The organism is Vogesella sp. XCS3 (assembly GCF_020616155.1).
Taxonomy (GTDB): Bacteria; Pseudomonadota; Gammaproteobacteria; order Burkholderiales; family Chromobacteriaceae; genus Vogesella.
On record NZ_CP085530.1, the window covers coordinates 1,865,001 to 1,921,486 of the forward strand.

Below are 56,486 nucleotides of genomic sequence, written 5' to 3' on the forward strand. Positions count from 1 at the left end.
GGCGATGACCTTGACGCTAATATCATTCTCGAGCTGCAGCAGCGGAATGTTGGCCGCAGGAATGTCCTGATAAGCGGCTGGAATCATCTTGCGTGCGCCAGGCAGGTTGATCCACAGCTGAAAGCCGTGCATCAGGCCTTCTTCCTGTTCCGGCATTTCGGAATGGATCACCCCGCGCCCGGCTGTCATCCATTGCACGCCACCAGGCCCGAGCAGGCCTTCATTACCGCCGCTGTCGCGGTGACGCATACGGCCTGCCAGCATATAGGTAACCGTTTCGAAGCCGCGATGCGGGTGCGGCGGGAAACCGGCAATGTAATCGCCCGGGTTATCGGAGCGGAACTCGTCCAGCATCAGAAACGGGTCTAGCCGGCGCTGAAGGTCTTGCGTGAGCACGCGCTTGAGCTTGACACCCGCGCCGTCGGACGTATCGCTACCTTGCACCAGACGCTCTACCTGGCGGGATTGGAATACCTTGCTCATCACTGCCTCCTTGCTTGATTGCTGATAGCGACAATATACAAACATGGCCATGCTGATAAAAGATTAAAAAACTGCCGAGGCCTTTCAAATATTCCGAGCAAGCCAGCTACCTGCGGCCAATATGAAAAAACACCGCACATGGCGGTGTTTGCTGTCACTGTCTGGCGCGGCAGACTCAGTCCGCGTTTTGCCCCAGAATTTCCTGCGCCCAGACCATGGCGTCCAGATGAATGCGGTTTACGTCCTCCGCATCCAGCTTGAGCATGCGCGCCAGCGTGGTCATGCGCTCGTGGTTGTCTTGCTCGGCCGAAATCGCCAGTGCCAGGTACGGTGCAAACAGGCCATGTTGATTGAGCAGCGCATCGATCACGGTAGGCGGCAGCTCCAGCGGCGACAGCGCATCGTTCAGCTCGACCTGCATCAGCGAATCCAGCAGCGAGAACATGCCGGTAAGGAACAGGTGCTCGCACTCCAGCTTGTGGTTGCCGCCCTTTTGCCCCAACGCTTCCATAAAGCGCGCGCGGAACAGCGAGCGCTCCAGCAGTGCCAGCGAGCGGCCATCCTCGCTCTTGCGCGAGGTAAACAGCAGCATGGTCAGCCATTTGAACAAAGACTCGCGCCCCAGCAGCATGAGCGACTCTTCGATGGTCATGACCTTGCGCGACAGGCCATTCATCGGCGAGTTGATAAAGCGCAGCAGCTTGAATAGCAGCACCGAGTCCAGCTTGAACTGTGCGTCGATCTCGCGGCTTTCGGCACCGGCGCGCAAGAGGCGCATGATTTCCAGCACGCGCATCTGGCTGGCGTCGGCCTTGGCGTTGGGCACCGGGTGGAAGTTGGTAAGGAAGCTGCCCTGGTACAGCGCAAAGCGCTTGGCCGCGCCCGGCGTTTTCACGCACACGTCAAACTCTTCTGCCGAGCCGATATTGCGTGCGTACCAACGCGCCGCCGGGTACTTGCCTGGCAGCTGGTCCATAAAGGGGGCCAGCACTTCGTCGGCCGGGGCGGCAAAGTCCATGATCAGCACATCCATGCGCGACAGCATATCGTCCTGCAGCGGCGGCGGCAGCACGCTATGGCCAAATAGTGCCGGCTCGATAGCAAAACGGCGGCCGGCCGCGCGATGCGCGTCGATCTTGCTGATGGTATCGACAGTAACCGGTTCGTCCATGGCCGGGTTCAGCACAAAAATCACCCGCTCGGCAGGAAAGCCTTCCAGTGCCGGGTCGCCCAGAGAAATGGTAGAGATATGCACCAGCGCACGGCGGAAAGCCAGCAGGCGGAACACGTCCATATTGATGAGCGTGCTGATCATCAGCCGGTCGAACTGCGACCACTGGCTAGCGCTGGATTCGCGGCGCTTCACCGCATCACGCACCATGAACTCGTAGGCCACCACGCGCAGCTGCATATCGTGCAGCGGCTGGTGCGTGACAAAGCCCAGGGTATGCGGCAGCACCGGTGCCGGCTCTGCCGCCGCCTGGCCGGCCGGGGTCGCCTTGCCTGCCCCCGGCACGGCGCCGGGCTCGTTGGCCGCAAGCGGTGTGTCTTCTTTGCGGGACAGCTTGTCAAACAGGTTTTTGAACATGGTCAGGCGTCCATCATGGTGCGATAGGTTAATGTCAATTTAGCCGATGCTGCCGGGGATGCGCGGTGTATCCACCCGCACGTCACCACACTGCGCACGATGGCGTAGCGCATGGTCAATCAGCACCAGCGCCAGCATTGCCTCGGCAATAGGCGTGGCGCGAATGCCTACACACGGATCGTGGCGGCCATGGGTTTCTACCGTGATGGCTTCACCGGCCTTGTTGATGCTGCGGCGCGGCTGGGCAATGGACGAAGTCGGCTTGATCGCCATGGAGACTTCGATCTGCTGGCCGGTAGAGATGCCCCCCAGAATGCCGCCCGCGTGGTTACTGGCAAAGCCTTCGGGGGTAAGCTCGTCGCCGTGCTCGCTGCCGCGCTGGGTAACGCAGCCAAAACCGGCGCCGATTTCTACGCCTTTCACAGCGTTGATGTTCATCATGGCGTAGGCGATGTCGGCGTCCAGGCGGTCGTATACCGGCTCGCCCCAGCCTACCGGCACATTATCGGCCACCACGCGCAGGCGGGCGCCGACCGAGTCCAGGCTCTTGCGGATGCTGTCCATATACGCTTCCAGCTGCGGCACCACGCTGTCATCCGCGGCAAAGAACGGGTTGCTATCGACCAGATCCCAGCTTTTGAACGGGATGGCGACGTCGCCGATCTGCGTCATATGGCCACGGATAACGATGCCGAACTGCTCTTTCAGCCACTTCTTGGCGATGGCACCGGCGGCCACGCGCACCGCGGTTTCACGGGCGGAAGAGCGGCCACCGCCACGCGGGTCGCGAATGCCGTACTTGTGCCAGTAGGTGTAGTCGGCGTGGCCGGGGCGGAAGGTGTCGGCGATATTGCCGTAGTCCTTGCTGCGCTGGTCTGTGTTGCGAATCAGCAGGGCGATGGGTGTACCGGTGGTTTTGCCTTCGTATACGCCGGACAGTATCTCGACAGCGTCCGGCTCGCGGCGCTGGGTCACGTGGCGGCTGGTGCCTGGTTTGCGGCGGTCCAGCTCAAGCTGGATATCCGCTTCGGTCAGGGCCAGCCCCGGCGGGCAGCCATCCACAATGCAGCCGATTCCCGGGCCGTGGCTCTCGCCAAAAGAGGTAACAGTAAACAGCAAACCCATGCTATTGCCAGACATCGCTTTATCCCTGAATTCTTGTGTGATCTCACGCGATTCTAGCATGGCTGGCTAGCGTTCGAGCGCCCGCCCTGCCGCTGGCAGGCAGAAGGTTGGCCGCAGCATACCGGCAAAACAAAACCCGGCCGCAGCCGGGTTCGATAAGCCATGCACGAGGTATCGTGCCCGTGCTTACTGCCAGTCCAGAATCACCTTGCCGCTCTGGCCGGACAGCATGGCGGCAAAGCCGGCCTCGAAGTCGTCCACCTTGAAATGGTGGGTCACAATCGGGGTGATATCCAGCCCGGACTGGATCAGCGCCACCATCTTGTACCAGGTTTCGAACATTTCGCGGCCGTAGATGCCCTTGATCTCCAGCCCTTTGAAGATGACCTGGTTCCAGTCGATGGAAGTGTTAGCAGGCGGAATACCCAGCAAGGCAACTTTGCCGCCGTGGTTCATCACATCCAGCATCTGGCGGAAGGCGTGCGGGTTGCCGGACATTTCCAGGCCCACGTCGAAGCCTTCAGTCATGTGCAGCTCCTGCATCACGGCTTTCAGGTCTTCGCGGCCAACGTTCACGGCGCGGGTGGCGCCCATCTGGCGCGCCAGGTCCAGGCGGTAGTCGTTGACGTCGGTAATCACCACATGGCGGGCGCCCACGTGCTTGGCGATAGCCACCGCCATGATGCCGATCGGGCCTGCGCCGGTAATCAGTACGTCCTCGCCCACCAAATTGAAGCTCAGTGCGGTGTGCACGGCATTGCCGAACGGGTCGAAGATGGAGGCCAGGTCGTCGGAAATGTCATCCGGAATCGGGAAGGCGTTGAACGCCGGAATCACCAGGTATTCGGCAAACGCGCCTTCGCGGTTCACGCCCACACCGGTGGTATTGCGGCACAGGTGGCGGCGGCCGGCGCGGCAGTTACGGCAGTAACCGCAGGTGATGTGGCCTTCGCCGGATACGCGCTGGCCAATGGTAAAGCCCTGCACTTCCGAGCCCATGCCGGCCACCACGCCCACGTACTCGTGGCCTACGTGCATCGGCACCGGGATGGTTTTCTGTGCCCAGTCGTCCCAGTTCCAGATATGGATGTCGGTACCGCAAATGGCGGTTTTGGTGATCTTGATCAGCAGGTCGTTATGGCCCACTTCCGGCATTGGTACATCGGTCATGCTCAGGCCGGGTGCGGCCTGCAGTTTGGCGAGTGCTTTCATGCAATTACTCCTGTGTTTTGCCACGGAACCACACGGAACCACACGGACAAGCTAGCCCGCCAGCCGCAGCGTAATGGGGTAGCGGCAAGGCAGTGTCCGGTGTGTTTTCGTGTCTTTCGTGGCAAAGAATCATTTGGTCAAATCACGCCCAGTTTGCGGCCAACCTTGATGAAGGCGGCTACGGTGTGCTGCACCTGCTCCAGCGTGTGGCCGGCGGACATCTGGGTACGGATGCGCGCCTTGCCCTTGGGCACTACCGGGTAGGAGAAGCCGGTGACAAACACGCCTTCGTCCAGCAGGGCCGCAGCCATATCGCCCGCCAGTTTGGCATCGCCCAGCATCACCGGAATGATGGGGTGCTGCCCCGGCACCAGGGTAAAGCCGGCGTCGCTCATGGCGCTGCGGAAGTAATCGGCATTACGTTTGAGGTTGGCACGCAGCGTGTCGCCCTCTTCGGTTTGCAGAATCTGCAGCACTTTCAGGCTGGCGGCGGTAATGGCTGGCGCCAGGGTGTTGGAAAACAGATAAGGGCGCGAGCGCTGGCGCAGCAGGTCTACGATAGGCTGGCGCGCCGATACATAACCGCCCGATGCCCCGCCCAGCGCCTTGCCCAGCGTACCGGTGTAGATATCCACACGGTCGGCCACGCCGCACAGCTCGGGGGTACCGGCACCGCTGTCACCGATAAAACCTACCGCGTGCGAGTCGTCCACCATCACGATGGCACCGTAGCGCTCGGCCACGTCGCACAGGGTTTTCAGGTCGGCGATGATGCCGTCCATGGAGAACACGCCGTCGGTCACCACCAGCTTGAAGCGCGCGCCAGCGGCGTCGGCAGCTTGCAGCTGGGCTTCCAGGTCGGCCATATCGTTATTCTTGTAACGGAAGCGCTTGGCTTTGCACAGGCGCACGCCATCAATGATGGAGGCGTGGTTCAGCTCGTCCGAGATCACCGCGTCTTCTTCGGTGAGCAGGGTTTCGAATACACCACCGTTAGCGTCGAAGCAGCTGGAGTACAGGATGGTGTCGTCGGTGCCCAGAAAGCCGGAAATCGCCGCTTCCAGGTCTTTGTGCACCTGCTGGGTACCGCAGATAAAGCGTACCGAGGCACAGCCGTAACCGTAGTCGTCCAGGCCCTGCTTGGCCGCGGCAATCAGGCGCGCGTCGTCGGCCAGGCCCAGGTAGTTGTTGGCGCAGAAGTTCAGCACATCACGGCCACCGCTCAGGGTGATGCCGGCGCGTTGCGGGGTAGCAATCACGCGCTCCGGTTTTTCAAAACCGTCAGCACGGATATGCGCCAGCGTGGCTTGCAGATGGGCGAGGTAGGTATGGTTCATGGGCTATCCCTGTGGTGTGGCAGGTGCCGTACTGCGGCACGGCTGCAATGTTTCTGTCACCATTCTAGACCCCTGCCCGCCACATTATCAGGGACAGTTTCGCGCGATTTTCCGGGGGTGAGTGTTACCGTGCCGTGCGACAATAGCCAGCCCCTGACTACCCTGCCCGTTCTGCCGTGAGCCAGCCTGCCACTCCCCCACAATGCCGCCACTGCCAGCACTATTACATTACGCACGATGCGCGCTTTCCTTACGGCTGCCGTGCCATGCAGATCAAGAGCAAGCGCTCGCCGGTACTGGATGTACAGGAAGCGACCGGCCGCCAGTGCGTGATGTTTGTGGCCAAGCCGGCGCGCCAGCCATAAAAAATGCGGCCAAGGTTGGCCGCATTGCAAAGAAATCAGGGCGGGGGTTTAGCCGCGGCGGATTACCCGTGCCGCGTCCAGTGCGTAATAGGTCAGGATACCGTCAGCCCCCGCGCGCTTGAACGCCAGCAGGCTTTCCATCATGCATTTTTCTTCATTCAGCCAGCCGTTTTGCACTGCCGCCTTCAGCATGGCGTACTCGCCGGACACCTGATAGGCGTAGGTAGGTACCTTGAAGGTGTCCTTGATACGGCGGATCACGTCCAGGTAAGGCATGCCCGGTTTGATCATCACCATGTCCGCGCCTTCTTCCAGATCCATCGCCACTTCGTACAGCGCCTCGTCCAGGTTGGCCGGGTCCATCTGATAGGTGTACTTGTCGGCGCTGCCCAGGTTGGCCGCCGAGCCTACCGCATCGCGGAACGGGCCATAGAAAGCCGACGCGTATTTGGCGCTGTAAGCCAGAATCTTGGTGTGGATAAAGCCTTCGTCTTCCAGCGCGCTGCGGATCGCGCCGATGCGGCCGTCCATCATGTCGGACGGGCCCAGTACGTCGGCACCGGCGGCAGCGTGGCATAGCGCCTGCTGCACCAGGATTTCGGTGGTCTCATCGTTCAGCACGTAGCCACTATCGTCCAGCAAGCCATCCTGGCCGTGCACGGTGTACGGGTCCAGCGCCAGGTCGGTCATGATGCCCAGCTGCGGGAAGCGTGCTTTCAGCGCCCGCACCACGGTAGGGACCAAGCCATCCGGGTTGTAAGCTTCCTCGCCGGAGTTGTCCTTGCCGGTTTCGATCACCGGGAAGATGGACAGCATCGGAATACCCAGCGCCACCGCTTCGGCAGCCGTGTCCAGCAGTTTGTCCAGGCTCTGGCGCTTCACGCCTGGCATGGACGCTACTTCTTCCTCGCGGCCCTCGCCTTCCAGCACGAATACCGGGTAGATCAGGTCATTGGTGGTCAGCACATTTTCACGCATCAGGCGGCGGGAAAAATCATCACGGCGCATGCGGCGCAGGCGGGTAGCAGGAAAGTAACGGTTGGCAAACATGGGTATCTCTCGGCAGGTGTAGTGAGAACGGGCATGAAGATAGCAAAGCTCAGACCGCGCAGACAGCACTAGTTCAATAAGATTTGCGGCAAAACAAGTTAGCCGCCATGCGGCCAACCCTGCGCCTAGCGCTGTTCTGGCGGCGTCTCTTCTGCGCTGGGGGCGGTGTCACCTGGGCAGCGGTAGGCGCTACCATCCTTGCTGGAAGGCGCGTAGGTACCGGGGATGACGCCAGGCGGCAGCTTGCCGTCGCCACTTTTTTTCGACATGCGCGCCAGCGTGGCGATAACGGTGCCCACCGGGGCAACGATGATCAGTACCCAGAACCAGGTTTCGTGCAGCAGATTCATGGTGTGTCCGCAATGAAAAACGCCGGGGTAGCCCCGGCGTGTCAAGTTTGATTGGTAAGTCGAAGGATATCAGACCTTGTCGTATACCGGTTGGCCGCCATGCTGACGCTCGGCTTCCAGATTGTCTTCTGCCTGGTGGCCGGTCCAGTAGTCGGCATTCTTGATGCCCAGCTTCTCTGGATGGAACACCGGGTCCAGACCCTGCGCTTTTTGCGCTTCGTAATCGCGCAGCGCAATAAAGGCCGGTTTCTGCAGCAACAGGATGGCGGCAATGTTCATCCACGCCATCATGCCCACACCGATATCGCCCAGGCCCCAGGCCAGGTCAGCCGTTTTCACGGTGCCGTATACCACGGTAGCCATGATGCCTACTTTCAGTACCAGGGTCAGCCATGGGCGGTTTACCTTGCGGCTCAGGTAGGCGATGTTGGTTTCGGCAATGTAGTAGTAAGCGATGATGGTGGTGAAGGCAAAGAAGAACAGTGCCACCGCCACAAACACGCTACCAAAGCCCGGCATGATGTTTTCCATGGCGGTCTGCACATACCCAGGGCCTGCTGCCACACCGGCAATACCGGTGAACATGGCCTGACCATCCGGGCCTTGTACGTTGTACTGGCCGGTAATCAGCAGCATGAAGGCGGTAGCCGAGCATACGAACAGGGTATCGATGTAGACCGAGAACGCCTGCACCAGGCCTTGCTTGGCAGGGTGGGATACCGCAGCGGCAGACGAAGCGTGCGGGCCGGTACCCTGGCCAGCTTCGTTGGAATACACACCACGCTTCACGCCCCACTGGATCGCCAGACCCAGGATGGCGCCAAAGCCGGCATCCATACCGAAGGCACTCTTGAAGATCAGGCTCAGCACGTGTGGCAGCTGATCAATATGCAAGGCCACAATCACGCAGGCCACAATGATGTAGGCCAGTGCCATGAACGGCACCACGATCTCGGCAAACTTGGCGATACGCTTCACGCCGCCAAAGATGATGAAGCCCAACATCAGCGCCAGGATGGCTGCGGTGACATTAGGATCAATGCCCAAGGCTTTTTCCAGACCGGCACCAATGGAGTTGGACTGGGTACCCGGCAGCAGCACGCCGCAGGCAAAGATGGTTGCAATCGCAAACACGATGGCAAACGGCTTCATACCCAGGCCTTTTTCAATGTAGAAAGCCGGGCCGCCACGGTACTCGCCATTGATCTTCTCTTTGTAGATCTGGCCGAGGGTGGATTCGACAAACGCCGAGCTGGCGCCCAGGAAGGCTACCATCCACATCCAGAAGATGGCGCCGGGGCCACCAAAGGTGATGGCTGTGGCCACACCGGCAATGTTGCCGGTACCCACACGGCCAGCCAGGGTCATGGCCAGCGCCTGGAACGACGATACGCCGCTGCTATCGCTTTTGCCGTCAAACATCAGGCGGATCATTTCGCCAAAATGGCGTACTTGCGCGAAACGGCTACGGATAGAGAAATACAGGCCAACGCCAAGGCAAAGGAAAATCAGCCCTTTGCTCCAGATCCAGCCGTTCAGAAAATCGACTAACTCCTGCATGTTTGCTCCTTTGATGTCAGGTATTTGCTTTCCCACAAAGCCGGTAGCCTGGTCGGGGCTACCGCATCGCGCAGGTCGTTGTCGCCCGCTTTGCGAAGCCGCAACCATACTGAAACAAAACCTGTAGAGCTAGACGCCTGGATACATTAACCATTATTTGTCAGACAATCGCCGCCACGCGCACGATGATTGCCGGAAAATAAAAAAACGCACCGCGGGTAAACCCTGGCGGTGCGTCCTGGCTACAACAATATTTCGATAAGCTTAACCGAAGAAATCCTTCAGCTTGTCGACAAACGACTTGGCACGCGGGGTGTGGGTAGCCACATCACCCTGGCTGATCGCCTCGAATTCGCGCAGCAGCTCGCGCTGGCGCTCGGTCAGGTTCACCGGGGTTTCCACCACCACGTGGCACATCAGGTCGCCAATGTCGGCGCCACGCACCGATTTCACGCCCTTGCCACGCACGCGGTAAACGCGGCCGCTCTGCGTTTCGGCAGCGATCTTCACCTTCACCATGCCGTCCAGCGTCGGGATTTCCACCTCGCCACCCAGCGCGGCTACGGTAAAGCTGATCGGCATTTCGCAGTGCAGGTCTTTGCCATCGCGCTCGAACACGCTGTGCTTCTTGACGTGCACGACCACGAACAAATCGCCGGACGGGCCGCCGTTCTGGCCCGGCTCACCCTCGCCGGACAGGCGGATGCGGTCACCCTCATCCACACCAGCAGGAATCTTCACGTTCAGCGTCTTGTGCGTCTTCACCTGGCCGGCACCGTGGCACTTGTGGCACGGGTCGGTAATCTGCTTGCCGCTGCCATGGCAGGTAGGGCAGGTTTGCTGGATGGAGAAGAAGCCCTGGCTCATGCGTACCTGGCCGTGGCCACCGCAGGTGGTACACGTTTTCGGTTGGGTGCCTGGTTTGGCGCCGCTGCCGTGGCACACGTCGCAGCTTTCATGCGACGGGATGCGGATCTGCTTTTCGCAGCCGCGCGCGGCTTCTTCCAGCGTGATTTCCATGTTGTAACGCAGGTCGGAGCCACGGTACACATTGCTGCGCCCGCCACGGCCACCACCGCCGCCACCAAAGATATCGCTGAAAATATCGCCGAAATCAAAGCCGCCAAAGCCCTGGCCGCCACCGCCCATACCGGCTTGCGGGTCCACGCCGGCGTGGCCGTACTGGTCGTAGGCGGCACGCTTTTGCGGGTCGGACAAGATCTCGTAGGCTTCCTTGCCTTCCTTGAACTTGTCTTCTGCTTCCTTGCTGTCCGGGTTACGGTCCGGGTGGTACTTCATCGCCAGCTTGCGATAGGCCTTCTTGATGTCGTCGTCCGACGCATCGCGATTGACGCCCAGTACCTCGTAGAAATCCTTTTTCGCCATGCTGTCTCACCTCGCGCCAACCATCAGGGTTGGCCGCATATCATGGAAAAGGCACAGCGCCCCCGAAAGGGCCTGTGCCTTGCCGTTATCGCAGAAGCTTACTTCTTCACTTCTTCGAATTCGGCGTCAACCACGTTGCCGTCGTCTTTCTTGCCGTCAGCCTGTGGCTCGGCAGTGGCGCCTTCGGCACCCTTGTCGGCGTACATGTGCTCGGCCAGTTTGTGCGAGGCAGTCATCAGCGCCTGAACCTTGGCGTCGATGGCTTCTTTGTCGTCACCACCGATCACTTCTTCGGCTTCTTTCAGCGCGGCTTCGATCGCGGCTTTTTCGTCAGCAGAGATCTTGTCGCCGTACTCGGTCAGCGATTTTTTCACGCTGTGAATCAGGCCTTCACCCTGGTTGCGGGCTTGTACCAGTTCGGACAGTTTCTTGTCTTCTTCGGCGTTCAGCTCGGCGTCACGCACCATTTGCTGGATTTCGTCTTCGGACAGGCCGGACGAAGCCTGGATGGTGATGTTGGCTTGCTTGCCGGTAGCCTTGTCTTTGGCAGACACGTGCAGGATACCGTTGGCGTCGATGTTGAATTCCACTTCGATCTGCGGTACGCCACGCGGTGCCGGCGGGATATCACCCAGGTTGAACTGGCCCAGCGACTTGTTGGCCGCAGCTTTTTCACGCTCGCCTTGCAGCACGTGGATGGTTACCGCGGTCTGGTTGTCGGCTGCAGTGGAGAACACTTGCGACGCTTTGGTCGGGATGGTGGTGTTCTTCTGGATCAGCTTGGTCAGGATGCCGCCCATGGTTTCGATACCCAGCGACAGCGGGGTCACGTCCAGCAGCAGTACGTCTTTGCGGTCGCCCGACAGGACGGAACCCTGAATGGCGGCGCCTACAGCGACGGCTTCGTCCGGGTTCACGTCACGGCGTGGCTCTTTACCGAAGAAGGCTTTTACGGCTTCCTGTACTTTCGGCATACGGGTCTGACCGCCCACCAGAATCACGTCGGTGATGTCAGCCAGCGACACGCCAGCGTCTTTCAGCGCTACCTTGCACGGCTCGATGGAGCGCTGTACCAGGTCTTCTACCAGGCTTTCGAACTTGGCGCGGGTGATTTTCATCGCCAGGTGTTTCGGGCCGGTAGCGTCCATGGTGATATACGGCAGGTTCACTTCGGTCTGGGTGGCGGACGACAGTTCGATCTTGGCTTTTTCAGCGGCTTCTTTCAGGCGCTGCAGGGCCATCACGTCGTTCTTCAGGTCAACGCCTTGCTCTTTCTTGAACTCGGTAACGATGTAGTCGATCACGCGCTGGTCGAAGTCTTCGCCGCCCAGGAAGGTGTCACCGTTGGTAGCCAGCACTTCGAACTGGTGCTCGCCGTCTACGTCGGCGATTTCAATGATGGAAATATCGAAGGTACCACCGCCCAGATCGTATACGGCGATCTTGCGGTCACCTTCTTGCTTGGCCAGGCCAAAAGCCAGGGCTGCAGCAGTCGGTTCGTTGATGATGCGCTTTACGTCCAGGCCGGCAATACGGCCTGCATCTTTGGTGGCCTGACGCTGGCTGTCGTTGAAGTAAGCCGGTACGGTAATCACGGCTTCGGTGACTTCTTCGCCCAGGTAGTCTTCGGCGGCCTTTTTCATCTTGCGCAGCACTTCTGCGGAGATCTGCGGCGGGGCCAGTTCCTGGTCGCGTACTTTCACCCAGGCATCGCCGTTTTTGGCGCGCATGATCTCGAAAGGCATCATATCGATGTCTTTCTGTACTTCTTTGTCTTCAAAACGATGGCCAATCAGGCGCTTCACCGCGTACAGGGTGTTTTTCGGGTTGGTCACGGCCTGACGCTTGGCCGGTGCACCTACCAGGATCTCGCCGTCTTCCATGTAAGCAATGATGGAAGGGGTGGTACGTGCGCCTTCGGCGTTCTCGATTACTTTCGGGTTGCCGCCTTCGATTACGGCCACGCAGGAGTTGGTTGTACCCAGGTCAATACCGATAATTTTGCCCATGACTGGCTATTCCTTTCGTCAAACTTTGTCTCTTAAACCGCCGCAGTGTTGGCCGCAGCGGCCTGTTGTTCTGTCAGATATTGGCTATCGCCACAATTTCAAGAGGGACTCAAACCACGCTGGCCTTCAGGCTTTGGGCTTGGCTACCACCACCATGGCCGGGCGCAGTACGCGGTCGGCAATCAGGTAGCCTTTTTGCATGACACGCACCACGGTGTTGGCTTCGGCTTCCGATTCTTCGGTGCTGATGGCCTGGTGTTTGTGCGGGTCCAGCTTTTCACCCAGCGGGCTGATCTCGGTGATCTGGCCTTTCTCGAAAGCGGCGCTCAGCTGCTTCAGGGTCAGGTCCACACCAAATTTGAGTGTTTCAAACTGGCCGGACTGATCCAAAAGTGCCATTTCCAGGCTGTCTTTTACCGCCAGCAGTTCGGAGGCGAACTTCTGCGCGGCAAACTTCTGGGCGTTCACGACATCATCCGCGGCACGGCGGCGAACGTTTTCGGTTTCGGCCCGTGCACGCAGATACTGTTCTTTCAGTTCTGCAACTTCGGCTTCCAGTGCAGCGACGCGGGTTTCTGCGGTATCCGCCGCGTTTTCATTCGGGGTCTGCCCCTGATCAAGCACTTCTTCTGCTTGGCTATTCTGATTTTCCTGCATGACGCTTCCATTTGGCTGAAGTCAAAAAGACCTTTTCCAGATAGGGGCATCGTGTGGAATTTCAAGCCCCCGGAAACAGGCTTTTCCATGTGCGCTTGTTTGCCATTCTTTTCGCAAGTGCACAAAAACAAGCGTTCGAATCGGTTCGTTTGCGTGCACGTTTGTTACCAATTGAAAACAAAGGATTTTTTTTTGCTGCACTGCACACTTTCCGATTTTTTTATGCTTAAATGTTTCCACAACAGCGCTACTGCACGGCCCGCCAGCCCCTTATCCGGGGCGGTTTCCGGCAGCCAAAGCCACCCCCAAACCAGGTGGCGACAAGACGCATAAAGGCCGGAACACCGGCCCGCATCAACAGAAACTGGGAGTGCCGGCTTACCGGCAAAACGAAACTATCAAAGTGAAGGGTTTACCATGACTACTCGCGAACAACGCATCGCCGCCATTCAACACGACTGGGATACCAATCCGCGCTGGAAAGGCATCAAACGCGGTTACACCGCTGCTGATGTAGAGCGTCTGCGCGGCTCGCTGCAAGTCGAGCACACCATTGCCCGTGCCGGCGCCGAGAAGCTGTGGAATCTGGTGAACAACGAGCCGTACATCAACTGTCTGGGCGCACTCACCGGCGGCCAGGCCATGCAACAAGTAAAAGCGGGCATCAAGGCCATCTACCTGTCCGGCTGGCAAGTTGCCGCTGACAACAACGAATACGCTGCCATGTACCCGGACCAGTCGCTGTACCCGGTTGACTCGGTACCGAAAGTGGTAGAGCGCATCAACAACGCCTTCACCCGTGCTGACGAAATCCAGCATTCCAAAGGCCTGGAAAAAGGCGATGCCGGTTACGTAGACTACTACGCTCCGATCGTAGCCGATGCCGAAGCCGGTTTCGGTGGCGTACTGAACGCCTACGAACTGATGAAAGCCATGATCCGTGCAGGCGCTTCCGGCGTGCACTTTGAAGATCAGCTGGCTTCCGTGAAAAAATGCGGCCACATGGGCGGCAAGGTACTGGTACCGACCCAGGAAGCCGTACAGAAACTGATCGCCGCCCGTATGGCTGCCGACGTATACGGCGTGCCTACCCTGGTGATCGCCCGTACTGACGCGGAAGCTGCCGACCTGCTGACCAGCGACTACGATGAAAACGACAAGCCATTCCTGACCGGCGAACGTACTGCCGAAGGCTTCTACAAGACCAAGAAAGGTCTGGAGCAAGCCATCAGCCGTGCCGTAGCCTACGCCGAGTACGCTGACCTGGTATGGTGCGAAACCGGTACCCCGGATCTGGAATTCGCCCGCCGCTTCGCCGAAGCCGTACACGCCAAACACCCGGGCAAGATGCTGGCTTACAACTGCTCGCCTTCCTTCAACTGGAAGAAAAACCTGGACGATGCCACCATCGCCAAGTTCCAGCGCGAGCTGGGCGCCATGGGCTACAAGTACCAGTTCATCACCCTAGCTGGCATCCACAACATGTGGTACAACATGTTCGATCTGGCACAAGACTACGTGGCGCGCGGCATGTCCGCCTACGTGGAGAAGGTACAGGAGCCGGAATTCGCTGCACGCGACCGTGGCTACACCTTCGTATCGCACCAGCAGGAAGTGGGCACCGGTTACTTCGACGACATCACCACCGTGATCCAGGGTGGCAAGTCCTCGGTTACCGCGCTGACCGGCTCTACCGAAGAAGAGCAGTTCCACTAAGCTTTACGACATCAAACGGCGACTCGACCCCGCCGTCTGCGTCAAAAACCCCCGTCCTGTGACGGGGGTTTTTCTTTTCAAGCCTGCGGCCAACTTGCGCTATCGGCAACGGTAAAGCGGTGCTGGCACAAGCCAAACAAAACCCCCGTTCGCTGACGGGGGTTTTACCTAAGCAGCTTACAACGCTTGCTTATGCATCAAGCTTTGTGCAGCAGCGAACGCTGGCGCGAATAGCCAAAGTACACCACCAGGCCAATCAGCAACCATACGGCAAAGCATACCCAGGTCAGCCAGGACAGCTGGCTCATCAGGAACACGCAGAACACAATGGCCAGCGCCGGTACGTAGGGCACGCCGGGGCAATGGAATTTGCGCGGCAGATTCGGCTCGCGCTTGCGCAGCACGATAATGGCCGCAGCAATCAGCGAGAACGCCGCCAGCGTGCCGATATTCACCAGCTCGGCCAGCGTACCCAGCGGCACAAAGCCGGCGATCAGCGCGATGATGCTACCGATCAGCCAGGTGGCCTTGTAAGGGGTACCGTATTTCGGGTGTACATCGCTGAAGATTTTCGGCAGCAGGCCATCACGCGACATGGCAAACAGGATGCGGGTCTGGCCGTAGGTCATCACCAGAATCACCGTCAGCATGCCCAGGATCGCGCCCAGGTCGACAAAGCCGGCGAACCAGTCCAGCTTGGCCACTTGCAGCGCCAGCGATACCGGGTGGTCAATACCCTTGAACTGCATATAAGGCACGATACCGGTCATGATGGCCGATACCACCACGTACAACAGCGAGCAGATACCCAGCGACCACAGCACGCCACGCGGAATATCCTTGTCCGGGTTTTTGACTTCTTCGGCGGCGCAGGTCACCGCATCAAACCCCAGAAAGCTGAAAAACACGATCGCCGCGCCATGGAACACGCCATCCATGCCGTAGGGCAACGCCGGGCTCCAGTTGGCCGGTTTCACATGCCAAACCGCCACGCCGATAAACACCAGCACCACCGCCACCTTGATCAGCACTACCACGTTGTTCACGCGTTTGGATTCTTTGATACCAAACGCCAGCAGTGCGGTCACCAGCATGGCAATAACAAACGCCGGCAGGTTGAAAACGGTATCTACCCCCGGGCGGGCACCCGCCGCTGCGGTCAACGCATCAGGCAGATGCACACCAAAGCCCGCCAGCAAGCTCTGGAAATAGCCAGACCAGCCCACCGATACCGCCGAAGACGCCAGCAGGTACTCCAGCATCAAATCCCAGCCGATAATCCACGCCACCAACTCGCCCAACGTGGCGTAGGCATAGGTATAGGTAGAACCGGACACCGGCAGCATGGCGGCAAACTCCGCGTAGCACAGCGCAGCGAAGCCGCAGGCGATGGCACCAATGATGAAAGACAGCACCAGCCCGGGGCCAGCCACTGTCGCACCGGTGCCGGTCAGCACGAAAATACCGGTGCCGATGATGGCGCCAATACCCAGCATGGTCAGGTCGAAAGCGGACAGCTCCTTGCGCAGCACCCCCGCGCCTTGCGATGCGGCCATCATCTGATGAACGTCTTTCTTGCGTAACAAACTCATTCTCTTGTCCCTGCCCGGCCAATGAAAACGCGCCCTCGTGGGGCGCGAAAACCGCCGGCTTTGTCAGTGTTGTTGTAGTGAACATGGCACCCGCCTGCGTTCAGGCTAGCGCGCAAGGGCGCGACTATGCCGCAGGGCCATCGGCACTTTCAAGCAGTCAGCGATGCACGCCACATTGGATACAGACTCCAATACACAACAAGTCACGCGATCTATGCCAAGTCATCGGCAAGGCAGGCAGGATTTCACCCTGATCCAGTATGAATGCAGCACAACCCTGTCTGTTTGGACAGGGTTGGCTATTTTGTTTCAATAAGTAGGGCTGAATGCTGGCAACGCCCATTACAAATCAGGACAATGCAATATACATGGCAGAAAAGACTTGGCAGCCCTACGCCAACCCGTGCCATTTATCACTATTAAAGTAAAAAATGTTATGGGTTTTTGCGCCTGTTTCCTGACATAACTTGGCGGTACACTGGCAAAAAAATGCAGAGCCCGCATACCAAGCGGCCATGACAACATCAATACGGAGAGAGTGCATGGCGTTGCAACTGCCGCAAGGCGTAGAGATACTGGCCCCGGTCAAACCGGCTCATGAAGCGCTGTTCAGCACGGCTGCGCTGGACTTTATTGCCAGCCTGCACCGGCAGTTCGATACACGGCGGCGTCATCTTTTATTGCAGCGTCAGCAACGCCAGGCACAACTGGATGCAGGCCACCTGCCCGACTTTCTGCCGGAGACACGCGCCATCCGCGAGGGCGACTGGCAAATCGCCCCTCTGCCCGCCGAGCTGCAAGACCGCCGAGTAGAGATCACCGGCCCGGTAGAGCGCCGCACCATGATCAATGCCATGAATGCCGGCGCCAGCTGCTTCATGGCCGACTTCGAAGACGCGACCAGCCCCGGCTGGGACAATATCGTTAGCGGCCACCAGAACGTAAGCGACGCCTGGCGCGGTACCCTGAGCTACCACAGCCCGGAAGGCAAGCATTACCAGCTGAACCCTGCCCACGCCACGCTGATGGTGAGGCCACGCGGCTGGCACCTGGCCGAAAAACACCTGCGGGTGGATGGCCAGCCCGTCAGCGCCGCCCTGTTCGACTTTGGGCTGAGCTTTTTCCACCACGCCAGCCCCCTGCACGCCGCCGGCAAAGGCATCTACTACTACCTGCCCAAGCTGGAAAACCACCACGAAGCCGTGCTGTGGAATGACGTGTTTGTGGCGGCACAGGCTGCGCAGAGCCTACCCACCGGCACCATACGCGCCACCGTGATGATCGAACACATCCTGGCGGCGTTCGAAATGCACGAAATCCTGTACGCCCTGCGCGAGCACAGCGCCGGCCTGAACGCCGGGCGCTGGGACTACCTGTTCAGCTGCATCCGCGCATTTTGCCAAGCCAGGCATTTCTGCCTGGCAGACCGCGAACGCATCAGCATGACCGTGCCCTTCATGCGCTCCTACGCCCTGCTATTGCTGAAAACCTGCCACCAGCGCGGCGCACCGGCCATAGGCGGCATGTCGTCACTGGCACCCAACAAGCACGACCCGGCAGCCAACGACCAGGCAATGGCGGCGATCTTCCAGGAAAAACAGCGCGAAGCGCGCGATGGCTACGATGGTAGCTGGGTAGCCCACCCGGCGCTGGTACCGCTGGCGCTGGACGCCTACCGCAGCGTGCTGGGCGATGCGGCCAACCAGCTGGCACGCCAGCGCGACGACGTGCACATCAGCGCGGCTGACTTGCTGAACTTTCAGCCTGAAGCGCCGATTACCGAGCAAGGCATCCGCAACAATATCAGCGTGGGCATACAGTACCTGGGCGCCTGGATGAGCGGGCGCGGCTGCGTACTGATTCACCAGCAGCTGGAAGAAGCCTCCACCGCCGAAATTGCCCGGGCGCAGCTATGGCAGTGGGTACACAGCCCCAAAGGCTATCTGGACGATGGCCGCAAGATCAGCCTAGCCCTGGTGCGCAGCCTGGCCGCAGACGAAATCAACCGGCTGCACGCCGAGTACGGCAGCCGCTGGAGCCGGCATTTTGACGATGCGGCCCTGCTGTTCGACTTGCTGGTCAGCAGCGAGGAATTTATCGATTTCTTTACCCTGCCCGGGGCCGAGTATCTGGATTAGGCCCAGTCTGAAATAAAGCGACTACACAATTCGCCAGCATTCACCCCCTGCGGCCAACCTTGTTGGCCGCATTCTTTTTGCACACGCACCATGTTGGCACATTCTACTTTTTGAATACAATATTTGGAATATTATTGCTTTGCACAATCTGAAAGCCCTGAAGCTTTGACATATCATTGCGCAAATATCGCATTGCACAACAACCTGTCACGCCCCGGAGCTAGCAAGATGAGCACGATTGTCCGCCGTACCCTCCTGGCTGCAGCACTGGCTGCCAGCCTGCCCCTGTTTGCCCACGCCGCCGAGCAAAAGTCGGTCGCCGTTACCGCCATCGTGGACCACCCGGCACTGGACGCCGCACGCAAAGGCATCGAGGACGAACTGAAAGCCGCCGGTTTCGAGCCGGGCAAGCAGATCAAGTACCAGTACCAGAGCGCACAGGGCAACCCGGCCACCGCCGCGCAGATCGCCAAGAAATTCGTGGGTGATGCGCCGGACGTGATCGTGGCCATCGCCACCCCTAGCGCCCAGGCCGCCGTAGCCGCTACCCGCAGCATTCCGGTGGTGTTCACCGCCGTTACCGACCCGGTTGCCGCCAAGCTGGTACCGAGCTGGCAGCCGTCCAAAACCAACGTGACCGGTGTATCCGACAAACTGGCGCTGGCACCGCAGCTGGACCTGATCGCCAAGATCAAGCCGGGTGCCAAGCGCGTGGGCATGGTGTACAGCCCGGGTGAAGTGAACTCGGTAGTGGTGGCCAAAGAGCTGAAAACCGAGCTGGCCAAGCGCGGCATGAGCCTGGTAGAAGCCCCTGCACCGCGTACCGTGGACGTGGCCCCGGCCGCCAAGAACCTGATCGGTAAAGTGGACGTGCTGTACACCAGCACCGACAACAACGTGGTGTCCACCTACGAATCGCTGGCCGCCGTGGCCCAGCAAGGCAAGCTGCCGCTGGTGGCGTCCGATACCGACTCGGTGAAACGTGGCGCCATCGCCGCCCTGGGCCAGAACTACTACGACATCGGCCGCCAGACCGGCAAGCTGGTGGTGCGCATCCTGAAGGGCGAAAAAGCCGGCGCCATCGCCCCGCAGGTAGGCGACAAGCTGTCGCTGACGCTGAACCCGGCTGCCGCCCAGAAACAGGGCGTCACCCTGAGCCCGGCGCTGCTGAAAGAAGCCAGCGATACCGTGAAGTAAAGCCGTCAGGTTGGCCGCACACCTTGCGGCCAACCTGTCACTCCACCGCGCAGCCACGAGCTGCGCGTTGCTATTGAAAGACCCGCATCATGACCCTGATCGCCCTGATGGGTGCCATGGAAATCGGCCTGATCTTCGCCCTGGTGGCGCTGGGTGTGCTGATTTCCTTCCGCATCCTCGACTTCCCCGACCTCACGGCCGATGGCAGCTTCCCGCTGGGCGGCGCCGTGGCCGCTACCCTGATTGCCGGCGGCCACGACCCGTGGCTGGCCTGCGGCGTGGCCGCGCTGGCCGGCGCGGCTTCCGGCTGGCTGACCGCCTGGCTCAATGTGCGCCTGGGCATCCTGCAGCTGCTGGCGTCCATTCTGGTGATGATCGCGCTGTACTCGATCAACCTGCGCATCATGGGTGCACCCAATATGCCGCTGATCGGCAGCCCTACCATTTTCAGCCCCTTCATCGGCGAGAACTTCGATATTGCCTGGCAGGTACAACCCGCCATGTTGGCCGCACTGATCGTGGTCGCCAAGCTGGGGCTGGACGTGTTCTTTGCCTCGCAGGCCGGCCTGGCCATGCGCGCCACTGGCGCCAACGCCCGCATGGCGCGTGCCCAGGGCATTGCTACCGAACGCATGGTGCTGGCCGGCATGGCGCTGTCCAATGCGCTGATCGCCACCGCCGGTGCGCTATACGTGCAAACCCAGGGCGGCGCGGATGTGTCGATGGGCGTGGGCACCATCGTGGTGGGCCTGGCCGCGGTCATCATCGGTGAAACGCTGCTGCCGTCGCGCACGCTGTGGGTCATCACGCTGGCCACCGTGCTGGGCGCCTTGCTGTACCGCCTGCTGATCGCGCTGGCGCTGAACGCCGACTTCATCGGCCTGCAGGCACAAGACCTCAACCTGATCACCGCACTACTGGTGGGCTTCGCCCTGGTGCTGCCCAAGCTGAAGGCCAAGCTGGCCCGCAAACCCGGAGGAGCCCGCTGATGCTGCGCGCCGATAATCTGTTCAAGACCTTCAACCCCGGCACGCCGATCGAAAACCCGGTGCTGCGCGGCCTGTCGCTGCAAATCGACAGCGGCCAGTTTGTCACCGTGATCGGCAGCAACGGCGCCGGCAAATCCACCTTCCTGAACGCGCTGGCTGGCGACGTAATCGTGGATAGCGGCAGCCTGCACATCGACGGCAAAGACGTCACCCGCACGCCGGGCTGGCAGCGCGCCGCTCTGGTGGCACGCGTGTTCCAGGACCCGATGGCCGGTACCTGCGAAAACCTCAGCATCGAAGAAAACATGGCGCTGGCCTACTACCGCGGCCGCAAGCGCGGCTTTGGCCCGGCGCTGAACCGTGGCCTGCGCGAGCTGTTCCGCGACAAGCTGGCCACGCTGAAGCTGGGGCTGGAAAACCGCCTGCCAGACCGCATGGGCCTGCTGTCCGGCGGCCAACGTCAGGCGGTGAGCCTGCTGATGGCCAGCCTGCAGCCGTCGCGCATCCTGCTGCTGGACGAACACACCGCCGCGCTGGACCCGAAAACCGCTGCCTTCGTGCTGGAGCTGACCGACCGCATCGTGCACGAGAACCAGCTCACCGCGCTGATGGTGACGCACTCCATGCGCCAAGCGCTGGACCACGGCCACCGTACCGTGATGCTGCACCAAGGGCGCGTGGTGCTGGACGTCGCCGGCGAGGAGCGCGGCCGCATGCAGGTCACCGACCTGCTGGCCATGTTCGAGAAGACCCGCGGCGAAGCCATCGACGACGATGCCCTGCTGCTAGGCTGATCGCCAACCACACCAGACAGACACGGCGCCAGGCCGTGTTTGTCTGGCGTAACAGCAAGCACATGAAATAACACGATTATTGGCAATTTTATGCACGACAGATAGCAGAATGCGTTAGGGTAGAGAACCGGCAGCGTGCCGCACAGTCTGATGTTTTTTGACAAGGAAACTCACCATGCGCCTGACTCTCCCCGCCCTGACCCTGTTGTGCACCCTGCCCGCTGCCACCATGGCCGCCGACGCTGGCGTCACCGTGCTGAACCTGTCCGCCAACGCCAGCCAGGAGCTGGCCAACGACGAAATCAATGCCAGCCTGTACGTGCAAGACCGGCAGCCGCAGGCAAACACGCTGGCCGACCGTATCAACAAGGCGCTGAACCGCGCGCGCCAGGACGCCGAACCCTACCGCAAGGTCACCTTCAGCAGCGGTAGCTACAACACCTGGCCAGACTACGACAAGAACGGCAAGATCATCGGCTGGCAAGCACGAGCCGAGGTCAAACTGCGCAGCAGCGAGTTTGCCGACACCGCCGAGCTGATTGCCCGCCTGCAAAAATACATGGCACTGGAAGGCGTACAGTTTGGCGTCTCCGACCGTAGCCGCAGCCAGGCCGAAGCGCAGCTGATCCCGCAAGCCATTGCCGCGCTACAAGCCCAAGCCACCGCCGCCGGCAAAGCACTGGGCAAACACCAGCAGCAGGTAACCGAGCTGAGTATCGGCAGTGCGCAGCCGCACTACCCGGTGATGATGCGAGCCAAGGCCGAAATGGCCGCAGCGCCTGCCGCCGATGTCGCACCGGTAAACTTTCAGCCGGGCCAGAGCGTGATTCAACTAAACATTAATGGCAAAGTGGAAATTCGATAACACTTTACACAGTATACATAAATATTGTGCTATGTTGCTGCCTAGGCTATGCGCTATAACGCACTCATTCCACTCACACTTTTGATGGCTACCCATGAAACTGATCGCCTCGCTAACCAGCCCCTACGCCCGTAAGGTGCGCATTGTCCTGGCAGAGAAAAAGATCGACTGTCCGCTACAGCTGGATATTCCGTGGGAAAGCACGTCCACCGTGGCCGACTTCAACCCGCTAGGCAAGGTACCCGTGTTGCTGATGGACGATGGCAGCAGCCTGTACGATTCGCGCGTGATTGTGGAATACCTGGACACCATCTCGCCGGTATCGCGCCTGCTGCCGCAAGACAAGCGCCAGCTCATCGAAACACGGCGTTTCGAAGCACTGGCCGACGGCATTTGCGACGCGGCCGCCAATATCGTGATGGAAGGCCGCCGCCCGGCGGTGCAGCAGAGCCAGGAATGGGTAGACCGCCAGCACGGCAAGGTCACCCGCGGCCTGGCCGCGCTGTCGGCCATGCTGGGCGAGCGCCACTGGTGCAACGGCGAAGGCTACAGCCTGGCCGACATTGCCACCGGCTGCATGCTGGGCTATCTGGACTTCCGCTTTGCCGACCTGCCGTGGCGCGACCTGTACCCCAACCTGGAAAGGCTATACGACAAGCTGTCGGCCCAAGCCAGCTTTGCCGATACCGTGCCACCGGCAAGCTAAGCAGGTACTCCCCCACTCAACGCCGCGCCTGTCGCGGCGTTTTGTTTATCGATGCTGCCCCGCAACAGGGCAACACAACGGCGCTTGACGCCAGGCTGACTGCCGTGTTTTTATAAACCCCATGAATACCAAACCCGCATCCGCATTCGTGTTTTTTTCCTGGTGGCGCCTCTAACGGCGGCACCGCGGTTGCGTACGTAAAGCAAACCCGGGAGCAGCTGACAAGGCGCCCGGGTTTATCACTTCCAGCAGTACCCCACCCAGCGCCCAGTCGGCCTCCCCGATATAACGGAGATCGGCATGAGCTTACTGGACACAGTTTCCCCGCAAGACATCATTCTTACCGGTGACCGCACCACCGGCCCGCTGCACCTGGGCCACTACGTGGGCTCGCTGCGCAACCGCGTCATCCTGCAAGAGCGCTGCCCGCAGTTCCTGCTGCTGGCCGACGCCCAGGCGCTGACCGACAATATGGGCAACTACCTGAAAGTGCGTGAAAACGTGCTGGAAGTGGCGCTGGACTACCTGGCCGTGGGCATTGACCCGGCCAAGAGCACCATCTTCATCCAGAGCCTGGTACCGGAGCTCACCGAGCTGGCGTCGTACTACCTGAACCTGGTGACCGTGTCGCGGCTGGAGCGCAACCCCACCATCAAGGACGAGATCAAGCTACGCGGCTACGAGCGCGACATCCCGGCCGGTTTCCTCACCTACCCCGCCGCCCAGGCCGCCGACATCACCGCCTTCAAGGCCACCATCGTGCCGGTAGGCGCCGACCAGATCCCGATGATCGAGCAGACCAACGAAATCGTGCGCCGCTTTAACGGCAGCGTGGCCGAGCCGGTGCTGGTGGAAGCCCGCGCCGTGGTGCCGGACGCCGGCGCCCGCCTGCCAGGCGTGGACGGCAAGGCCAAGATGTCCAAATCGCTGGGCAATGCGCTGACACTGGGCGCCAGCGCCGACGACATCAGCCAGGCCGTGAAAATGATGTACACCGACCCCAATCACCTGCGCGTGGCCGACCCCGGCCAGGTAGACGGCAATGTGGTGTTCACCTACCTGGACGTATTCCACCCCGACGCCCACCGTGTGGCCGAGCTGAAAGCGCATTACCAGCGCGGCGGCCTGGGCGACGCCGTGATCAAACGCGAACTGGAAGACATCCTGCAAACGCTGCTGGCTCCCATCCGCGCCCGCCGCCAAGAATACGCGCAAGACCCAGGCGCCGTGCTGGCCATGCTGAAAGAAGGCACCCTGAAAGCCCGTGCCGTGGCCGCGCAGACACTGGCCGAGGTCAAGGCCGCCATGGGCCTTAACTACTACTGAACAGCTACTGCGGCCAACCCTGAGTTGGCCGCAGCCACGACGACACCACCACAAGGAGCAGAAAATGGAATGGGTTTACCAATGCCGCAACCTGGACGAAGTCCGCACCCAGATCGATAGCCTGGATCGCGCCATCGTCAGCATGATCGCCCACCGCGGCCTGTACGTGCAGCAAGCCGCCGCCTTCAAACACAGCGATGCCGAAGTGGAAGACGGCAAGCGCGTGGACCAGGTGATGCGCCGCGTCACCCGCCTGGCCGGCGAGCTGGGCGCCGACGCCGCCCTTACCGCCAAGATCTACCGTACCATGATCGCCCACTTCATCGAAAGCGAACGCGAAGAACGGCTGCGCCTGGTCGGCACGGCGGAGGTGCGCGCATGAACGACGACGGCTCCGGTTTTTCCACGGTGCGGTGGCATACCACCGCACCCAAACAAAAAAGGCGACACCCACACGGTGCCGCCTTTTTTCATGCTCACCGCCTGCTCAGGACAGCGCCAGCGCGCCGGCCAGCGTCCACATCACCGTGCCCACCACGCCATCCAGCACCCGCCACGACAGCGGCCGCGCAAACAGCGGCGCCAGCAGCCGCGCGCCGTAGCCCAGCGCGGTAAACCACAGCACCGACGCCGTACACGCCCCCAGCGCAAACCACAGCTTGCCGTCGCCCGCCTCCTGCCCGCCGATACTGCCCAGCAGCACCACGGTATCCAGGTACACGTGCGGGTTCAGCAGCGTTAGCGCCAGTACCGTCATCAACGCCACCTTCAGTGATATCGCGCTAGCCCCGGCGGCAATCTGCAGGCTGTCATTGGCCAACACCGCACGCCACGCGCGTAGCCCGTACCAGAACAGGAACGCCGCCCCACCCCAGCGCGCCGCCTCCAGCAGCAGCGGGCTATGCTGGATCAGGCTGCCCATACCGGCCACGCCGGCCACAATCAGCACTGCGTCACACAGCATGCACACCAGCACCGTGGGGCCGATGTGCTGGCGCAACAGACCCATTTTCAGTACGTGCGCGTTTTGTGAACCGATGGCCATGATCAGGCTGGCGCCCAGGCCCAGGCCCTTGAAGTAGCTGGCTGTCAGCATGGTGGTCTCCGTGGTGTAAGTTGGCCGCCAGTATCGGGCAGCTCTGCCAGCCAGAACAGCAAGATTAAATTATCTTGGCTATCATTAATCTGGCTTCACTTACACCATCAGGCTCGCGATGAAACTCGACCCCAAACACTGCGAAGCCTTTCTGGCCGCGCTGGACAGCGGCAGCTTCGAACAAGCCGCACAAGACCTGCACCTGACGCCGTCGGCCATCTCGCAGCGCATACGCGCGCTGGAAGAAGTACTGGGCAAGCCGCTGCTGGTGCGCAGCCGCCCCTGCCGGGCCACCCGCGAAGGCCAGCTGCTGCGCCAGCACCTGCAACGCGCTGCACTGCTGGAAGCCGACCTGGCCGCCACCTTTGCCGGAGACGACAGCGCCATGCTCAGCGTGTCGCTGGCGGTAAACGCCGACAGCGTGGCCAGCTGGTTTCTGCCGGCGCTGACGCCGTTCCTGATCCGCGAACGCGTGCTGCTGGACGTGATCGTGGACGACCAGGACCACACCTACACCCTGCTGCAAGCCGGCATGGCGCTGGGCTGCATCTCCACCGAGCCGCAAGCCATGCGCGGCTGCAGCGCCAGCCCGCTGGGCGTGATGCGCTACCAGGCGCTGGCCAGCGCCGACTACCACGCCCGCTGGTTTGGCAGCGGCGTCAGCCGCGACGCACTGCGCCGTGCACCGGTGATGATCTACAACCACAAAGACCGGCTGCAAGCCGACTGGCTGCTGCAACACTTCGGCCTGCCGGACGATAGCTACCCCTGCCACTTCCTGCCCGCGTCCGACCCCTATCTGCAGGCGGTAAAGCTGGGGCTGGGCTGGGGCATGCTGCCCGACGTACAGTTGGCCGCATGCGGCCTGGCTGGCACCCTGCTGCCGCTACAGCCCGACAAGCCGGTAGACGTGGCGCTGTACTGGCACCACTGGCAGGTGCAATCGCCCCGGCTGGCGCGCCTGAGCGACGTACTGATAGAGGCGGCGCGGGTGGTGTTGCGGCCAACCTTGGCTTGAATGCGGCCAAGCCTGTTCGCACCCGCACATGCCATGCTGCTACCATTGCGCTATCCAGATTTGAAAGCCACCACCATGCCCCCGCTACGCCACCTCGCCCTCGCCGCCACCCTGGCCGCCATCGCGCTGCCCGTTTACGCCGCGCTGCCGCCGGCCTACCTGGCGGTGCCCGACTTCAAGCAATGCCTGGCCGAACAAAACGAAGGCAGCTACCGCAGCTGGTGCCAGCCGTCCAAAAAACCGAAGGCCTGCCCGCGCGTCAGCTGGCGGCAGCTGCGCGCGCTGCAAGGCCACGACGCGGTGCCGGCTTGCCGGGCCAAATAGTTACCCGCCACCATGCGCACTTGCAGCAACGAAAAAGCCGCCCGTTTTCACGGGCGGCTTTTTACGTGCTGAACGGGGTAGAACAGCTTACTGCTGTACCGGGCCAGCCTGCGCCGGGGCGCTGGCCTGGTCTGCCGGTTTGGGCAGCAGGCGTTCCATCAGCTGGCCGGTGTTGTGCTGCGGCATCGGCATCAGGTGCAGGCTGGCCCAGCCCAGGCCCAGCAGCAGCGCGGTCATGGCGCCGCCCTTGATGATGAAACCGTAAGCCCAGCCCACCAGCTGGCGGTTTTTCAGCGCAAACAGCAGCGACAGCGGTGGAATGAAGAAAGTCAGGCTACCCCACACGATGCGGCCATTGTTGAGCGCAGCCATGGTCACGCCCAGGCAGCCCAGGTAGAACACGGCAACGCTGCCGGCAAAGATCAGGCCAATAGCGGCGACAAACAGGGTAATCAGGGTTTCCATTTTTGCTTTCGGTTCGGGTTAAGGTTGGCCGCCGTGGCGGCGCTAGCCGGCTAGCTGCAGGCCGTCCCACGCCACGCTGACGCCGGGCGGGCACTGCGCTTGCAGCGCATGGTATTCCAGCTGGTGCGTCATGTGGATAAGCCAGGTCTGTTTTGCGGCCAAGCTTTGCGCCCAGTCAAGCGCGGCGGCCACGTGCAGGTGCGACGGGTAGGGTTCCGGCCGCAGGCAGTCCAGAAACAGCGTATCCAGGCCTTGCAGCAGTGGCAGGCTGCTGTCGGGGATGGTAGACAAGTCGGTAAGCCACGCGGTGTTGCCGATGCGCCAGCCCAGGCACGGCCAGCTGGGGCCGTGCTGTAGCGGTATCGGCGTGATGGTAACGCCAGCCAGCTCGAACGGCGCGTGCACACGCTCAGTGCGCAACACGGGTTTGTCCCACACCGGCGACGGCGGTGCCAACGCGTAGTCGAAACGGCGGCTGATGTTGTCCAGTGTGAAGTCGTTGCCGTACAGCGTAATCGGCCCTTTTTTCACGTAACAGAAGGCGCGCAGGTCGTCGATACCGTTCAGGTGGTCGGCGTGCGGGTGGGTGTACAGCACCGCATCGACGCGGGTAATGCCCTCGCGCAGCGCCTGCTGGCGCAGGTCCGGCCCGGTGTCGATCAGCACGCCGGTGTCGCCGATGCGCACGTAGGCGCTGCAGCGGGTGCGGGTGTTGCGCGGGTCGGTAGACGTACACGTGGGGCAGCTGCAGCCGATGGCGGGGGCACCGCCGCTGGAGCCGCAGCCCAGCACTGTCCACGTCAGCTGCGTCATGCGGTCCCCTTATGCGCCGGTGCGCTGCGCCTTGGCAAACAGGCGGAAGTAATTATCGGTAGTGGCCTCGGCCACCTGCTCGAAACGCAGGCCGCGCAGCTCGGCAATGTGCTCGGCCACGTGTTTGACGAAGGCCGGCTCGTTGGTCTTGCCGCGGTACGGCACCGGCGCCAGGTAGGGCGAGTCGGTTTCTACCAGCAGGCGGTCCAGCGGCACCTTTTGCGCCACCTCTTTGACCACGGCGGCGTTCTTGAAGGTGACGATGCCGGACAGCGAGATGTAAAAGCCCAGATCCAGCGCGGCGCGGGCGATGTCCCAGGTTTCGGTGAAGCAGTGCATCACGCCGCCCACGGCGTCGGCGCCGTGTTCGCGCATCATGCGCACGGTGTCTTCCGCCGAGCTGCGGGTATGCACCACCAGCGGCAGGCTCACGCGGCGCGCGGCGCGGATGTGGGTGGCAAAGCGTTCGTGCTGCCAGGCCAGGTCACCCTGGCACCAGTGGTAGTCAAGGCCGGTTTCGCCGATGCCGACGACTTTGGGGTGTGCGGCGTGCGCCACCAGTTCGTCTTCGCTGAATTCTTCGGCGTCGGGGTCATCCGGGTGGATGCCCACGGTGGCAAACAGGTTGGCGTGCGCTTCGGCCAGGCCGATTACCTCGGGGTATTTGGGGCGGCTCACGCCGATGACCATGGCGTGGCCCACGCCGTGGGTGGCCATATTGGTCAGCACCTCGGGCATGCGTGCCGCCAGGTCGGGGAAATTGATATGACAGTGTGAATCAACCAGCATGGTGTTCCAATCTTGTGGCCACCCGCCTTGGCCGCACAGCGCGGCGCAGGCAGCCCGGTATTACATGGTGTGGGTGGGGCGGGTGGAGTTCAGCGCGCCGCCCAGCAGGGTTTCGATACGGTCGCGCGCCTGCTTGCCGGCGTCGCCGGTGGCAAACTCGATGCCCACGCCCTGGTTGCGGTTGTTGTTGGCGCCGGCCGGGGTAATCCACGCCACCTTGCCCTGCACCGCCACCTTTTGCGGGTCGTCCAGCAGGGTCAGCAGCAGGAATACCTCGTCACCCAGGTTGTAGTCGCGGGCGGTGGGCACAAAAATGCCGCCGTTGCGCAGAAACGGCATATAGGCAGCGTACAGGGCGCTACGCTCCTTGATGGACAGCGATAGCACGCCCGGGCGGCCGGCGTCGTGCTTGTCTTGCTTGTTGGCTGCGTTATCCATATGCAGGTATCCGGTTAGGGTTGGGTCAGGCGGCCTTGTTACTGAAGGCCTTGATGTAGTGCATCAGCAGGGCTTCCAGCTGCAGCCGCGTTACCAGTGTGTGCTGGCCAAAGGGCACCAGCGCATTGAGCTCGCGCTGGCAGACCATCAGCTTGTGTATGTCCAGCCGTGGCAACAGGCGCTGCTGCGCGTCCTGCATGGCTGGATAATAGCGAAGGCTGCCGGCCAGTTTCAAACTGGCCAGGTCATGCAGCCATTTTCCCAGCCATTGCAGTGGCAACGCCAGCGGCAGCTTGTGGCGGTCCAGCTTTTCTACCGCCGCCAGCAGGCTGGCCAGCGCCGGCTGTGTCAGCGCTTGCACGAAATCGCGGCGCAGCGTGGCCAGCTCGGCGTCGTGTTCGAATATCGGCATGCCACCGTGAAACGCCAGCTCGGCCTCGGCGCTGTCCACGCCCTGCTGCTGCAGCCAGGCCAATGCCACGGCAGGCTGCGGTGCGGTAAGCGGAAACTGGCGGCAGCGGCTCTTGATGGTGGGCAGCAGGCGCTGCGGCGCGCCGCTTACCAGCAGGAACACCACGTCGGCCGGCGGCTCTTCCAGCACTTTCAGCAAGGCGTTGGCCGCTGCCGGGTTCAGGCTTTCGGCCGGTTCCACCACTACCACGCGACGGCCACCACGGTGCGAGCTCAAATGGGCAAACTCGATCACGGCGCGCACGCCGTCGATCTTGATCACCGGCAGCTTGCGCTTGGTGGCCTTGCCTTCCTTGCCCTCGTCGTCTTCTTCGTCTTGCGCCGGGGCCAGCAGGCGGTAATCCGGGTGGTTGCCGGTAGCAAACCAGTGGCAAGCCTGACACTGGCCGCAGGCGTGGTGGCCGGCGCCGGGCGCTTCGCATAGCAATGCCTGGGCGACCTGATGGGCAAACTCGCTCTTGCCGATACCGGCCGGGCCGGTAAACAGCCAGGCGTTGGGCAGGCGGGCAAACTCTGCGGCCAACCTTTGCCAGTCATCGTGCTGCCACGGGTAGTGCATCAGGCCTCCTGCAGGCGCGCCAGCGCAGCGGCAATCTGCTGCTGGATGGCGTCGATGTCGCCACGCGCGTCGATCACCACAAAGCGGCCCGGATTGGCCTGGGCGCGGGCCAGGTACATCTGGCGCACGCGCTGGTGGAAGTCTTCACGCTCGCGCTCGAAACGGTCCGGCAGCCGGCTTTGCGCCAGGCGCGCCTGCGACACTTCCAGCGGCACGTCCAGCAAAATGGTGAGATCGGGCTGCAGGCCTTGCTGTACCCACTGCTCCAGAATGGCAATGCGCTCGGCGGGCACACCACGGCCACCGCCCTGGTAGGCGAAGGTGGCATCGGTAAAGCGGTCGCTCACCACCCAGCGGCCGGCGGCCAGGCTGGGGCGGATCAGCGACGATACCAGTTCCTGGCGGCTGGCGAACATCAACAGGGTTTCGGTATCCAGCGTGGCTTCGGTGTCGATATCCAGCAGGATCTCGCGCAGCTTTTCGCCCAGCGGGGTGCCGCCTGGCTCGCGGGTGAACTCGGTATCGATACCGGCTTGTTCCAGGTAGCGTCGGATAAAGGCCAGATGGGTGCTCTTGCCGGCACCATCCAGGCCTTCCAGCGTAATGAAGCGCGCCTTGGACATTACTTGCCTTTCTTCAGGATGTAGTCGCGGACGGCAGCATTGTGCTCGTCCAGCGTCTCGGAAAACTGTGAGGTACCGCTGCTATCGCCTTTGGCCACGAAGTACAGCGCGCGGCTCTGGGCAGGGTTGGCCGCAGCATCCAGCGCGGCGCGGCCTGGCAGGGCGATGGGCGTGGGCGTGAGGCCGGCACGGGTATAGGTGTTGTACGGTGTATCGCGGCGCAGGTCGGCCTTGGCGATATTGCCGTTGTAGCGTGCGCCCATGCCGTAGATGACGGACGGGTCGGTTTGCAGGCGCATGCCGATCTTGAGGCGGTTCACAAACACGCTGGCCACCATGGGGCGGTCGGCTTCGTGCGCGGTTTCTTTTTCGATCAGGCTGGCCATGGTCAGCAGCTCGTACGGTGTGGTGTACGGCAGGTCGGCCGCGCGGGCTTCCCACACGGTTTGCAGCTGCTGCTGCATGCTCTGGTAGGCCCGGCGGTAGACGTCCAGGTCGCTGCTGCCGGGCGTGTAGAAATAGGTGCTGGGGAAGAACAGCCCTTCGGCGCTGTCGCTAGCGACACCCAGCTCGGCCAGCAGGCGGCTGTCGCTCCAGCCGGCCGTATCCTGGCGCAGGTCGTCTTCCTTGCGCAGGGCGTTGCGGAACTGGGCAAAGCGCCAGCCTTCGATGATGGTGACGCTGGACTGGTCCGGGTGGCCATCGGCAAAGCGGTTCAGGTACTGCCACATGGCGGTGGCGCCACCAAACTGGTACAGGCCGGGCTTGAGCTTGCGATCCACGCCCATCACGCGCGACAGCGCCACCATCACGTAGCGGTTACGCACCGCGCCGTCGTCTTCCAGCGTGCGCGCCAGCTGGGTCATGGTGCGGTTAAGGCCCACGGTCACGGTGTAGGGCTGGCGGTCGGGGGTGACGGGCACCACAATCACCCAGGCCAGCCACAGCGCGAACAGTGCGGCCAACAGGGAAAACAGCCTAAGGGCAGGTCGTATCATCGGTAGGAAACAGGCTATCAGCTGGCATCTGCCAAAACCGCCAGATCATACCATGCGGCCATCAGGGCTGTGGCACCCGTACCAGATGGTAAGCCGCTTCCAGCTCGGCAAACGCACTGCGGCGCAACGGTATGCTGCCCTCCGGCAACATCAGCTGTAGCGGCAGCACGCCCTGCTCCCAGGCTTGCCAGTCGGCATCAGCCGGCTGGCGGCCATCCGGGCGGCAGATCAGCTCGCACAAGGCCAGCAGGTCGCGGTCGTCCACAATGGCCAGCTCGCCGCCCAGCTCTACAAACAGGCGGCCTTCTTCGTCCAGCCACGCCATGCGGGCGCGGTCGGTGGCCATGTCCGGCATCAGCGCCCAGGCGCCGCCGTGGCGGCGCGCCACATAGGGCGCCGCCTCCAGCGCCACGAACACTTTTTGCGGCCCGTTTTGCACGTAGTAGCGGCCCTCGCCATCACGGGCGTAGTTGCGGCGGAAGAAATCCACTATCGCCGCTTGTTTCAGCAGGCTGTCGCGCAGCCACCATTGCCCGCGGGCATCCAGCCGCAGCCAGCCGTACACGGCGGGCACATTCGGCCATTTATCCATGGCCGCCAGTACCAGTGCATCCATATCGCTTTCCTAGTTTGCGCGCAGCACTTCGCTGGGCGGCGTGTGCGTCACGCGGCGCAGCAGCGGCCACGCCGCCAGCGCCACCACGCTGCCACCGGCCAGCATGCCCAGCGGCAACAGCCACAGATTCAGCGCCAGCGGCAGGTTGAACAGCTGCACCGCCACCAGCGCGCCCAGCGCCATGGCGCCGCCACCGGCCATCAGCCCGGCCACGCCCCCCAGCCACGCCAGCTCGGCCAGCAGCACGCTGCGCACCTGGCGGCGCGAGGCGCCCAGCGCCCGCAGCAGCGCCACGTCGTACAGGCGCTCGTCGCGGGTAGCCGCCATCGCCGCCCACAGCACCAGTACCCCTGCGGCCAACGTTAACGCGAACATGGCTTCGATGGCCAGCGCAAGGCGGTCGATCACAGCGCGGACCTCGCGCACGATGGTGCTGATGTCCACCACGGTGATATTAGGCAGCGCCGCCACCAGCCGGTTATTGAAGCCGGCGTCCGGCGCGCGGTAGCTGGCGATGTAGCTGGCGGCCTGGTCGCCCATCCAGCCGGCAGGCGCAATCACGAAGAAGTTGGGCTGGAAGCTGTCCCACGCCACCTTGCGCAGGCTGGTGACCGGCGCCTGCCAACGGGTGCCGGCGATATCGAAGGTCAGCGTATCGCCCTGCTTCAGACGCAGGGTGTCCGCCAGGCCTTGTTCCAGCGAAAACTGCGGCGTGTTGCTGCCAGGCTGCCACCACTGCCCGGCCACGATCTGGTTGCGCGGGTTGGCCGCGTCGCGCCACGACAGGTTGAACTCGCGCTCCACCAGCCGCTGTGCGCGCTCGTCGGTGTAATCGGCAGCTTTAACCGGTTTGCCGTTAATCTCGGTGAGCCGCGCCCGGGTCATCGGCAGCGCCTCGGGCGCGCTGCGGCCAACCTTGGCAAAAGCCTGCGCCAGCTCGGCGCGCTGCGGCGGCTGCAGGTTGATCAGGAAGCTGTCCGGCGCGTCCGGCGGTAGCGAGCGCTGCCAGGCGCCGATCAGGTCGTCGCGCACCACGGTCAGCGTCAACAGCGCCAGCAGGCTCACCGACAAGGCGGCGATCTGGATCACCGCCAGCCATGGCCGGCGCGCCAGGTTAGCCGCACCATGGCGCCAGCCCACCGCACCAGACAGCGGCACGCGGCGCAGCAGCACCACAATGCCCCAGGCCAGCAGCCCCACGGCAGCCAGAAAACCGCCCAGGCCGGACAGCAGCCACAGCGCCAGCGGGCCGTCGCCGATCTGCCAGGCGGTGAGGCCCAGCAAGGCCACCAGCGCCAGTAGCGGCGCCAGCAGCGAACGGCTGCCCGCCGGCACGTCGGCGCGCAGCACCGCCATGGCCGGCACGCGGCGCAGCGCCAGCAGCGGCGGCAAGGCAAAGCCGGCCAGCAGGATCAGCGCTGACAGCGGCCCGGTGAGCCACGCCAGCCAGCCCGGTGGAGGCAAGCCGTCGCCCAGCCATTGCCTGGCCAGGTACACCAGCAGCGCCTGCACGCCATAACCGGCCAGCGCGCCCAGCACGCCGGCCAGCAGGCCCAGCCACAGGAACAGGCTGCCCCACACCGTGGCGACCTCGGGCGCGGTTTGCCCCAGCGCACGTAGCACGGCTACGCTTTGCCAGTGCCGCGCCAGGTAGCGGCGCACCGCCAGCGCCACCGCCGCTGCCGACAGCGTTACCGACAGGATGGCCGTCAGGCCGAGAAAGCGCCGCGCCCGCTCCAGCGCGCTACGCACTTCGGGGCGGGCTTCTTCGATGTCTTCCAGCCGCGTGCCAGCTTTCAGTTGTGGCGCCAGCCAGTCGCGGTAGCTTTTGACCTGCGCCGCCTCACCGGCCAGCAGCAGGCGGTAGCGGATGCGGCTGCCGTCCTGCACCAGGCCGGTGGCGGCCAGGTCGGCGTGGTTCAGCAGCACACGGGGGATAAAGTTGAACACGTCCACCGCGCCGTCCGGCTCGCGCAACACTTCGGCGGCCAATACCAAGCTGCGGCTACCCAGACGCACGCTGTCGCCCAGCTGCAAGCCCATCTTTTGCAGCAGGCGTGCGTCGGCCCACACCTCGCCCGGCGCCGGGCTATACACGCCCTGCTTCACACCCTGGCGGGTGCGGATCTGCACCTCGCCACGCAGCGGGTAGCCGCTGGCCACGGCTTTCAGGTTGGCCAGCACCGCTTGCTCGCGGGCAAACACCATGGACGGGAAAATGGCAGTGGGCACCTGGCGCAGCCCCTGCGCCTGCGCGCGCTGCTGCCAGGCGGGCTCGGCCGGGGCGCGGCCGTTCACCACCAAGTCGGCCGCCAGCAGCTGGCTGGCCTGCCGTGTCAGCGCGCTGTCGATACGGTCGGCAAAAAACGCCACGCTGCTCATCGCCGCCACCGCCACCAGCAAGGCCAGCGCCAGTACGGTGAGCTCGCCGGATTTCAGCTCGCGCCGCAGCAGGCGCCAGCCCATCAGCCAGGCCAGCGCTTTCATGCCTCACCCCGAGCCAGCACGCCGGCAGTGAGGCGGTAGACGGCGGCGCAGCGTGCGGCCAAGGTGGTGTCGTGCGTGACCAGCACCAGCGCGGTGCCGGCTTCGGCGTTCAGCTCGAACAGCAGCTCGATGATCTGCTGGCCGGTGGCAGGGTCCAGGTTGCCGGTGGGTTCGTCGGCAAACAGCAGCGCCGGGCGCAGCACAAAGGCGCGCGCCAGCGCCACGCGTTGCTGCTCGCCGCCAGACAGGTGGCGCGGGTAGTGATCCAGCCGGTGGCCCAGGCCCACGCGCTGCAGCATGGCGGCGGCGGCAGAGCGGGCGTCGGCGCGGCCGGCCAGCTCCAGCGGCAGCATCACGTTTTCCAGCGCGGTGAACTGCGGCATCAGCTGGAAGTTCTGGAACACGAAGCCCACCTGTTCGCGGCGCAGCAGCGCGCGGCCGTCTTCGTCCAGGCCGGACAGCGGCTGGCCCGCCAGCCACACCTCGCCGGAACTCGCCGCGTCCAGCCCTGCCAGAATAGCCAGCAGCGTGGACTTGCCGCTGCCGCTGGCACCGACAATGGCCACGCTCTCGCCGGCGTTCACCGCCAAGCTGGCGTCGTGCAGGATGGCCAGCTGCTGGCCGTGGTAGTTCACTTGCCGGGTAACGGCCTGGGCGCGCAGAATCGCGCTGTTTACCGAAGAGGATGTCATGTTGATGATCAAGCGCTGTGTGTTGTTGGCCTGCCTGTTGGCCGCACCGCTGGCTCAGGCCGGCAAGATTGTGGTGTTCGGCGACAGTATTTCTGCCGCCTACGGGCTTAACCCGGCGCAAGGCTGGGTAAGCTTGCTGCAAAAGAAACTGGGGGCAAAACACCAGGTAGTCAACGCCAGCCTGAGCGGGGAAACCACTGCCGGCGGCCTGTCGCGCCTGCCTGCCGTACTACAGCAACACAAACCGGACGTGCTGGTGCTGGAGCTGGGCGGGAACGACGGCCTGCGCGGCCTGCCACTACCGGCCATGCAGGATAACCTGAACCAGATGGTGCGCCTGGCGCAATCACAAAAAACCCGCGTGCTGCTGGTAGGCATGGCGCTGCCACCGAACTATGGCCCAGAGTACGGCAACAAGTTCCAGGCGGTGTTCCGCGACGTGGCCAGTGCGCGCAAGGCCGCGCTGGTACCGCTGCTAGTAAAAGGCTTCGAGCGCGACCTCGGCAAATTCCAGCCAGACGGCATTCACCCGGCAGCCGGCGCGCAGGGCCAGATGCTGGACAACATACTGCCAACGCTATTGCCTTTGCTGCCCAAATCCTGACACGAGCAACTGTTTTCTGCCCGGAACGCAGCGTTTTCGGGCAAGCTTTGCCAGCTTCATGACATCGCGGTTACGCTGGGGTGGGCGCTACTGTCCACCCGGCTTTCGTGCCGGCACACCTCCCCTCCCACAAGGAAACCGTCATGTTGGCCGCACTCGCCCCTACCCTCGGGCGCAAACTGCTTTCCCCTTTTCGCGGCTTGCCCGCTTCCGTCTATATCCAGATCGCCGCCACCCTGATCAACACCATGGGTGGCATTGCCAAGCTGTTCCTGCCGCTGTTCTTTCTGGAGCGCTACCAGCTGCCGTACACGCAGATCGGGCTGCTGATGAGCTGCTACGGCCTGGGCATGTTTGCCGGCTCCTACCTGGGCGGCGTGCTGTCCGACCGCTTCGACAGCCGCCATCTGGCCACCGCGCTGCTGCTGGCCAGCGGCGTACTCACCCTGAGCCTGGCGCTGTCGCTACCGGTGTGGGCCTATGTGCCGCTGCTGGTGGTATGCGGCCTGGCCGACGGCAGCTTCCGCCCCTGCAATATGCGGCTGGTGCTGGAGCCGTGCTCGCCGGCGCAACGCCCCACCGCGCAGGGCTTGTACCGCATGTCGTTCAACCTGGGCACGTCGCTGGCCGGCATTACCGGTGGCCTGCTGGCGGCCTACGGCTACCACTGGGTATTTGTGGCACAGGGCTGCGCCAGCCTGCTGGCCGGGCTGTGGGTATGGGCCGCCTATCGCCGCCTGGGTGGAGCGCCCCCGCTGCACCTCACCAGCCGGCAGGCCGATGAAGGCCAGGCTTCGCCGTGGCGCGACGCCGACTTTTTGCGTTTCATGCTGGGCTTGCTGCTGATCGTGGCGGTATTCGACCAGATGTACGGCACCATGGGCCTGTACCTGCGCGAGCATTACCAGCTGGGCCCGCAGTGGATCGGCTACCTGTTTACCCTCAACGGCCTGCTGGTGGTGGGGCTGCAGGTGTGGGTGGCGCGGCGCATTAGCCACTGGGGCATTGTGCGCTGTTCGCATGCAGCGGTGCTGCTGCTGGGTGGCAGCTACCTGCTGCTGAATCTGGGTACCCATATCGTGTGGCCTATCCTGGCCATGGTGGTGCTGACGCTGGGCGAGGTGTTGCTGTCGCCCACCTGGTCTACCGTAGCGATGCAGTGCTCGGAAGGCCGCCAGCGCGGCCGCTATCTGGGTATCTACAGCGCCGGCTGGGGCGGGCGCACGCTGTACGCGCCAGCCGCCGGCACCTGGTTTTACGGCCAGTACGGCGGCGCCTGGCTGTGGTGGGCCTGCGCCGCCATCGCACTGCTCACCGTGCTGATCCAGCACCGCCCGCTGCAGCGCCTGCTGGCACGCTGAGCCACGCCTGAAAACACAAAAGCCCCGCTTGCGCGGGGCTTTTGGCATCCTGCGGCCAACCTTAGGGCTGGCGCAGCGGGATTACAGGTCTTTGGCGTTTTCAGCCAGGTAGGACGCTACGCCTTCGGCGCTGGCGGTCATGCCTTTTTTGCCTTTGTTCCAGCCAGCCGGGCACACTTCGCCGTGCTCTTCGGTGAACTGCAGGGCGTCAACCATGCGGATCATTTCGTCCACGTTGCGGCCCAGCGGCAGGTTGTTCACTACCTGGTGTTGTACCACACCGGCTTTGTCAATCAGGAAGGAGCCACGGAAGGCCACGCCGCCGTCAGCTTCTACGTCGAAGGCTTTGCACAGTTCGTGCTGGATGTCGGCAACCAGGGTGTAACCCACTTGGCCGATACCGCCTTTTTCTACCGGGGTGTTACGCCATGCAGCGTGGCTGAACTGGCTGTCGATGGACACGCCGATCACTTCAACGTTGCGGGCTTTGAATTCGGCCAGACGGTGGTCAAAGGCGATCAGCTCGGACGGGCACACGAAGGTGAAGTCCAGCGGGTAGAAAAACACCACAGCGTATTTGCCGGCGGTAGCTTCCTGGAAGGAGTAGTTGTCTACGATCTGACCATCGCCCAGTACGGCGGAGAAGGTTTTTTCACCAGCAAAAAACGGGGCTTGTTTGCCTACGAGTACGGCCATGAAGATCTCCTTGGGAAAACATTTATCGTGATAAGGCCGGTTTGCCCGGCTGCTGCGGCGGTTATAAAGCAGGCCATGGCCAGGCTCAAATTGAAATTGACAATTCCAGCCATAGCAGATGGCAATCACCGCTACGCTACTGCAGTTAAATGACGCCAGCGTGACCCTTTATCAAGCCCTAGGCGCATAAAAAACGGGCCCCATATGGGGCCCGTTGCGGTGTGCAGACAGTGTGCGGCCAACCTTAGGCGGCAGGCTCGGCTTTCTGGCGCAGGCGCAGGTTCAGTTCGCGCAGCTGCTTCTCGTCTACCGCGTTCGGCGCGTTGGTCAGCAGACACTGCGCACGCTGGGTTTTCGGGAAGGCGATGACGTCGCGGATGGACTCGGCACCGGCCATCAGGGTCACCAGACGGTCCAGACCGAAGGCCAGGCCACCGTGCGGCGGCGCACCGAATTTCAGGTTGTCCAGCAGGAAGCCGAACTTGTTCTGCTGCTCTTCCGGGCTGATCTTCAGCGCGGCGAATACTTTTTCCTGTACCTCGGCGCGGTGGATACGTACCGAACCACCGCCGATTTCCCAACCGTTCAGCACCATGTCGTAGGCACGGGCCAGGCAAGCGCCCGGGTCGGTGTCCATCAGGTCTTCGTGGCCTGGTTTCGGGCTGGTGAACGGGTGGTGGCAAGCGGTCCAGCGGTCGGCGTCTTCGTCGTGCTCGAACATCGGGAAGTCGACAACCCACAGCGGGCGCCATTCGCGCACGAAGTAGCCGTCTTTTTCGCCACGCTCGTGGCCGATCTTGATACGCAGCGCGCCGATGGCTTCGTTCACCACTTTGGCTTTATCAGCGCCAAAGAAGATGATGTCGCCGTTCTGGGCACCGGTACGCTCGATGATGGCTTGCAGGCCGGCAGCGGACAGGAACTTCACGATAGGCGATTGCAGGCCTTCTTCGTTCAGCTTGGTGACGTCGTTGACCTTGATGTAGGCCAGGCCCTTGGCGCCGTAGATGCCGACGAACTGGGTGTAGTCGTCGATCTCTTTACGCGACAGGGTGGCGCCGTTCGGCACGCGCAGGGCTACCACGCGGCCATTGGCCATGTCGGCCGCGCCGCGGAATACCTTGAACTCTTCCGACTTCATCACGTCGGTCAGTTCGGTGAATTTCAGGCTTACGCGCAGGTCCGGCTTGTCGGAGCCGTAGTAGAACATGGCGTCGCCGTAGGTCATGCGCGGGAACTTGCCCAGCTCTACGTTCATCACGTCGCGGAAGATTTCCTGCGCCATGTTTTCGGTGATGTCCATGATCTGGTCTTCGTTCAGGAACGAAGTCTCGATATCGATCTGGGTGAATTCCGGCTGGCGGTCGGCACGCAGGTCTTCGTCACGGAAGCACTTGGTGATCTGGTAGTAGCGGTCGAAACCGGCCACCATCAGCAGCTGTTTGAACAGCTGTGGCGATTGCGGCAGCGCGAAGAATTCGCCCGGATGCACGCGGGACGGTACCAGGTAGTCGCGGGCGCCTTCCGGGGTGGAGCGGGTCAGCATCGGGGTTTCGATGTCGATGAAGCCCTGCTTGTCCAGGTGGTTACGCACACCCATGGCCACGCGGTAGCGCAGGCGCAGGTTTTTCTGCATGGCCGGGCGACGCAGGTCGATGACACGGTTGGTCAGACGCACGTTCTCGGACAGGTTTTCGTCGTCGATCTGGAACGGCGGGGTGGCCGCGGTGTTCAGGATCTCGATGTCCTTGGCCAGGATCTCGATCTCGCCGGAGATCATTTTGCTGTTGGCGGTGCCAGCCGGGCGCTCGCGCACGATACCGGTAATGGACAGCACAAATTCGTTACGCGCGCTATCGGCGGTCTTGAATGCTTCCGGGGTGTCCGGATCGATCACCACCTGTACCAGACCTTCACGGTCGCGCAGGTCGATGAAGATCACACCGCCGTGGTCACGGCGACGATGGGCCCAGCCTTTTACGGTAACGGTCTGGCCGAGAAATTTCTTGTCGATAAGTCCGCAATAATCGGTACGCATTGCAATGCCTTTGTGTTGAATTCGTTGATGGATTTCCAGACAGGGAGCGAAGCCGGGTTGGCCGCATGCGGCCAACCCTGTCAATTTCGTTCGTCGCTTTCCTGTTTGCGCACGTCGGCGGGCGCAGGCGGGGCAACCACGCCCATGGAAATCACGTATTTCAGGGCTTCATCCACGCTCATATCGAGTTCGCGCGTGTCGCGCTTGTGCACGATGATGAAGTAGCCCGAGGTGGGGTTCGGGGTTGTCGGCACGTATACGCTGACAAAATCCTCTTCACCCAGCTGCTGTTTGACCTGGCCGGCCGGGGTGCCGGTCTGGAACGCTACCGTCCAGGCGTCCTGGTGCGGAAAACGTACCAGCAGCGCCTTGCGAAACGCCTGGCCAGAGTCGGACAGCAGCGTGTCTGACACTTGTTTTACGCTGTTGTAGATGGTACTGACCACCGGGGTACGGGTGAGAATCAGGTTCCACAGGTCCAGCAGCTTCTGGCCCAGCACGTTGGCCGCCATGAAACCGGTACCCAGCAGAATGGCAAAAGCCAGCACCACACCCAGCCCCGGGATATCAAAGCCGAACAGGCTTTCCGGACGCCACATGCGTGGCAGCAGGTTGATGGTCTGATCCAGCGTACCGATGATCAGGTTCAGCACCCATAGCGTTATCGCTACCGGCAGCCAGATCAGCAAGCCGGCAGCCAGGTAGCCGCGCAGGGTCATCTTGATATGTTTCATAGGGCCTCAGGCGCAACCGCCGCTGCCGCAACCGCCGCCACCACAGGACGGGCCGCTGCCATTTTTGAAATCGGTGACATACCAGCCATTGCCTTTGAGCTGGAACCCCGCTGCAGACAGCTGTTTGCTGTACTGGCTGCTACCGCAGGCCGGGCATTGGGCAATCGGATCATCGCTCATTTTTTGCAGATGTTCCTTTTGTGCACCACAGGCTTCACAACGGTATTCATAAATCGGCATGTTTTACCACTCCAACCGCAACTACGATGACATAATCAGGTAAATATTGCAGTGCATCAAACCGCATCGCAATAAACAGGCTCATGATAATGGGGCCAGATGCACACAACGGCAAGCCTGAACCCGCACAAACGGGTGATTATATCCGACTGATACGCCAATACAAAAATCGGATTCATGGCAGCGCAACATACGCACTGCAGCATGGGGCTGGCCACCTTCCATCGTCACCCGAACTGGAGTTTGTAATGACTACATCCCACCTGCCGCTCGCCGGCAAACGCGGCCTGATTGTTGGCGTGGCCAACGAGCACAGCATCGCCTACGGCTGCGCCAAGGTCATGCGCGACCTGGGCGCCGACATTGCCATTACCTACCTGAACGATAAAGCAGAACGCTTCGTGCGCCCGCTGGCTGAAGGTCTGGGCGCTTCGCTGATCCTGCCGCTGGACGTACAGGAAGATGGCCAGCTGGACACCGTATTCGATGCTATCCGCGACAGCTGGGGCAGCCTGGACTTCGTGGTGCATTCCATTGCCTTCTGCCCGATGGACGACCTGCACGGCCGCGTGACAGACTGCAGCAAGGACGGCTTCCTGCAAGCCATGCGCGTGTCCTGCTATTCCTTCATCGAAATGGCGCGCCTGGCCGAGCCGCTGATGGTAAACGGTGGCGCATTGCTGACCATGAGCTACTACGGCGCCGACAAGGTGGTAGAAAACTACAACATCATGGGGCCGGTGAAAGCCGCGCTGGAAAGCACCACACGCTACATGGCGCACGAGCTGGGCAACAAGGGCATCCGCGTGCACACCATCTCGCCCGGCCCGCTGAAAACCCGCGCCGCCAGCGGCATTGCCCACTTCGACAAGCTGATCGATGACGCCATCGAGCGCGCGCCGCAAAACCGTCTGGTCAGCATTGAAGACATCGGCCAGACCGCCGCCTTCCTGGTATCCGACGCTGCCCGCGCCCTGACCGGCGAGGTCACCTACGTGGATGGCGGCTTCAACATCATGGCGTAAGCCCTGCCCCGGCGTGGCAGGCCGCCTGCTGCGCCGGGGGTTGGCAATGGCGGCACCGACCCATAGCCCAAGGAACCCAGCCATGACCCGCGACGACCACGCCTTTACCGATATCATCGAACAAGCCCAGAGCAACGGCCCCCGCCCCATGGCCGTGGCCCACCCGTGCAGCCCGGAAGCCCTGCTGGGCGCCGTAGAAGCCGCCGAGCACGGTATTGCCACCCCTATCCTGATTGCCCCGCGTGGCAAACTGGCCAAACTGGCCAGCAGCATGGATATCGACCTGGGCCGCTTTGAAACCATCGACGCCGAGCACAGCCACGCCGCCGCCGAGCGTGCGGTAGAGCTGGTACGCGAAGGCTTTGCCGACAGCCTGATGAAAGGCAGCCTGCACACCGACGAATTCATGAGCGCCGTGCTGGACCGCGCCAAAGGCATCCGTACCGACCGCCGCATCAGCCATGTCTTCGTAATGAAAGTAGAAAGCTACCCGCGCTACCTGTTCATTACCGACGCCGCCGTCAATATCGAGCCCGATCTCACCACCAAGCGTGACATCTGCCAGAACGCCATCGACCTGTGCCACGCCCTGGGTATTGCCCGGCCAAAGGTGGCGATTTTGTCTGCGGTGGAAACCATCAACCCCAAGATCCGCTCTACGCTGGACGCCGCCGCGCTGTGCAAGATGGCCGACCGCGGCCAGATAAAAGGCGCCGTGCTGGATGGCCCACTGGCATTTGATAATGCCATTTCGCACGCGGCAGCAGATACTAAGGGTATCGAGTCGGATGTAGCGGGCGAGCCGGACATCCTGCTGGTGCCAGACCTGGAGTCCGGCAATATGCTGGCCAAGCAGCTGACCTACCTGGCCGCCGCCGCCAGCGCCGGCATCGTGATGGGCGCACGGGTGCCAATTGTGCTGACCAGCCGCGCCGACGATGCCGCCGGGCGCCTGGCCTCGGCCGCCGTGGCCAACCTGTACGCTGCCCACAAACGCGCGGCAGGCCAGAAAAGCACGCCATAAAACAAAAAAGGGGAAAGCATGGGCAAAGCACTGATCGCCATTAATGCGGGCTCGGCCACGCTGAAATTCCGCGCCTACAGCAGCGACGGCAAGACGCTGCTGGCGCGCGGCATGGTGGACCACTTTGGCCGCGACCATGCCTGCCTGGAGCTGGAAAAAAGCGGCAAGCGCTACCAGCAGCCGCTAGGCAGCGGCAACCGCGACGAGAACGTGGCCGCGGTGCTGAACACCCTGGCAGACCACGACCTGACGCCACTGGCGGTAGCACACCGCGTCGTACACGGCGGCCAACATTATCGTAGCCCGGTGGTGATGACGCCCGAGGTGGTGGACGACCTGTCGGCGCTGATCCCGCTGGCCCCGCTGCACCAGCCGGTGAGCCTGTCGGTGATGCACGCTTTTGCCAAGCTCGACCCGCACCTGACCCAGATCGCCTGTTTCGACACCGCCTTTCACTGCAGCCAGCCTGTGGTAGCCACCCGTTTCGGTATTGCCCGCCACTGGCACGAGCAGGGCCTGCGCCGCTATGGCTTTCACGGCCTGTCCTACGCGGCTATTACGCGGCGCCTGCCCGAGCTGGGCCTGGGCGACGGCAAGGTGGTGGTATTGCACCTGGGTAGCGGCGCCAGCGCCTGCGCCATCCAGGCCGGGCAAAGCGTGGCCTCCAGCATGGGTTTCTCGGCGCTGGACGGGCTGATGATGTCCACCCGCCCCGGTACGCTGGACCCGGAGGTGGTGCTGTACTGGATGGAACACGAAGGCATGGATATCGCCGCAGTCCGGCAGGAGCTGTACAAGCAATGCGGCCTGTACGGTGTATCCGGCGGCGTGTCCAGCGATATGCGCGAGCTGCTGCAAGCCAAGACCGACGAGGCACGCGAGGCAGTGGTGCTGTTCTGCTATCGCGCCGCACGCGAGGTAGCATCGCTGGCTACCGCCATGAAGGGGCTGGACGCCATCGTGTTTACCGCTGGGATTGGCGAGCGCTCGCCGGAAATCCGCAGCCGCATTCTGAAACAGCTGGCCTGGCTGGGCTTTGAAGCCGACCTGGCGGCCAACCTGGCGCAGTCTTACCGCATTACCAGCGCGGCCAGCCGCCTGCACGCCTACGTGATGGCCACGGATGAAGAAGGCGAGATGGCACGCGAAGCAGCGGCCCTGCTGTGCGGCGATATCGAGCTATAAGCCGCAGCACACCAGACAACACAGCCCCTGACAGCCAAGTTGGCCGCAGGGGCTGTCATTTTGTGGCGAGTGTTCAGTTACTGAGCCAGTCGGTCATCATCAGGCCAAAGCCGACGCCGCGCGAGTGATGGTTGTAATCCAGTAGCGATTCACCGTAGCCGTCAAAGGCCTGCACATAGCCCCGCAAACGGCCGGCCACCGGGAAAGTCCAGTCCAGCTGCAGCGCACCTTTGCCGCTTTGCGGGTTATAGCGGGCGGTAGCACCCAGGGTGTGGCGGTTCCAGCGGTAGATCGCCTGCACATCGCCGTGCCCCATATAGCGCACCAGATCGGGGTTATCGTCGTCCTGCTTGTTTTCCGGCAGGCGGTACCACCAGCGTCCGGTCAGCGACAGATTCCCGTTTTCCGCCCCGGCCATGGCATACACACGGTTCCAGCTGCGCGACAGCGGGTCGGTCTGGCCATTGGACTGGTGCAATATCCCTACGCCGGCCATACGCATCTGCCAGTCACCCAGCCTGAAGTGCCTGGGCAAGGGGGTAGTCAGCATCAGCTCCGGCTCGTAATCGGTTTCACGAAAGGGCGACGACTGCTTTTTGTTATACATCTGCCAGTGCGACTGCTGGGTGTAGCCAAACCACAGGTCGGCCGGCGTACCCAGCACGTTTTCCCACATCTTGCTCTTGAACGATATCTGGTACTTGACCTCGACATCGTTCATTTTCTGGCCAAACAAGGTCACCGGCTCCTGCGTGGGCGAACCCGGGCGGGCATTGGGCGACGCCTGGTACCAGGCTGGCAGCATATAGGTCGGCTTGTGGGCGCGCAGCACAAAGGTACCCAGCTTGTTGTCTTCGTCCAGGTCCCACTGGCTGGCCAGCGTACTGTGGCGGCCGGCCTGCACCGTCTCGGCAGGTACGGCTGCCACGGGCGCTGGCGTCGGCGTCGGGGCAGACGCAGGCACTACAGGGTTGGCCGCAGCAGCCAGCGCGTCGTAACAGGCCAGCCGTGCGCCGGGCTCGCCCAGCGCGGCACACTGCTGCAAAGAAGCGCTGTGATCGGCCCAAGCCAAGGGCGATAGCAACAGGGGAAGCAGTTTTCGCATCATATGATTGGCACGCCTTTAAAGAAGTAGCAGACCGCCTGGCGGTAGCAAAGTGCCAGCCCAGAAACACAAAAGGCCCCGCGAATGCGGGGCCCTTGCGTATTCTTTGCCATTACAGCAGATTAGGCAGCCATTGCCTTGATCTGTGCGGACAGACGGCTCTTGTGACGAGCTGCCTTGTTCTTGTGGAACACGCCTTTGTCAGCCAGACGGTCGATTACCTTGGTCGAAGCCTGGTATACAACCTGAGCAGCGGCTTTATCGCCAGCTTCTACGGCTTTGATAACTTTCTTAACTGCAGTGCGGAATGCAGTACGCAGGCTGGCGTTGTGCGCGCGCTGCTTGAGAGCCTGGCGTGCACGCTTGCGAGCTTGTGCGCTGTTAGCCATGTGTTTCTCCTGATGAGCGGAATCTGAAACCGGCGATTCTAAGCCTTAACATCTGGTTTTGCAACAACAATCCCCCCCGCGTAAACTGTGGGGCTGAATACTCCAATTTACTGTCTGATTTTACCCAAGAATGAACCTACTTAACGCGCTGGCAAAAGTCAGCAGCATGACCATGGTTTCGCGTGTTCTGGGCTTTGTACGCGACGCCATCATCGCCCGCGTATTTGGTGCGGGGCTCGCTACCGACGCCTTCTTCGTGGCCTTCAAACTACCCAACCTGCTGCGCCGCATCTTTGCCGAAGGCGCCTTCTCGCAGGCCTTTGTACCGGTACTGGCCGAGTTTAAGGAACAACGCGGCGAGGCGGAAACGCGCGTATTCCTGTCGCACATTACCGGCACGCTGACCGTGGTGCTGGTGATCGTCACCGCGCTGGGCATGTTGGCCGCACCGTGGATCATCTGGCTTACCGCCCCCGGCTTTGCCAGCAATCCCGACAAGGTAGCGCTCACCAGCGATCTGCTGCGCATCACCTTCCCTTATATATTGTTCATTTCGCTATCGTCGCTGGCCAGTAGCGTGCTCAATACCTGGAACCGCTTTTCGGTACCGGCCTTCACCCCCACGCTGCTGAATGTGTCGTTCATTGCGTGTTCACTGCTGCTGACGCCCTACTTCGACCCGCCAGTCCTCACGCTGGCGTGGGCAGTATTCTTTGGCGGCATCGCCCAGCTGGCCTACCAGCTGCCGCACCTGAAAAAGCTGGACATGCTGCCCATGCCGCGGCTGAACCTGCGCGATGCCGCCGTATGGCGCGTGATCCGCCAGATGGGGCCGGCCATTTTCGGCGTATCCATTGCGCAGATCTCGCTGGTCATCAACACCATCTTCGCGTCGTTTCTGGTGTCCGGCAGCGTGTCGTGGATGTATTACGCCGACCGCCTGATGGAGTTTCCCACCGGTGTGCTGGGCGTGGCGCTAGGTACCATCCTGCTGCCGTCGCTGTCCAAGCACGCGGCGCGTGGCGCGGCCAGTGCCGGCGAATTCAGCCAGCTGCTGGACTGGGGCATGCGCCTGTCGCTGCTGCTGGCCATACCGTCCACGGTGGGCCTGGCGGTGCTGTCGCAGCCGCTGATCGCCACCTTGTTCATGTACGGCAAGTTCACCGCGCACGATGCGGCCATGACGCAGCAGGCGCTGATTGCCTACTCGGTAGGCCTGCTGGGGCTGATTCTGGTGAAGGTGCTGGCACCGGGCTTTTATGCGCGCCAGAACATCAAGACCCCGGTAAAAATTGCCCTGGTCACCCTGGCCGCCACCCAGCTGATGAACCTCATGTTTATCGGCACGCTCAAACACGCGGGTCTGTCGCTCTCCATTGGCCTTGGCGCCTGCCTGAACGCCGGCCTGCTGTACTACCAGCTGCGCAAGCACGCCATCTACCAGCCCGCTGCCGGCTGGCCAGCCTTTTTGCTGAAGCTGCTGCTGGCCGTCGCCGTGATGGCGGGCACCCTGCTGGCGCTACAGCAGGTGCTGCCTATCAACTGGCACGGCCACAGCTGGCAACGCGTGATGTGGCTGACTTTGCTGGTAGCCGCCGGTGCCGTGGCCTACTTTGCCACCTTGCTGGCCATGGGCGTACGCCCGCGCCAGTTCATGCGCCGTACCACCTGATGCCCCGGCAAGCCCGACAGGCTTGCCTACAATAAAGCTGGCGGCGGCCCCACCGGATACGCCGCAGCACGAGGAACCATCATGACCCCGACTTACACCCCGGAATTTTCGCCACTTGGCAAAAAAGTGGACTACCAGGACCAATACGACAACAGCCTGCTGTTCCCCATCGCCCGCCAGCAAAAGCGTGATGAAATCGGCGTGGCCGCCAACGCGCTGCCCTTTGCAGGCGTAGACTTGTGGACCGGCTTCGAGCTGTCGTGGCTGAACGCACGCGGCAAGCCGCAGGTGGCCATTGCCACTTTCCGTATTCCGGCCGACAGCCCCAACCTGATCGAATCCAAATCGTTCAAGCTCTACCTGAACAGCTACAACCAGACCCGCATCGCCAGCTGGGATCAGGTACAAGCCCAGCTCAGCATGGACCTGAGCAATGCCGCCGGCGGCAAGGTAGAAGTCAGCCTACTGTCGCCCGCCGACTTTGCCCGCGAACAGATCGTGGAGCTGGCGGGCAGCAGCATCGACGAGCTGGATATCGACGTAGACAGCTACGCGCCCTGCCCGCAGGCACTACGCGCCGATGCGGCCAACATCGTCAGCGAAACGCTGTGCTCGCAGCTGCTCAAATCCAACTGCCTGGTCACCGGCCAGCCGGACTGGGGTAGCGTGCAGATCAGCTACACCGGCCCGCGCATCGACCGCGAAGCCCTGCTGCGCTACCTGATCGGCTTCCGCCAGCACAACGAATTTCACGAGCAGTGCGTAGAGCGCATCTTTACCGACGTGCTGCAAGCTTGCGCGCCACAGCGCCTGACCGTGTACGCACGCTATACGCGCCGCGGCGGCCTCGATATCAACCCGTGGCGCACTAACGATGCCAGCGCCGTACCGCCGGCCAACATCCGCACCGCGCGCCAGTAACAAGGTTGGCCGCTAGCGGATTTGATACACTGATGTTTTGTTTTTTCGCCACGGAAGCACACAAAAAACACGGAATAGCCCAGGGCCTAGTGGCCCGTATCGCGGCTTGTCGTGGGCTTCGTTCGGCTCCGTGGCGCTCTGTCTTTTCATACTGAAACTAGGTAAACCATGGCTCAATACGTGATGTCCATGCTCCGCGTGAGCAAGATCGTCCCCCCCAAGCGCCAGATCATCAAGGACATTTCCCTGTCCTTCTTCCCCGGCGCCAAAATCGGCCTGCTGGGCCTGAACGGCGCCGGTAAATCCACCGTGCTGCGCATCATGGCCAATGTGGACAAAGAGTACGACGGCGAAGTACAGCACCTGGCCGGCGTGAAAATCGGCTACCTGCCGCAAGAGCCGCAGCTGGACGCCGACAAGACCGTACGCGAAGAAGTGGAAAGCGGTATGGGCGACGTGATGGGCGCGCAAAAGCGCCTGGAAGAAGTCTATGCAGCGTATGCCGAGCCGGACGCCGACTTTGACGCCCTGGCCGAAGAACAAGCCCGCCTGGAAGCCATCATTTCCGCCGGCGCCGGTGACAACATCGAACTGCAGCTGGAGCTGGCCGCCGACGCGCTGCGCCTGCCACCGTGGGACGCCAAGATCGGCCCGCTGTCCGGTGGTGAAAAACGCCGCGTAGCGCTGTGCAAGCTGCTGCTATCGCAGCCGGACATGCTGCTGCTGGATGAACCGACCAACCACCTGGACGCCGAATCGGTAGAGTGGCTGGAGCAGTTCCTGGTGCGCTTCCCTGGCACCGTGGTGGCCGTCACCCACGACCGCTACTTCCTGGACAACGCCGCCGAATGGATTCTGGAGCTGGACCGCGGCGAAGGCATCCCGTGGAAAGGTAACTACTCCAGCTGGCTGGAACAGAAGGAAGCCCGCCTGCAACTGGAAAGCAAGCAGGAAGGCGCCCGCATGAAGGCCATGAAACAGGAACTGGAATGGGTGCGCCAGAACCCGAAAGGCCGCCAGGCCAAATCCAAAGCCCGTCTGGCCAAGTTCGAAGAGCTGTCCAGCCACGAATACCAGAAGCGCAACGAAACCCAGGAAATCTTCATCCCGGTCGCCGAGCGCCTGGGTAATGAAGTGATCGAGTTCGAAAACGTCAGCAAAGGCTTTGGCGACCGCCTGCTGATCGACAACCTGAGCTTCAAGGCCCCTGCCGGTGCCATCGTCGGCATCATCGGCCCGAACGGCGCGGGTAAATCCACGCTGTTCAAGATGATTGCCGGCAAAGAACAGCCCGATACCGGCACCGTGAAAATCGGCCAGACCGTACAAATGGCCTTTGTCGAGCAGCACCGCGACAGCCTGGAAGCCGACAAGACCGTCTTCGACGACGTCTCCGGCGGCCTGGACATGATCAACGTTGGCCGCTTCGAGATGTCCAGCCGGGCCTACCTGGGCCGTTTCAACTTCAAAGGCGCCGACCAGCAGAAAAAAGTGGGCATGCTGTCCGGTGGCGAACGCGGCCGCCTGCACCTGGCCAAGACGCTGCTGAAAGGCGGCAACGTGCTGCTGCTGGATGAACCGTCCAACGACCTGGACGTGGAAACCCTGCGCGCGCTGGAAGACGCCCTGCTGGAATTCGCCGGCACCGTGTTCGTGATCAGCCACGACCGCTGGTTCCTGGACCGTATCGCCACCCATATCCTGGCGGCGGAAGGCGAATCGCAATGGACGTTCTTTGACGGTAACTACCAAGAGTACGAAGCCGACAAGAAACGCCGTCTGGGCGAAGAAGGTGCCAAGCCCAAGCGTATCCGCTACAAGCCGGTCATTCGCTAAGCAAACTGTGCGGCCAACGTTGGCCGCAAAACAAAAAAGCCCGCAATTGCGGGCTTTTTTCTTGGCTACACCAACGATCAGGCAAAGATAGTGGGCTCTTGCAGGTCACCGATTTTGGCGAAGTTGGTCGGCTGTTCCAGATCACCGATCTTGGCGAAGTTGGTTGGCTGTTCCAGATCACCGATCTTGGCGAAGTTGGTTGGCTGCTCCAGGTCACCGATTTTGGCGAAGTTGGTTGGCTGTTCCAGATCACCGATCTTGGCGAAGTTGGTTGGCTGCTCCAGATCACCGATCTTGGCGAAGTTGGTTGGCTGCTCCAGGTCACCGATCTTGGCGAAGTTGGTTGGCTGCTCCAGATCACCGATCTTGGCGAAGTTGGTTGGCTGCTCCAGATCACCGATCTTGGCGAAGTTGGTTGGCTGCTCCAGATCACCGATCTTGGCGAAGTTGGTTGGCTGTTCCAGGTCGCCGATTTTGGCGAAGTTGGTCGGCTGTTCCAGGTCACCGATTTTGGCGAAGTTGGTTGGCTGCTCCAGATCGCCGATCTTGGCGAAGTTGGTTGGCTGTTCCAGATCGCCGATCTTGGCGAAGTTGGTTGGCTGTTCCAGGTCACCGATCTTGGCGAAGTTGGTTGGCTGTTCCAGATCACCGATCTTGGCGAAAACAGTCGGTTCTTGCAGGTCGCCGATCTTGGCAACGTCTTGGGCTTGGGCTGCACCGGCAAACAGGGCAATGGCAGTAGCGATCAGGGTCAGTTTTTTCATGGTAGTCATTCCTTTAAAAGTGTAATGGGTGGGGCGTGCCACCTGAACAAGACAAGGACTCAAACCATTCATACTCCAGCAGACCTTGTGTCTTGTTTGTACGTCCTTGCGATGTGGTCACTATAGTGATTATCTTCATTAGTAGATAGAAGAAGGCTTTGTTGCACAAATCAGTGCTTGCGTCCGTCCGGTAGAATGACCGCATGAGCAAGCCCCTTCCTCCCAAGTACCAAACCATCAACTGGCAGTCATACAACCAGTCCCTCAAGCAACGAGGGCAGCTCCTTCTCTGGCTCGACAAAGGCATGAACTGGTTGGCACCGGCTACCGGCAGGCGGGGACGGCAGCTAACTTTTTCTGATGCTGCCATCCAGTTCTGTCTCACCATCAAATGCCTCTTTGGCCTGGCGCTACGGCAAGCCACAGGTATGGTCGAAAGTATGTTGCGCCTGGCTGGCCTTGACTGGGCCGTCCCCGACTTCAGCACGCTTTCCCGCCGCCAGAAAGACCTGCAAGTCCGCATCCCGGTACAGAAAAAGCAAGGTTGTCTGCATCTCTTGGTGGATAGCACCGGCATCAAGATGATGGGTGAAGGCGAGTGGAAGGTGAAAAAGCATGGCGCTGATTACCGCCGCCAATGGCGCAAGCTGCATCTGGGCATAGATGCGCAAACGCTGGAAATCCGGGCAATGGAAGTGACCGACAATCGCACTGGAGATGCCACGATGCTGCCAGAGCTGCTATCGCAAATTCCGGCGGGAGAGGGACTGGTAACCGTCACCACGGATGGGGCGTACGACACACGCCTATGTTACGCAGCGATTGCAGAGCGTGGGGCGGCAGCCATCATTCCCCCACGTCGAAATGGCCAATTCTGGAAAGGGAATTTACGGGGCAATCAGGCTCGCAATGAGTCGCTACGAGCGGTGAAGTATCTGGGGCGCGCGCTCTGGAAAAAGTGGAGTGGCTACCATCGCCGCAGCTTGGTCGAAACGAAGATGCACTGTTTCAAATTGCTGGCAGATCGGGTTAAGTCACGGGACTTTGACCGGCAAGTAGCGGAGCTTCAAATCTGTGCAGCGATTCTGAATCGCTTCACAGCACTGGGCACGCCGCAAACGGTCCGTATGGGATAAATCCGTCTGGGGATTGGGGTAGTTCGACCTACGGCTGATTTGTGCAACAAAGCCATAGAAGAAGGTTTCGAACAAAGCATTTTAATTTTTTGAACTACTAATTTTCGATGAATATCATTGACTTACTGTCATTAGTAAAAGTTCAACTGCTTAACATTTATTAACACCCACACCAACAAGCAGTAATTCTGATTGATGAAAAAAGCAAAAACAGTATAAAAAAAGCAAAATATTCCAAAATCAAATCAAAATGCAATACCAATATCATTAAAACTCCACCGCCACAGGCACAAAAAAACCCCATCAGCGACCGGAGTCGCGGATGGGGCTGAGTAGGGTAACTATCTGGCAGGCTACTCAAATACCCAGGCATCCATGGTGACCGCCGCATATTCGATACCACGATGCAGGCTGCGCCCGGGCCGGCCCTGCGCGGCACCCATGGCAAAGAACAGTGGCAGCAAGTGTTCGTCGGTGGGGTGATTCTCACGTGCAAAAGGCGCCTGTGTTTGCCAGGCCAGCAGCGCTTCGCTATCGCCCTGCTCCAGCCGGGTGGCTACCCAATCGGCAAAGGCCAGCGCCCAGGGTTGTGCCGGTGCATCCGGTGCGCCCAACGCATACAGATTATGGGTAACGCTGCCCGAGCCAATAATCTGCACGCCATCTGCGGCCAGATCAGCCAACGCTTTACCCAGCAAATAGTGCGTGCGGGCATCCTGGCGTGGCAGGGTTGCCAGGGTAATCACCGGGATATCACCTTGCGGGTACATCATCAGTAGCGGTACCCAGGCACCATGATCCAGACCATTCGCCTGCTGCAGGTGTGCTGCTACACCCGCTGCGGCCAACTTGGCCTGTACTTGCCGGGCGAGCTGCTCGTCTGATACCGCCGGGTAGTTCAGCGTATATAACTCGCGCGGGAAACCGCCAAAATCGTGCACCGCCTGCCAGCGTGGCGACCAGCCCACCAGCGGCTCGCTCGCCAGATGGTGCGCGGACATGATGAGAATCGCCCGCGGCCGCGGTTGGGCGGCGGCGTACTGCTGCCAGATGTGGCGGGCTGGCGAGGCGTTGATTAGTACGTCCGGGCCACCGTGCGAAATGAAAAGGGGGGCGAGAAGGCTCATGGCAGGCTCCATTGATTCAGTCATGCTGACATTACAATTCACCGCAATGAATTGATAAAGATACAATCAGGAAGTTGATTCATTACCATAAAGAAATAATCAATGGACAGACTCACCGCACTACAGGTCTTCCAGGCCATTGTGGAGGCCGGCAGCTTTGTCGGCGCCGCGCAGCGGCTGGGCATGTCTGGCGCCATGGTCAGCAAACAGTTGGCCGCACTGGAAAAGCACCTGGGCTGCCGCCTGATCCAGCGCACCACACGCCGCATGACGCTGACCGAAGCGGGCCAGGATTACAGCCGGCGCATCGGCCCTATCCTGGCGCAGCTGGCAGAAGCCGATGCACTGGCACAGCAGCAAAGTGTCAGCGTACACGGCAAACTGCGCATGTCGGCGCCGCTGTCTTTTGGCATGCGCTTTCTCGGGGGATGGATGGCCACGCTACACGCCAGCCACCCGCAGCTGGAAATCGAGCTGATGCTGTCCGACGAGCAGGTAGACCTGGTGGAAGCCGGCTTCGACCTGGCACTGCGCATCAGCACACAGCCCCTGCCCGGCCAACTGGTGGCACGGCCACTAGGTGAAATTGCCATGGTGCTGTGCGCAGCCCCCGCCTACCTGGCACGCCACGGGACGCCGCGCACGCTGGATGAGCTGGCTAACCATGCCTGCCTGCGCTACAGCCTGCAGCAGACACAACAATTCTGGCAGTTTGGTCACGGCCAGACACTGCGCCAGCAGGCGGTAGACGGCCCCTTGCTGGCCAATAACGGTGATGTGCTGGCCAGTGCCGCCATCGCCGGTATGGGTATTGCTTATCAACCTGAGTTCGTGCTGGCAGACGCTCTGCAAGATGGCCGCCTGCAGCGTATTGCGCTGGATGTCAGCCCGCTCGCGGCACAGGTGTACGCGGTATACCCGGCGCGGCGCTACCTGCCCCAAAAGGTGCAACTGACCCTGTCGCTACTGCAAGCCATGCTGCAGCCTCCGCCGTGAGAAGATGCAGCAACCCGTGCTACTAGCCCAAAGGCCAGTATTGGTAGATATTCCATCCGGCTGCACAGTGGTTTACTCTGCAGCCACAGTAAAAAACTGGCATGGACTGCCCTGTAAGAGCCATTCCAAGATATAAAAGGAGAAACAATGATGAAGAAACGCATTCTCGTCGCCACAATCGCCGCCCTTGCTGCCGTTGGCGCCCAGGCGGCCGACATGAACAAGGTGCTGCACGTTGCCTTCAACGTGCCGGAAACCGGTTTCGACCCGGCCAAGGTATCAGACACCTACTCTGGCTCCATCCTGGAAAACGTGTTCGACCCGCTGGTTACCTATGACTATCTGGCGCGCCCGGCCAAGGTCATTCCCAATACCACCGTTGTCATGCCGACCGTTTCGGCCGATGGCAAGGTGTATACCTTTAAACTGAAACCCGGCATTTACTTTTCCCCTGACGTAGCCTTCAAAGGCCAAAAACGCGAGCTGACCGCTGCCGACTACGCCTACTCCATCAAGCGCCACCTCGACCCGACCATTAATTCGCCATGGAGCTTTCTGGTAGATGGCCGCTTTGCCGGCGCCGATGCGCTGGTAAAGGCCGCCGGCAAGGGTGCCCTGAACTACGACGCCCCGGTAGAGGGCATCAAGGTGCTGGACAAGTACACACTGCAGCTCACGTTGAACGAAGGCAACTACAACTTCCTGCAGATTCTGGCCATGCCGGCCTTTGGCGCAGTCGCGCGTGAGGCCATCGAAGCCTACGCCAGCAACACCAATGCCAAACCGGTAGGTACCGGCCCGTATACCCTGAAAGAATGGAAGCCGGGCAACAAAATCATCCTGGAAGCCAACCCGAACTTCCGCAAGCTGGTGATCAATGGCCAGACGCTGCCCAAGGTTGGCCGCGTGGAAGTTTCCATCATCGAAGAAGAACAGCCGCTGTGGCTGGCCTTCGTCAACAAGCAGCTGGACATCTCCGGTATTCCGCAAGCTGCCCTGCAAGAAGCCCTGCTCATCGACCCGAAAAACCCGCTGAATGTGAAACTGCAGGATAAATACGCCAAGCAGGGCATCCAGCTGGAGCGCAAGAAAGACCTGGAAATCACCTACCAGTTCTTCAATATGCAAGACCCGGTAGTCGGCGGCGACGCCAAAGAGAAAATCGCCCTGCGCCGCGCCATTGCCATGGCCTTTCCACGCAGTGAAACCATCGCCGCCATCCGCCGCGGCCAGGCTGTACCGGTGAACTACGTTATTCCGGAAGGCGTAGCCGGCTACAACCCGGCGTTCAAAGGCGCGGTGAAATACGACCCGGCTGCGGCCAACGCCCTGCTGGACCGTTTTGGCTACAAAGTGGGCGCCGACGGCCTGCGCACCCTGCCGGACGGCAAGCCGCTGTCCATTGAAATGGCCACCGGCACCAGCGGCATAGACAAGCAGTGGAACGAATACTGGCAAAAGGCCTTCGACAGCCTGAAAATCAAGCTCACCTTCAAGTACGGCAAATGGAACGAGCTGAATAAAGCCAACCGCCAGAACAAGCTGCAAATGTGGGGCCTGGCCTGGGGCGCCGACTACCCGGACGGCGAAAACTTCATGCAGCTGCTGTACGGCAAGAACGCTGGCGACGCCAATAGTGCCAACTTCAAGAATGCCGAATACGACCGCCTGTTCGAAGCCTCGCTGAAACTGCCGCACGGTGCCGAGCGCAACAAGCTATACGACGCCATGAACAAGATCGTGGTAGCGCAGCAGCCATGGATTTTTGGCGATACCCGCGTGCGCAGCCAGCTGGCACA

55 protein-coding genes (2 of these 55 cut by a window edge) are annotated in these 56,486 nt (G+C 61.6%); 24 read left to right on the forward strand and 31 right to left on the reverse strand.

The genetic code is table 11. The features are described 5' to 3' along the window. From LCH97_RS08810 to LCH97_RS08830, 5 genes are all read right to left on the reverse strand, one after another. Positions 1-483: the 5' portion of a pirin family protein gene (locus LCH97_RS08810; RefSeq protein ID WP_227301409.1), read on the reverse strand. Its footprint begins 363 nt before the window's first position; 483 of the gene's 846 nt are visible here — the first part of the coding sequence; its start codon is at positions 481-483; the stop codon falls past the left edge of the window. A gap of 175 nt (positions 484-658) precedes the next feature. Then, the gene (locus tag LCH97_RS08815; protein WP_227301410.1) at positions 659-2,071 is read right to left on the reverse strand and encodes an EAL and HDOD domain-containing protein; all 1,413 of its coding nucleotides are present in this window, start codon (positions 2,069-2,071) and stop codon (positions 659-661) included. 39 nt (positions 2,072-2,110) lie between these two features. Then, positions 2,111-3,211 (reverse strand): chorismate synthase, encoded by a 1,101-nt coding sequence (gene aroC, locus LCH97_RS08820; RefSeq protein WP_227301411.1) that lies wholly within the window; start codon positions 3,209-3,211, stop codon positions 2,111-2,113. A gap of 171 nt (positions 3,212-3,382) precedes the next feature. Continuing rightward, a complete protein-coding gene (gene tdh, locus LCH97_RS08825) occupies positions 3,383-4,408 on the reverse strand; it encodes an L-threonine 3-dehydrogenase (RefSeq protein WP_227301412.1) in 1,026 nt (341 codons plus the stop codon). A gap of 137 nt (positions 4,409-4,545) precedes the next feature. After that, the gene (locus LCH97_RS08830) at positions 4,546-5,745 is read right to left on the reverse strand and encodes a glycine C-acetyltransferase (protein ID WP_227301413.1); all 1,200 of its coding nucleotides are present in this window, start codon (positions 5,743-5,745) and stop codon (positions 4,546-4,548) included. A gap of 176 nt (positions 5,746-5,921) precedes the next feature. On the opposite strand from LCH97_RS08830, the gene LCH97_RS08835 reads away from it, so the two are divergent. Then, the gene (locus LCH97_RS08835) at positions 5,922-6,110 is read left to right on the forward strand and encodes a hypothetical protein (protein WP_227301414.1); all 189 of its coding nucleotides are present in this window, start codon (positions 5,922-5,924) and stop codon (positions 6,108-6,110) included. Positions 6,111-6,158: 48 nt separating this feature from the next. On the opposite strand, the gene hemB is transcribed toward LCH97_RS08835, so the two are convergent. The 6 genes from hemB to grpE form a co-directional block, all read right to left on the reverse strand. Further along, positions 6,159-7,160, reverse strand: coding sequence for a porphobilinogen synthase (gene hemB / locus LCH97_RS08840; protein WP_147682830.1), 1,002 nt, complete (start codon positions 7,158-7,160; stop codon positions 6,159-6,161). A 125-nt stretch (positions 7,161-7,285) separates the two neighbouring features. Next, a complete protein-coding gene (locus LCH97_RS08845) occupies positions 7,286-7,510 on the reverse strand; it encodes a hypothetical protein (protein ID WP_227301415.1) in 225 nt (74 codons plus the stop codon). 69 nt (positions 7,511-7,579) lie between these two features. Then, positions 7,580-9,070, reverse strand: a complete 1,491-nt coding sequence (locus tag LCH97_RS08850) for a sodium:alanine symporter family protein (protein WP_227301416.1) — start codon at positions 9,068-9,070, stop codon at positions 7,580-7,582. Between the two features lie 264 nt (positions 9,071-9,334). Then, positions 9,335-10,456 (reverse strand): molecular chaperone DnaJ, encoded by a 1,122-nt coding sequence (gene dnaJ, locus LCH97_RS08855; protein WP_227301417.1) that lies wholly within the window; start codon positions 10,454-10,456, stop codon positions 9,335-9,337. Positions 10,457-10,554: 98 nt separating this feature from the next. Continuing rightward, entirely contained in the window at positions 10,555-12,465 is a 1,911-nt protein-coding gene (gene dnaK, locus LCH97_RS08860; RefSeq protein ID WP_017508096.1) for a molecular chaperone DnaK, read from the reverse strand. Positions 12,466-12,591: 126 nt separating this feature from the next. After that, positions 12,592-13,122 carry a nucleotide exchange factor GrpE gene (gene grpE / locus LCH97_RS08865; protein ID WP_017508097.1) on the reverse strand — a complete coding sequence of 177 codons (531 nt, stop codon included), beginning with the start codon at positions 13,120-13,122 and terminating at the stop codon, positions 12,592-12,594. A gap of 53 nt (positions 13,123-13,175) precedes the next feature. Between grpE and LCH97_RS08870 the strand changes: the two genes are divergently transcribed. Together LCH97_RS08870 and aceA are read left to right on the forward strand one after the other, a co-directional pair. After that, on the forward strand, positions 13,176-13,352 hold the full coding sequence (locus LCH97_RS08870) for a hypothetical protein (RefSeq protein ID WP_227301418.1): 177 nt from the start codon (positions 13,176-13,178) through the stop codon (positions 13,350-13,352). 187 nt (positions 13,353-13,539) lie between these two features. Further along, the gene (gene aceA, locus LCH97_RS08875) at positions 13,540-14,838 is read left to right on the forward strand and encodes an isocitrate lyase (RefSeq protein WP_227301419.1); all 1,299 of its coding nucleotides are present in this window, start codon (positions 13,540-13,542) and stop codon (positions 14,836-14,838) included. A gap of 197 nt (positions 14,839-15,035) precedes the next feature. Here the strand turns inward: aceA and LCH97_RS08880 are convergent, their stop codons facing one another. Next, positions 15,036-16,430, reverse strand: a complete 1,395-nt coding sequence (locus tag LCH97_RS08880) for an amino acid permease (RefSeq protein ID WP_227301420.1) — start codon at positions 16,428-16,430, stop codon at positions 15,036-15,038. A gap of 542 nt (positions 16,431-16,972) precedes the next feature. On the opposite strand from LCH97_RS08880, the gene aceB reads away from it, so the two are divergent. The 8 genes from aceB to LCH97_RS08920 all read left to right on the forward strand — a co-directional run bounded on the left by aceB (position 16,973) and on the right by LCH97_RS08920 (position 24,827). Continuing rightward, the gene (gene aceB / locus LCH97_RS08885; protein ID WP_227301421.1) at positions 16,973-18,568 is read left to right on the forward strand and encodes a malate synthase A; all 1,596 of its coding nucleotides are present in this window, start codon (positions 16,973-16,975) and stop codon (positions 18,566-18,568) included. A 228-nt stretch (positions 18,569-18,796) separates the two neighbouring features. After that, the gene (locus LCH97_RS08890) at positions 18,797-19,765 is read left to right on the forward strand and encodes an ABC transporter substrate-binding protein (RefSeq protein WP_227301422.1); all 969 of its coding nucleotides are present in this window, start codon (positions 18,797-18,799) and stop codon (positions 19,763-19,765) included. An 89-nt stretch (positions 19,766-19,854) separates the two neighbouring features. Next, positions 19,855-20,754, forward strand: a complete 900-nt coding sequence (locus LCH97_RS08895; protein WP_227301423.1) for an ABC transporter permease — start codon at positions 19,855-19,857, stop codon at positions 20,752-20,754. Next, entirely contained in the window at positions 20,754-21,548 is a 795-nt protein-coding gene (locus LCH97_RS08900) for an ABC transporter ATP-binding protein (RefSeq protein WP_227301424.1), read from the forward strand. Before LCH97_RS08895 ends, LCH97_RS08900 begins: the two co-directional genes overlap by 1 nt. 175 nt (positions 21,549-21,723) lie before the next feature. Continuing rightward, a complete protein-coding gene (locus LCH97_RS08905; protein ID WP_227301425.1) occupies positions 21,724-22,413 on the forward strand; it encodes an SIMPL domain-containing protein in 690 nt (229 codons plus the stop codon). 94 nt (positions 22,414-22,507) lie between these two features. Then, positions 22,508-23,119, forward strand: a complete 612-nt coding sequence (locus LCH97_RS08910) for a glutathione S-transferase (protein ID WP_227301426.1) — start codon at positions 22,508-22,510, stop codon at positions 23,117-23,119. 300 nt (positions 23,120-23,419) lie between these two features. After that, complete coding sequence (gene trpS, locus LCH97_RS08915) at positions 23,420-24,445, forward strand: tryptophan--tRNA ligase (protein WP_227301427.1); 1,026 nt, start codon at positions 23,420-23,422, stop codon at positions 24,443-24,445. Positions 24,446-24,509: 64 nt separating this feature from the next. After that, entirely contained in the window at positions 24,510-24,827 is a 318-nt protein-coding gene (locus tag LCH97_RS08920) for a chorismate mutase (protein ID WP_227301428.1), read from the forward strand. Between the two features lie 105 nt (positions 24,828-24,932). Here the strand turns inward: LCH97_RS08920 and LCH97_RS08925 are convergent, their stop codons facing one another. Beyond that, on the reverse strand, positions 24,933-25,541 hold the full coding sequence (locus tag LCH97_RS08925; RefSeq protein ID WP_227301429.1) for a LysE/ArgO family amino acid transporter: 609 nt from the start codon (positions 25,539-25,541) through the stop codon (positions 24,933-24,935). A gap of 118 nt (positions 25,542-25,659) precedes the next feature. Between LCH97_RS08925 and argP the strand changes: the two genes are divergently transcribed. Next, positions 25,660-26,559, forward strand: a complete 900-nt coding sequence (argP, locus tag LCH97_RS08930) for an HTH-type transcriptional regulator ArgP (RefSeq protein ID WP_227301430.1) — start codon at positions 25,660-25,662, stop codon at positions 26,557-26,559. 33 nt (positions 26,560-26,592) lie between these two features. After that, complete coding sequence (locus tag LCH97_RS08935) at positions 26,593-26,883, forward strand: hypothetical protein (protein ID WP_227301431.1); 291 nt, start codon at positions 26,593-26,595, stop codon at positions 26,881-26,883. Positions 26,884-26,970: 87 nt separating this feature from the next. Here the strand turns inward: LCH97_RS08935 and LCH97_RS08940 are convergent, their stop codons facing one another. From LCH97_RS08940 to LCH97_RS08985, 10 genes are all read right to left on the reverse strand, one after another. Continuing rightward, the gene (locus LCH97_RS08940) at positions 26,971-27,348 is read right to left on the reverse strand and encodes a hypothetical protein (protein ID WP_227301432.1); all 378 of its coding nucleotides are present in this window, start codon (positions 27,346-27,348) and stop codon (positions 26,971-26,973) included. Positions 27,349-27,390: 42 nt separating this feature from the next. Next, on the reverse strand, positions 27,391-28,161 hold the full coding sequence (locus LCH97_RS08945) for an MBL fold metallo-hydrolase (RefSeq protein ID WP_227301433.1): 771 nt from the start codon (positions 28,159-28,161) through the stop codon (positions 27,391-27,393). Between the two features lie 9 nt (positions 28,162-28,170). Further along, on the reverse strand, positions 28,171-28,950 hold the full coding sequence (locus LCH97_RS08950; protein WP_227301434.1) for a TatD family hydrolase: 780 nt from the start codon (positions 28,948-28,950) through the stop codon (positions 28,171-28,173). 60 nt (positions 28,951-29,010) lie between these two features. Continuing rightward, complete coding sequence (locus LCH97_RS08955; RefSeq protein ID WP_227301435.1) at positions 29,011-29,388, reverse strand: PilZ domain-containing protein; 378 nt, start codon at positions 29,386-29,388, stop codon at positions 29,011-29,013. 25 nt (positions 29,389-29,413) lie between these two features. After that, positions 29,414-30,418 (reverse strand): DNA polymerase III subunit delta', encoded by a 1,005-nt coding sequence (holB, locus tag LCH97_RS08960; protein WP_227301436.1) that lies wholly within the window; start codon positions 30,416-30,418, stop codon positions 29,414-29,416. Further along, positions 30,418-31,041 carry a dTMP kinase gene (gene tmk / locus LCH97_RS08965; RefSeq protein ID WP_227301437.1) on the reverse strand — a complete coding sequence of 208 codons (624 nt, stop codon included), beginning with the start codon at positions 31,039-31,041 and terminating at the stop codon, positions 30,418-30,420. The genes holB and tmk overlap by 1 nt, the downstream gene beginning before the upstream one ends. Further along, positions 31,041-32,039, reverse strand: a complete 999-nt coding sequence (gene mltG / locus LCH97_RS08970; RefSeq protein ID WP_227301438.1) for an endolytic transglycosylase MltG — start codon at positions 32,037-32,039, stop codon at positions 31,041-31,043. Before mltG ends, tmk begins: the two co-directional genes overlap by 1 nt. A gap of 61 nt (positions 32,040-32,100) precedes the next feature. Beyond that, positions 32,101-32,655 carry a DUF2946 family protein gene (locus LCH97_RS08975; RefSeq protein WP_227301439.1) on the reverse strand — a complete coding sequence of 185 codons (555 nt, stop codon included), beginning with the start codon at positions 32,653-32,655 and terminating at the stop codon, positions 32,101-32,103. 9 nt (positions 32,656-32,664) lie between these two features. Next, positions 32,665-35,142 carry an ABC transporter permease gene (locus LCH97_RS08980; protein ID WP_227301440.1) on the reverse strand — a complete coding sequence of 826 codons (2,478 nt, stop codon included), beginning with the start codon at positions 35,140-35,142 and terminating at the stop codon, positions 32,665-32,667. After that, positions 35,139-35,834, reverse strand: coding sequence for an ABC transporter ATP-binding protein (locus LCH97_RS08985; protein WP_227301441.1), 696 nt, complete (start codon positions 35,832-35,834; stop codon positions 35,139-35,141). Before LCH97_RS08985 ends, LCH97_RS08980 begins: the two co-directional genes overlap by 4 nt. On the opposite strand from LCH97_RS08985, the gene LCH97_RS08990 reads away from it, so the two are divergent. Beyond that, the gene (locus LCH97_RS08990) at positions 35,833-36,438 is read left to right on the forward strand and encodes an arylesterase (protein WP_227301442.1); all 606 of its coding nucleotides are present in this window, start codon (positions 35,833-35,835) and stop codon (positions 36,436-36,438) included. The two genes, LCH97_RS08985 and LCH97_RS08990, sit on opposite strands and share 2 nt — an antisense overlap. Positions 36,439-36,581: 143 nt before the next feature. Further along, positions 36,582-37,799, forward strand: coding sequence for an MFS transporter (locus LCH97_RS08995; RefSeq protein ID WP_227301443.1), 1,218 nt, complete (start codon positions 36,582-36,584; stop codon positions 37,797-37,799). An 81-nt stretch (positions 37,800-37,880) separates the two neighbouring features. On the opposite strand, the gene LCH97_RS09000 is transcribed toward LCH97_RS08995, so the two are convergent. From LCH97_RS09000 to LCH97_RS09015, 4 genes are all read right to left on the reverse strand, one after another. Continuing rightward, a complete protein-coding gene (locus LCH97_RS09000; protein WP_026107811.1) occupies positions 37,881-38,495 on the reverse strand; it encodes a peroxiredoxin in 615 nt (204 codons plus the stop codon). Positions 38,496-38,739: 244 nt separating this feature from the next. Then, positions 38,740-40,533, reverse strand: a complete 1,794-nt coding sequence (aspS, locus tag LCH97_RS09005) for an aspartate--tRNA ligase (RefSeq protein ID WP_017508124.1) — start codon at positions 40,531-40,533, stop codon at positions 38,740-38,742. Positions 40,534-40,613: 80 nt separating this feature from the next. Then, the gene (locus LCH97_RS09010) at positions 40,614-41,267 is read right to left on the reverse strand and encodes a DUF502 domain-containing protein (protein ID WP_017508125.1); all 654 of its coding nucleotides are present in this window, start codon (positions 41,265-41,267) and stop codon (positions 40,614-40,616) included. Positions 41,268-41,273: 6 nt separating this feature from the next. Continuing rightward, complete coding sequence (locus LCH97_RS09015; protein WP_026107812.1) at positions 41,274-41,507, reverse strand: FmdB family zinc ribbon protein; 234 nt, start codon at positions 41,505-41,507, stop codon at positions 41,274-41,276. Positions 41,508-41,755: 248 nt separating this feature from the next. On the opposite strand from LCH97_RS09015, the gene fabI reads away from it, so the two are divergent. The 3 genes from fabI to LCH97_RS09030 all read left to right on the forward strand — a co-directional run bounded on the left by fabI (position 41,756) and on the right by LCH97_RS09030 (position 44,741). After that, the gene (fabI, locus tag LCH97_RS09020) at positions 41,756-42,532 is read left to right on the forward strand and encodes an enoyl-ACP reductase FabI (RefSeq protein ID WP_227301444.1); all 777 of its coding nucleotides are present in this window, start codon (positions 41,756-41,758) and stop codon (positions 42,530-42,532) included. Positions 42,533-42,614: 82 nt separating this feature from the next. Next, positions 42,615-43,556 carry a phosphate acetyltransferase gene (locus LCH97_RS09025; protein WP_227301445.1) on the forward strand — a complete coding sequence of 314 codons (942 nt, stop codon included), beginning with the start codon at positions 42,615-42,617 and terminating at the stop codon, positions 43,554-43,556. Positions 43,557-43,574: 18 nt separating this feature from the next. Further along, positions 43,575-44,741, forward strand: a complete 1,167-nt coding sequence (locus LCH97_RS09030) for an acetate/propionate family kinase (protein WP_227301446.1) — start codon at positions 43,575-43,577, stop codon at positions 44,739-44,741. A 73-nt stretch (positions 44,742-44,814) separates the two neighbouring features. Here LCH97_RS09030 and LCH97_RS09035 read toward each other — a convergent pair whose 3' ends face one another. Then, a complete protein-coding gene (locus LCH97_RS09035; protein WP_227301447.1) occupies positions 44,815-45,849 on the reverse strand; it encodes a phospholipase A in 1,035 nt (344 codons plus the stop codon). Between the two features lie 119 nt (positions 45,850-45,968). Beyond that, complete coding sequence (rpsT, locus tag LCH97_RS09040) at positions 45,969-46,235, reverse strand: 30S ribosomal protein S20 (protein WP_017508131.1); 267 nt, start codon at positions 46,233-46,235, stop codon at positions 45,969-45,971. A 130-nt stretch (positions 46,236-46,365) separates the two neighbouring features. Between rpsT and murJ the strand changes: the two genes are divergently transcribed. From murJ to ettA, 3 genes are all read left to right on the forward strand, one after another. Next, a complete protein-coding gene (murJ, locus tag LCH97_RS09045) occupies positions 46,366-47,907 on the forward strand; it encodes a murein biosynthesis integral membrane protein MurJ (protein WP_227301448.1) in 1,542 nt (513 codons plus the stop codon). An 81-nt stretch (positions 47,908-47,988) separates the two neighbouring features. After that, positions 47,989-48,828, forward strand: coding sequence for an NADPH-dependent 7-cyano-7-deazaguanine reductase QueF (queF, locus tag LCH97_RS09050; protein WP_227301449.1), 840 nt, complete (start codon positions 47,989-47,991; stop codon positions 48,826-48,828). A 168-nt stretch (positions 48,829-48,996) separates the two neighbouring features. Beyond that, positions 48,997-50,664: an energy-dependent translational throttle protein EttA gene (gene ettA, locus LCH97_RS09055; RefSeq protein WP_017508134.1), complete on the forward strand. Its 1,668-nt coding sequence runs from the start codon at positions 48,997-48,999 to the stop codon at positions 50,662-50,664. 77 nt (positions 50,665-50,741) lie between these two features. On the opposite strand, the gene LCH97_RS09060 is transcribed toward ettA, so the two are convergent. Continuing rightward, a complete protein-coding gene (locus LCH97_RS09060; protein WP_227301450.1) occupies positions 50,742-51,428 on the reverse strand; it encodes a hypothetical protein in 687 nt (228 codons plus the stop codon). 203 nt (positions 51,429-51,631) lie between these two features. Here LCH97_RS09060 and LCH97_RS09065 point away from each other — a divergent pair, with 203 nt between their 5' ends. Next, positions 51,632-52,564, forward strand: coding sequence for an IS5 family transposase (locus LCH97_RS09065; RefSeq protein WP_227301451.1), 933 nt, complete (start codon positions 51,632-51,634; stop codon positions 52,562-52,564). 353 nt (positions 52,565-52,917) lie between these two features. Here the strand turns inward: LCH97_RS09065 and LCH97_RS09070 are convergent, their stop codons facing one another. Then, the gene (locus LCH97_RS09070; RefSeq protein ID WP_227301452.1) at positions 52,918-53,691 is read right to left on the reverse strand and encodes a class III extradiol ring-cleavage dioxygenase; all 774 of its coding nucleotides are present in this window, start codon (positions 53,689-53,691) and stop codon (positions 52,918-52,920) included. Positions 53,692-53,793: 102 nt separating this feature from the next. Here LCH97_RS09070 and LCH97_RS09075 point away from each other — a divergent pair, with 102 nt between their 5' ends. Continuing rightward, positions 53,794-54,687, forward strand: coding sequence for a LysR family transcriptional regulator (locus LCH97_RS09075; RefSeq protein WP_227301453.1), 894 nt, complete (start codon positions 53,794-53,796; stop codon positions 54,685-54,687). A gap of 147 nt (positions 54,688-54,834) precedes the next feature. After that, on the forward strand, positions 54,835-56,486 hold the 5' portion of the coding sequence (locus tag LCH97_RS09080) for an ABC transporter substrate-binding protein (RefSeq protein WP_227301454.1). 73 nt of this gene lie beyond the right edge of the window; the window shows 1,652 of its 1,725 coding nt (coding positions 1-1,652); it begins with the start codon at positions 54,835-54,837; its stop codon lies off the right edge, out of view.

Coding starts and splice junctions, on each gene's coding strand:
- LCH97_RS08895 (WP_227301423.1), top strand. CDS start 19,855: ATGACCCTGATCGCCCTGATGGGTGCCATGGAAATCGGCCTGATCTTC.
- rpsT (WP_017508131.1), bottom strand. CDS start 46,235: ATGGCTAACAGCGCACAAGCTCGCAAGCGTGCACGCCAGGCTCTCAAG.
- LCH97_RS08850 (WP_227301416.1), bottom strand. CDS start 9,070: ATGCAGGAGTTAGTCGATTTTCTGAACGGCTGGATCTGGAGCAAAGGG.
- LCH97_RS08900 (WP_227301424.1), top strand. CDS start 20,754: ATGCTGCGCGCCGATAATCTGTTCAAGACCTTCAACCCCGGCACGCCG.
- fabI (WP_227301444.1), top strand. CDS start 41,756: ATGACTACATCCCACCTGCCGCTCGCCGGCAAACGCGGCCTGATTGTT.
- ettA (WP_017508134.1), top strand. CDS start 48,997: ATGGCTCAATACGTGATGTCCATGCTCCGCGTGAGCAAGATCGTCCCC.
- LCH97_RS09015 (WP_026107812.1), bottom strand. CDS start 41,507: ATGCCGATTTATGAATACCGTTGTGAAGCCTGTGGTGCACAAAAGGAA.
- LCH97_RS09035 (WP_227301447.1), bottom strand. CDS start 45,849: ATGATGCGAAAACTGCTTCCCCTGTTGCTATCGCCCTTGGCTTGGGCC.
- argP (WP_227301430.1), top strand. CDS start 25,660: ATGAAACTCGACCCCAAACACTGCGAAGCCTTTCTGGCCGCGCTGGAC.
- LCH97_RS08935 (WP_227301431.1), top strand. CDS start 26,593: ATGCTGCTACCATTGCGCTATCCAGATTTGAAAGCCACCACCATGCCC.
- aspS (WP_017508124.1), bottom strand. CDS start 40,533: ATGCGTACCGATTATTGCGGACTTATCGACAAGAAATTTCTCGGCCAG.
- LCH97_RS08890 (WP_227301422.1), top strand. CDS start 18,797: ATGAGCACGATTGTCCGCCGTACCCTCCTGGCTGCAGCACTGGCTGCC.
- LCH97_RS08975 (WP_227301439.1), bottom strand. CDS start 32,655: ATGGATGCACTGGTACTGGCGGCCATGGATAAATGGCCGAATGTGCCC.
- tmk (WP_227301437.1), bottom strand. CDS start 31,041: ATGTCCAAGGCGCGCTTCATTACGCTGGAAGGCCTGGATGGTGCCGGC.
- trpS (WP_227301427.1), top strand. CDS start 23,420: ATGAGCTTACTGGACACAGTTTCCCCGCAAGACATCATTCTTACCGGT.
- LCH97_RS08940 (WP_227301432.1), bottom strand. CDS start 27,348: ATGGAAACCCTGATTACCCTGTTTGTCGCCGCTATTGGCCTGATCTTT.
- holB (WP_227301436.1), bottom strand. CDS start 30,418: ATGCACTACCCGTGGCAGCACGATGACTGGCAAAGGTTGGCCGCAGAG.
- LCH97_RS08980 (WP_227301440.1), bottom strand. CDS start 35,142: ATGAAAGCGCTGGCCTGGCTGATGGGCTGGCGCCTGCTGCGGCGCGAG.
- LCH97_RS09065 (WP_227301451.1), top strand. CDS start 51,632: ATGAGCAAGCCCCTTCCTCCCAAGTACCAAACCATCAACTGGCAGTCA.
- LCH97_RS09000 (WP_026107811.1), bottom strand. CDS start 38,495: ATGGCCGTACTCGTAGGCAAACAAGCCCCGTTTTTTGCTGGTGAAAAA.
- mltG (WP_227301438.1), bottom strand. CDS start 32,039: ATGATACGACCTGCCCTTAGGCTGTTTTCCCTGTTGGCCGCACTGTTC.
- LCH97_RS08950 (WP_227301434.1), bottom strand. CDS start 28,950: ATGCTGGTTGATTCACACTGTCATATCAATTTCCCCGACCTGGCGGCA.
- LCH97_RS08955 (WP_227301435.1), bottom strand. CDS start 29,388: ATGGATAACGCAGCCAACAAGCAAGACAAGCACGACGCCGGCCGCCCG.
- dnaJ (WP_227301417.1), bottom strand. CDS start 10,456: ATGGCGAAAAAGGATTTCTACGAGGTACTGGGCGTCAATCGCGATGCG.
- LCH97_RS08905 (WP_227301425.1), top strand. CDS start 21,724: ATGCGCCTGACTCTCCCCGCCCTGACCCTGTTGTGCACCCTGCCCGCT.
- aroC (WP_227301411.1), bottom strand. CDS start 3,211: ATGTCTGGCAATAGCATGGGTTTGCTGTTTACTGTTACCTCTTTTGGC.
- LCH97_RS08880 (WP_227301420.1), bottom strand. CDS start 16,430: ATGAGTTTGTTACGCAAGAAAGACGTTCATCAGATGATGGCCGCATCG.
- LCH97_RS09070 (WP_227301452.1), bottom strand. CDS start 53,691: ATGAGCCTTCTCGCCCCCCTTTTCATTTCGCACGGTGGCCCGGACGTA.
- LCH97_RS09030 (WP_227301446.1), top strand. CDS start 43,575: ATGGGCAAAGCACTGATCGCCATTAATGCGGGCTCGGCCACGCTGAAA.
- LCH97_RS08815 (WP_227301410.1), bottom strand. CDS start 2,071: ATGTTCAAAAACCTGTTTGACAAGCTGTCCCGCAAAGAAGACACACCG.
- aceA (WP_227301419.1), top strand. CDS start 13,540: ATGACTACTCGCGAACAACGCATCGCCGCCATTCAACACGACTGGGAT.
- murJ (WP_227301448.1), top strand. CDS start 46,366: ATGAACCTACTTAACGCGCTGGCAAAAGTCAGCAGCATGACCATGGTT.
- aceB (WP_227301421.1), top strand. CDS start 16,973: ATGGCGTTGCAACTGCCGCAAGGCGTAGAGATACTGGCCCCGGTCAAA.
- LCH97_RS09025 (WP_227301445.1), top strand. CDS start 42,615: ATGACCCGCGACGACCACGCCTTTACCGATATCATCGAACAAGCCCAG.
- LCH97_RS08910 (WP_227301426.1), top strand. CDS start 22,508: ATGAAACTGATCGCCTCGCTAACCAGCCCCTACGCCCGTAAGGTGCGC.
- LCH97_RS08985 (WP_227301441.1), bottom strand. CDS start 35,834: ATGACATCCTCTTCGGTAAACAGCGCGATTCTGCGCGCCCAGGCCGTT.
- dnaK (WP_017508096.1), bottom strand. CDS start 12,465: ATGGGCAAAATTATCGGTATTGACCTGGGTACAACCAACTCCTGCGTG.
- hemB (WP_147682830.1), bottom strand. CDS start 7,160: ATGTTTGCCAACCGTTACTTTCCTGCTACCCGCCTGCGCCGCATGCGC.
- LCH97_RS08995 (WP_227301443.1), top strand. CDS start 36,582: ATGTTGGCCGCACTCGCCCCTACCCTCGGGCGCAAACTGCTTTCCCCT.
- tdh (WP_227301412.1), bottom strand. CDS start 4,408: ATGAAAGCACTCGCCAAACTGCAGGCCGCACCCGGCCTGAGCATGACC.
- LCH97_RS08830 (WP_227301413.1), bottom strand. CDS start 5,745: ATGAACCATACCTACCTCGCCCATCTGCAAGCCACGCTGGCGCATATC.
- queF (WP_227301449.1), top strand. CDS start 47,989: ATGACCCCGACTTACACCCCGGAATTTTCGCCACTTGGCAAAAAAGTG.
- LCH97_RS09060 (WP_227301450.1), bottom strand. CDS start 51,428: ATGAAAAAACTGACCCTGATCGCTACTGCCATTGCCCTGTTTGCCGGT.
- LCH97_RS09075 (WP_227301453.1), top strand. CDS start 53,794: ATGGACAGACTCACCGCACTACAGGTCTTCCAGGCCATTGTGGAGGCC.
- LCH97_RS08925 (WP_227301429.1), bottom strand. CDS start 25,541: ATGCTGACAGCCAGCTACTTCAAGGGCCTGGGCCTGGGCGCCAGCCTG.
- grpE (WP_017508097.1), bottom strand. CDS start 13,122: ATGCAGGAAAATCAGAATAGCCAAGCAGAAGAAGTGCTTGATCAGGGG.
- LCH97_RS08845 (WP_227301415.1), bottom strand. CDS start 7,510: ATGAATCTGCTGCACGAAACCTGGTTCTGGGTACTGATCATCGTTGCC.
- LCH97_RS08990 (WP_227301442.1), top strand. CDS start 35,833: ATGTTGATGATCAAGCGCTGTGTGTTGTTGGCCTGCCTGTTGGCCGCA.
- LCH97_RS08945 (WP_227301433.1), bottom strand. CDS start 28,161: ATGACGCAGCTGACGTGGACAGTGCTGGGCTGCGGCTCCAGCGGCGGT.
- LCH97_RS09010 (WP_017508125.1), bottom strand. CDS start 41,267: ATGAAACATATCAAGATGACCCTGCGCGGCTACCTGGCTGCCGGCTTG.
- LCH97_RS08920 (WP_227301428.1), top strand. CDS start 24,510: ATGGAATGGGTTTACCAATGCCGCAACCTGGACGAAGTCCGCACCCAG.